Origin of the sequence: Rhizobium sp. 10PS4 (genome assembly GCF_032464805.1) — a bacterium.
GTDB lineage: Bacteria > Pseudomonadota > Alphaproteobacteria > Rhizobiales > Rhizobiaceae > Rhizobium > Rhizobium laguerreae.
The window spans coordinates 168,496-225,078 of record NZ_JAWDIW010000005.1; the positions used below are offsets into that span (position 1 = coordinate 168,496).

The 56,583-nt window shown below is 61.0% G+C and carries 54 protein-coding genes and 2 riboswitches (2 of these 56 cut by a window edge); of the genes, 27 read left to right on the plus strand and 27 right to left on the minus strand.

The genetic code is table 11. From position 1 onward, the window contains the following. Positions 1–236, plus strand: partial view of an SDR family oxidoreductase gene (locus RWJ89_RS11200; protein WP_131664994.1) — the final stretch only. The gene continues 532 nt to the left of window position 1, outside the view; the window shows 236 of its 768 coding nt (coding positions 533–768); its start codon lies off the left edge, out of view; the stop codon is at positions 234–236. 86 nt (positions 237–322) lie between these two features. Here RWJ89_RS11200 and ribB read toward each other — a convergent pair whose 3' ends face one another. The 7 genes from ribB to RWJ89_RS11235 all read right to left on the minus strand — a co-directional run bounded on the left by ribB (position 323) and on the right by RWJ89_RS11235 (position 6,822). Then, positions 323–958, minus strand: coding sequence for a 3,4-dihydroxy-2-butanone-4-phosphate synthase (gene ribB, locus RWJ89_RS11205; RefSeq protein WP_077978352.1), 636 nt, complete (start codon positions 956–958; stop codon positions 323–325). Between the two features lie 126 nt (positions 959–1,084). Beyond that, positions 1,085–1,235: riboswitch (FMN riboswitch) on the minus strand. A 192-nt stretch (positions 1,236–1,427) separates the two neighbouring features. Continuing rightward, positions 1,428–2,210 (minus strand): glucose 1-dehydrogenase, encoded by a 783-nt coding sequence (locus tag RWJ89_RS11210; RefSeq protein WP_077978351.1) that lies wholly within the window; start codon positions 2,208–2,210, stop codon positions 1,428–1,430. Positions 2,211–2,307: 97 nt separating this feature from the next. Then, positions 2,308–2,448 (minus strand): hypothetical protein, encoded by a 141-nt coding sequence (locus RWJ89_RS11215; RefSeq protein ID WP_165940254.1) that lies wholly within the window; start codon positions 2,446–2,448, stop codon positions 2,308–2,310. A 28-nt stretch (positions 2,449–2,476) separates the two neighbouring features. Then, positions 2,477–3,265, minus strand: a complete 789-nt coding sequence (locus RWJ89_RS11220; RefSeq protein WP_131664997.1) for an SDR family oxidoreductase — start codon at positions 3,263–3,265, stop codon at positions 2,477–2,479. A gap of 22 nt (positions 3,266–3,287) precedes the next feature. Next, positions 3,288–4,766 carry a sugar ABC transporter ATP-binding protein gene (locus RWJ89_RS11225; protein ID WP_131642396.1) on the minus strand — a complete coding sequence of 493 codons (1,479 nt, stop codon included), beginning with the start codon at positions 4,764–4,766 and terminating at the stop codon, positions 3,288–3,290. Positions 4,767–4,793: 27 nt separating this feature from the next. Further along, positions 4,794–5,723: a sugar ABC transporter substrate-binding protein gene (locus RWJ89_RS11230; protein ID WP_020050236.1), complete on the minus strand. Its 930-nt coding sequence runs from the start codon at positions 5,721–5,723 to the stop codon at positions 4,794–4,796. A 118-nt stretch (positions 5,724–5,841) separates the two neighbouring features. Continuing rightward, complete coding sequence (locus RWJ89_RS11235) at positions 5,842–6,822, minus strand: ABC transporter permease (RefSeq protein WP_168323753.1); 981 nt, start codon at positions 6,820–6,822, stop codon at positions 5,842–5,844. Between the two features lie 209 nt (positions 6,823–7,031). Between RWJ89_RS11235 and RWJ89_RS11240 the strand changes: the two genes are divergently transcribed. The 4 genes from RWJ89_RS11240 to RWJ89_RS11255 all read left to right on the plus strand — a co-directional run bounded on the left by RWJ89_RS11240 (position 7,032) and on the right by RWJ89_RS11255 (position 11,304). Then, positions 7,032–7,844 (plus strand): transketolase, encoded by an 813-nt coding sequence (locus RWJ89_RS11240; protein ID WP_316028596.1) that lies wholly within the window; start codon positions 7,032–7,034, stop codon positions 7,842–7,844. After that, positions 7,841–8,797, plus strand: a complete 957-nt coding sequence (locus RWJ89_RS11245) for a transketolase family protein (protein WP_221943685.1) — start codon at positions 7,841–7,843, stop codon at positions 8,795–8,797. The genes RWJ89_RS11240 and RWJ89_RS11245 overlap by 4 nt, the downstream gene beginning before the upstream one ends. A gap of 68 nt (positions 8,798–8,865) precedes the next feature. Next, positions 8,866–10,332 carry an FGGY-family carbohydrate kinase gene (locus tag RWJ89_RS11250; RefSeq protein ID WP_221943683.1) on the plus strand — a complete coding sequence of 489 codons (1,467 nt, stop codon included), beginning with the start codon at positions 8,866–8,868 and terminating at the stop codon, positions 10,330–10,332. Positions 10,333–10,353: 21 nt separating this feature from the next. Beyond that, entirely contained in the window at positions 10,354–11,304 is a 951-nt protein-coding gene (locus tag RWJ89_RS11255; RefSeq protein WP_020050231.1) for a sugar-binding transcriptional regulator, read from the plus strand. Between the two features lie 21 nt (positions 11,305–11,325). On the opposite strand, the gene RWJ89_RS11260 is transcribed toward RWJ89_RS11255, so the two are convergent. The 3 genes from RWJ89_RS11260 to RWJ89_RS11270 are packed head-to-tail and all read right to left on the minus strand — an operon-like array spanning position 11,326 to position 14,286. Next, on the minus strand, positions 11,326–12,078 hold the full coding sequence (locus RWJ89_RS11260; RefSeq protein WP_221943681.1) for an ABC transporter ATP-binding protein: 753 nt from the start codon (positions 12,076–12,078) through the stop codon (positions 11,326–11,328). Next, complete coding sequence (locus RWJ89_RS11265; protein ID WP_221943679.1) at positions 12,072–13,142, minus strand: FecCD family ABC transporter permease; 1,071 nt, start codon at positions 13,140–13,142, stop codon at positions 12,072–12,074. The genes RWJ89_RS11260 and RWJ89_RS11265 overlap by 7 nt, the downstream gene beginning before the upstream one ends. A 7-nt stretch (positions 13,143–13,149) precedes the next feature. Continuing rightward, entirely contained in the window at positions 13,150–14,286 is a 1,137-nt protein-coding gene (locus tag RWJ89_RS11270; RefSeq protein WP_316030918.1) for an ABC transporter substrate-binding protein, read from the minus strand. A gap of 115 nt (positions 14,287–14,401) precedes the next feature. Between RWJ89_RS11270 and RWJ89_RS11275 the strand changes: the two genes are divergently transcribed. After that, a complete protein-coding gene (locus tag RWJ89_RS11275; protein ID WP_316028593.1) occupies positions 14,402–15,187 on the plus strand; it encodes a class I SAM-dependent methyltransferase in 786 nt (261 codons plus the stop codon). A 275-nt stretch (positions 15,188–15,462) separates the two neighbouring features. On the opposite strand, the gene moaA is transcribed toward RWJ89_RS11275, so the two are convergent. After that, positions 15,463–16,509 (minus strand): GTP 3',8-cyclase MoaA, encoded by a 1,047-nt coding sequence (gene moaA / locus RWJ89_RS11280; RefSeq protein WP_168284414.1) that lies wholly within the window; start codon positions 16,507–16,509, stop codon positions 15,463–15,465. Between the two features lie 136 nt (positions 16,510–16,645). Between moaA and RWJ89_RS11285 the strand changes: the two genes are divergently transcribed. Together RWJ89_RS11285 and RWJ89_RS11290 are read left to right on the plus strand one after the other, a co-directional pair. Further along, positions 16,646–17,020, plus strand: coding sequence for a gamma-butyrobetaine hydroxylase-like domain-containing protein (locus tag RWJ89_RS11285; protein ID WP_168284413.1), 375 nt, complete (start codon positions 16,646–16,648; stop codon positions 17,018–17,020). 63 nt (positions 17,021–17,083) lie between these two features. Further along, positions 17,084–18,274, plus strand: coding sequence for a low temperature requirement protein A (locus RWJ89_RS11290; RefSeq protein WP_168284412.1), 1,191 nt, complete (start codon positions 17,084–17,086; stop codon positions 18,272–18,274). Between the two features lie 2 nt (positions 18,275–18,276). Here the strand turns inward: RWJ89_RS11290 and RWJ89_RS11295 are convergent, their stop codons facing one another. Continuing rightward, positions 18,277–18,744, minus strand: coding sequence for a MarR family winged helix-turn-helix transcriptional regulator (locus RWJ89_RS11295; RefSeq protein WP_077978337.1), 468 nt, complete (start codon positions 18,742–18,744; stop codon positions 18,277–18,279). Positions 18,745–18,791: 47 nt separating this feature from the next. Between RWJ89_RS11295 and RWJ89_RS11300 the strand changes: the two genes are divergently transcribed. Next, complete coding sequence (locus RWJ89_RS11300; RefSeq protein ID WP_168284410.1) at positions 18,792–19,772, plus strand: alpha/beta hydrolase; 981 nt, start codon at positions 18,792–18,794, stop codon at positions 19,770–19,772. A 36-nt stretch (positions 19,773–19,808) separates the two neighbouring features. Next, positions 19,809–20,420: a pyridoxamine 5'-phosphate oxidase family protein gene (locus RWJ89_RS11305; protein ID WP_168284409.1), complete on the plus strand. Its 612-nt coding sequence runs from the start codon at positions 19,809–19,811 to the stop codon at positions 20,418–20,420. Positions 20,421–20,619: 199 nt separating this feature from the next. Here RWJ89_RS11305 and RWJ89_RS11310 read toward each other — a convergent pair whose 3' ends face one another. Then, positions 20,620–21,687 carry a GGDEF domain-containing protein gene (locus RWJ89_RS11310; RefSeq protein WP_131642404.1) on the minus strand — a complete coding sequence of 356 codons (1,068 nt, stop codon included), beginning with the start codon at positions 21,685–21,687 and terminating at the stop codon, positions 20,620–20,622. 347 nt (positions 21,688–22,034) lie between these two features. Between RWJ89_RS11310 and RWJ89_RS11315 the strand changes: the two genes are divergently transcribed. Next, on the plus strand, positions 22,035–22,241 hold the full coding sequence (locus RWJ89_RS11315) for a hypothetical protein (protein WP_077979208.1): 207 nt from the start codon (positions 22,035–22,037) through the stop codon (positions 22,239–22,241). A gap of 25 nt (positions 22,242–22,266) precedes the next feature. Here RWJ89_RS11315 and RWJ89_RS11320 read toward each other — a convergent pair whose 3' ends face one another. Then, entirely contained in the window at positions 22,267–23,874 is a 1,608-nt protein-coding gene (locus RWJ89_RS11320; protein WP_316030919.1) for a fumarate hydratase, read from the minus strand. A gap of 193 nt (positions 23,875–24,067) precedes the next feature. Between RWJ89_RS11320 and RWJ89_RS11325 the strand changes: the two genes are divergently transcribed. Then, positions 24,068–24,901: a VCBS domain-containing protein gene (locus RWJ89_RS11325; RefSeq protein ID WP_131642406.1), complete on the plus strand. Its 834-nt coding sequence runs from the start codon at positions 24,068–24,070 to the stop codon at positions 24,899–24,901. Positions 24,902–25,033: 132 nt separating this feature from the next. Here RWJ89_RS11325 and fumC read toward each other — a convergent pair whose 3' ends face one another. Then, positions 25,034–26,425, minus strand: a complete 1,392-nt coding sequence (gene fumC / locus RWJ89_RS11330) for a class II fumarate hydratase (RefSeq protein WP_077978331.1) — start codon at positions 26,423–26,425, stop codon at positions 25,034–25,036. Between the two features lie 61 nt (positions 26,426–26,486). Between fumC and RWJ89_RS11335 the strand changes: the two genes are divergently transcribed. Then, entirely contained in the window at positions 26,487–26,753 is a 267-nt protein-coding gene (locus RWJ89_RS11335) for a hypothetical protein (RefSeq protein ID WP_132609179.1), read from the plus strand. 92 nt (positions 26,754–26,845) lie between these two features. Then, complete coding sequence (locus RWJ89_RS11340) at positions 26,846–28,750, plus strand: L,D-transpeptidase family protein (protein ID WP_316030920.1); 1,905 nt, start codon at positions 26,846–26,848, stop codon at positions 28,748–28,750. Positions 28,751–29,071: 321 nt separating this feature from the next. Here the strand turns inward: RWJ89_RS11340 and RWJ89_RS11345 are convergent, their stop codons facing one another. Then, positions 29,072–29,788 carry an HAD family hydrolase gene (locus tag RWJ89_RS11345; RefSeq protein ID WP_316030921.1) on the minus strand — a complete coding sequence of 239 codons (717 nt, stop codon included), beginning with the start codon at positions 29,786–29,788 and terminating at the stop codon, positions 29,072–29,074. A gap of 225 nt (positions 29,789–30,013) precedes the next feature. Between RWJ89_RS11345 and rpiA the strand changes: the two genes are divergently transcribed. From rpiA to RWJ89_RS11360, 3 genes are all read left to right on the plus strand, one after another. After that, positions 30,014–30,712: a ribose-5-phosphate isomerase RpiA gene (gene rpiA, locus RWJ89_RS11350; RefSeq protein WP_131642410.1), complete on the plus strand. Its 699-nt coding sequence runs from the start codon at positions 30,014–30,016 to the stop codon at positions 30,710–30,712. Between the two features lie 15 nt (positions 30,713–30,727). Further along, on the plus strand, positions 30,728–31,291 hold the full coding sequence (locus RWJ89_RS11355) for a DUF2059 domain-containing protein (RefSeq protein WP_168284403.1): 564 nt from the start codon (positions 30,728–30,730) through the stop codon (positions 31,289–31,291). A 97-nt stretch (positions 31,292–31,388) separates the two neighbouring features. After that, the gene (locus RWJ89_RS11360) at positions 31,389–31,673 is read left to right on the plus strand and encodes an acylphosphatase (protein ID WP_168284402.1); all 285 of its coding nucleotides are present in this window, start codon (positions 31,389–31,391) and stop codon (positions 31,671–31,673) included. 57 nt (positions 31,674–31,730) lie between these two features. On the opposite strand, the gene RWJ89_RS11365 is transcribed toward RWJ89_RS11360, so the two are convergent. After that, the gene (locus RWJ89_RS11365) at positions 31,731–31,943 is read right to left on the minus strand and encodes a hypothetical protein (RefSeq protein WP_168269751.1); all 213 of its coding nucleotides are present in this window, start codon (positions 31,941–31,943) and stop codon (positions 31,731–31,733) included. Between the two features lie 245 nt (positions 31,944–32,188). Between RWJ89_RS11365 and gor the strand changes: the two genes are divergently transcribed. Continuing rightward, on the plus strand, positions 32,189–33,574 hold the full coding sequence (gene gor / locus RWJ89_RS11370) for a glutathione-disulfide reductase (RefSeq protein ID WP_168284401.1): 1,386 nt from the start codon (positions 32,189–32,191) through the stop codon (positions 33,572–33,574). 121 nt (positions 33,575–33,695) lie between these two features. Here gor and RWJ89_RS11375 read toward each other — a convergent pair whose 3' ends face one another. After that, positions 33,696–34,979, minus strand: coding sequence for a pilus assembly protein TadG-related protein (locus tag RWJ89_RS11375; RefSeq protein ID WP_168284400.1), 1,284 nt, complete (start codon positions 34,977–34,979; stop codon positions 33,696–33,698). 220 nt (positions 34,980–35,199) lie between these two features. On the opposite strand from RWJ89_RS11375, the gene RWJ89_RS11380 reads away from it, so the two are divergent. Beyond that, entirely contained in the window at positions 35,200–36,573 is a 1,374-nt protein-coding gene (locus tag RWJ89_RS11380; protein WP_003540243.1) for a class II 3-deoxy-7-phosphoheptulonate synthase, read from the plus strand. A gap of 226 nt (positions 36,574–36,799) precedes the next feature. On the opposite strand, the gene RWJ89_RS11385 is transcribed toward RWJ89_RS11380, so the two are convergent. Next, complete coding sequence (locus tag RWJ89_RS11385) at positions 36,800–38,638, minus strand: ABC transporter ATP-binding protein (RefSeq protein ID WP_316030922.1); 1,839 nt, start codon at positions 38,636–38,638, stop codon at positions 36,800–36,802. After that, positions 38,592–38,942: a hypothetical protein gene (locus tag RWJ89_RS11390; protein WP_168284387.1), complete on the minus strand. Its 351-nt coding sequence runs from the start codon at positions 38,940–38,942 to the stop codon at positions 38,592–38,594. Before RWJ89_RS11390 ends, RWJ89_RS11385 begins: the two co-directional genes overlap by 47 nt. Here RWJ89_RS11390 and RWJ89_RS11395 point away from each other — a divergent pair. After that, positions 38,928–39,326: a GFA family protein gene (locus RWJ89_RS11395; RefSeq protein ID WP_168284398.1), complete on the plus strand. Its 399-nt coding sequence runs from the start codon at positions 38,928–38,930 to the stop codon at positions 39,324–39,326. The genes RWJ89_RS11390 and RWJ89_RS11395 overlap by 15 nt on opposite strands. Here RWJ89_RS11395 and RWJ89_RS11400 read toward each other — a convergent pair. Further along, the gene (locus RWJ89_RS11400; protein WP_077978325.1) at positions 39,323–39,853 is read right to left on the minus strand and encodes a DUF1003 domain-containing protein; all 531 of its coding nucleotides are present in this window, start codon (positions 39,851–39,853) and stop codon (positions 39,323–39,325) included. The genes RWJ89_RS11395 and RWJ89_RS11400 overlap by 4 nt on opposite strands. A gap of 189 nt (positions 39,854–40,042) precedes the next feature. On the opposite strand from RWJ89_RS11400, the gene RWJ89_RS11405 reads away from it, so the two are divergent. The 3 genes from RWJ89_RS11405 to RWJ89_RS11415 all read left to right on the plus strand — a co-directional run bounded on the left by RWJ89_RS11405 (position 40,043) and on the right by RWJ89_RS11415 (position 44,132). Continuing rightward, the gene (locus tag RWJ89_RS11405; RefSeq protein WP_222019836.1) at positions 40,043–41,722 is read left to right on the plus strand and encodes an NAD+ synthase; all 1,680 of its coding nucleotides are present in this window, start codon (positions 40,043–40,045) and stop codon (positions 41,720–41,722) included. 129 nt (positions 41,723–41,851) lie between these two features. Further along, positions 41,852–42,682, plus strand: coding sequence for a TolB family protein (locus RWJ89_RS11410; protein WP_077978323.1), 831 nt, complete (start codon positions 41,852–41,854; stop codon positions 42,680–42,682). Positions 42,683–43,568: 886 nt separating this feature from the next. Beyond that, entirely contained in the window at positions 43,569–44,132 is a 564-nt protein-coding gene (locus tag RWJ89_RS11415) for a hypothetical protein (protein ID WP_077978322.1), read from the plus strand. 8 nt (positions 44,133–44,140) lie between these two features. Here RWJ89_RS11415 and RWJ89_RS11420 read toward each other — a convergent pair whose 3' ends face one another. The 4 genes from RWJ89_RS11420 to RWJ89_RS11435 form a co-directional block, all read right to left on the minus strand. Beyond that, positions 44,141–44,638, minus strand: a complete 498-nt coding sequence (locus RWJ89_RS11420) for a hypothetical protein (protein ID WP_132609195.1) — start codon at positions 44,636–44,638, stop codon at positions 44,141–44,143. An 84-nt stretch (positions 44,639–44,722) separates the two neighbouring features. Continuing rightward, the gene (locus RWJ89_RS11425) at positions 44,723–45,790 is read right to left on the minus strand and encodes a 3-deoxy-7-phosphoheptulonate synthase (RefSeq protein WP_316028590.1); all 1,068 of its coding nucleotides are present in this window, start codon (positions 45,788–45,790) and stop codon (positions 44,723–44,725) included. A gap of 382 nt (positions 45,791–46,172) precedes the next feature. Further along, entirely contained in the window at positions 46,173–46,754 is a 582-nt protein-coding gene (locus tag RWJ89_RS11430; RefSeq protein ID WP_131665037.1) for a hypothetical protein, read from the minus strand. A gap of 58 nt (positions 46,755–46,812) precedes the next feature. Then, complete coding sequence (locus tag RWJ89_RS11435; RefSeq protein ID WP_316030923.1) at positions 46,813–48,687, minus strand: methyl-accepting chemotaxis protein; 1,875 nt, start codon at positions 48,685–48,687, stop codon at positions 46,813–46,815. A gap of 366 nt (positions 48,688–49,053) precedes the next feature. Next, positions 49,054–49,238, plus strand: a riboswitch (cobalamin riboswitch). A 42-nt stretch (positions 49,239–49,280) separates the two neighbouring features. Between RWJ89_RS11435 and bluB the strand changes: the two genes are divergently transcribed. Together bluB and RWJ89_RS11445 are read left to right on the plus strand one after the other, a co-directional pair. Continuing rightward, positions 49,281–49,967 (plus strand): 5,6-dimethylbenzimidazole synthase, encoded by a 687-nt coding sequence (gene bluB / locus RWJ89_RS11440; protein ID WP_168284393.1) that lies wholly within the window; start codon positions 49,281–49,283, stop codon positions 49,965–49,967. A 196-nt stretch (positions 49,968–50,163) separates the two neighbouring features. Then, positions 50,164–50,910, plus strand: a complete 747-nt coding sequence (locus tag RWJ89_RS11445; protein WP_168284392.1) for an SDR family NAD(P)-dependent oxidoreductase — start codon at positions 50,164–50,166, stop codon at positions 50,908–50,910. A 117-nt stretch (positions 50,911–51,027) separates the two neighbouring features. Here the strand turns inward: RWJ89_RS11445 and RWJ89_RS11450 are convergent, their stop codons facing one another. Continuing rightward, positions 51,028–52,125 (minus strand): DUF2865 domain-containing protein, encoded by a 1,098-nt coding sequence (locus tag RWJ89_RS11450; RefSeq protein WP_221943610.1) that lies wholly within the window; start codon positions 52,123–52,125, stop codon positions 51,028–51,030. Between the two features lie 249 nt (positions 52,126–52,374). Between RWJ89_RS11450 and RWJ89_RS11455 the strand changes: the two genes are divergently transcribed. Further along, a complete protein-coding gene (locus RWJ89_RS11455) occupies positions 52,375–52,908 on the plus strand; it encodes a ribonuclease H family protein (RefSeq protein ID WP_168284390.1) in 534 nt (177 codons plus the stop codon). 64 nt (positions 52,909–52,972) lie between these two features. Here RWJ89_RS11455 and RWJ89_RS11460 read toward each other — a convergent pair whose 3' ends face one another. Continuing rightward, on the minus strand, positions 52,973–55,285 hold the full coding sequence (locus RWJ89_RS11460; protein WP_168284389.1) for an NADP-dependent malic enzyme: 2,313 nt from the start codon (positions 55,283–55,285) through the stop codon (positions 52,973–52,975). Positions 55,286–55,764: 479 nt separating this feature from the next. Here RWJ89_RS11460 and RWJ89_RS11465 point away from each other — a divergent pair, with 479 nt between their 5' ends. Next, positions 55,765–56,583, plus strand: the 5' portion of a protein-coding gene (locus RWJ89_RS11465) for an FAD-binding oxidoreductase (RefSeq protein ID WP_168285249.1). The gene runs 621 nt beyond the window's last position; 819 of the gene's 1,440 nt are visible here — the first part of the coding sequence; its start codon is at positions 55,765–55,767; its stop codon lies beyond the right edge, outside the window.

Here is a 56,583-nt window from a genome sequence, read left to right on the forward strand (position 1 = left end):
AGATCCGCGTCAACGCACTGCTTCCCGGCGGCACCGACACACCCGCCAGCATTACCAACGCGCCTGATGCCACGCCGGAGGTGCTCGCCTTCGTCGAGGGATTGCATGCGCTGAAACGCATGGCGCAACCCGAAGAGATCGCCAATGCGGCGCTTTTCCTCGCCTCCGACATGTCGAGCTTCGTGACCGGCGCGGCGATGCTGGCTGACGGCGGCGTTTCGATCAGCCGGACTTAAGGCGGACAAGCGAAGGTGCCGTCAGGGTCATCACTGCGGCATGTTCTTTGTTGCGGCGGGCTATGCCGCCGCAACAAAGGCATCGATCAGGCGACCTCGCGTACGTCTTTTGCCGCCTGGCGTTCGAGATAGGCGACCAGATCCTCGATGGTGACGAGGAGGAGGTTGTGGCGTTTGGCAAAAAGGGTGAGTTCGGGCAGGCGCGACATGGTTCCGTCGTCATTGGCGACTTCGCAGATGACGCCGGCCGGGGTCCTTCCGGCGAGGCGGGCGAGATCGACGGCGGCTTCGGTGTGGCCGGGGCGACCGAGCACGCCGCGGGGGTTGGCGCGCAGCGGAAAGATGTGGCCGGGGCGGGCGAATTCGTCAGGCTTTGTGCGATCGTCGACGAGGGCGCTGATGGTCGCGGCGCGGTCCGCCGCAGAGATGCCCGTCGTCGTGCCCTTGAGATAATCGACCGAGACCGTGAAGGCGGTTTTGTGCGATTCCGTATTGTTGGGCACCATCAGCGGAATATCGAGCGCATCGAGGCGCTCGCCTTCCATGGCGATGCAGACGAGGCCACGGGCGTGGGTCATCATGAAGGCGATTGTTTCCGGGGTGACGGCATCGGCCGCGACCACGATATCGCCTTCGTTTTCCCGGTTCTGGTCATCGACGACGACGACCATCTTGCCGCTGGCAATGGCTGATATGGCATCTTCAATTGTTGCGATAGTCATGCTGTCTGGCCTTTCAAGGGTTATGTCAGCGGACTGACATGGTCTGCTCGGCTCAATCCGTGAGCGAGCCTTCTGCCCTTGGGCGAACAAACGTCGGCCGACTCCGGGAGGGAGTGCGACTGCCCGTGTTGTCCTCTTCCATCCGGACTATACCGTCGGCTCCGGCATCTCACCGGATCTGCTGACCTTCCGACAGGAGGTGCCGGAAGCGCTCGCGGGCTCCAGGATTGCTCCTGATACCGCCGGTGGGGAATTACACCCCGCCCTGAGAACATTTCAAAGATAGGATCAAAAACAGGCGGATGGCAAGGTCACACGACCGGGCAAAAATGCAAAGCTGCCCTAACGCCGATGGACACACTGTTCACACGGAGGCGACGACCGTGTCGCCTTCCGCGCTTCGTTGGTGGTTTGATGTTTGTTTCAGGTCGTTGTCTCAAAGCCGCTGCACACTTTTGGGCGAAATGTATCAGGACATGATCAGGCCGCCGTCGACATTGATCGTCTGGCCGGTGATATAGGCGGCATCCTCGCTGGCGAGGAAGGTCACCAGGCCGGCGACGTCTTCGCCGGAGCCGGCCCGTTTCATCGGGATGCCCTCGACCCATTCCTTCATCAACTCGCCGGGGGCGTAGTTGCCGAGCAGCTTGCCCCAGGCCTGGTCGTTATAGGCCCACATGTCGGTCTCGATGATGCCGGGGCAGAAGGCGTTGACGGTGATCTTCTCAGTCGCGACTTCCTTGGCCAGGCTCTGGGTGATGCCGACGACGCCCATTTTCGAGGCGGCATAATGCGGCGTGTAGATAAAGCCGTCACGGGCCTGGCCGGAAGCGGTGTTGATGATGCGGCCGCCGCGCTTGTGCTTGCGCATTCTTGATATCGCCTCCTGGGCGCAGAGGAAGACGCCCTTGGTGTTGACGGCCATGACCTTGTCCCACTCGTTTTCGGTCAGGTCCTCGACGCGGGCAATGGTGATGACGCCGGCGTTCTGGATCGAGACGTCGACCGAGCCGAATTCCTTCTCGGCGGCATCATAGAGGGCGGTGACGCTCGCCTTGTCGGTGACGTCGCCGATGAAGGAGATCGCCTTGCCGCCTTCGGCCCGGATCTGTTCGGCAACGCCGTGAACCAGCTCCTCGTTGGCCGAGACGACGAGATTGGCGCCTTCTTTCGCAAAGCGTTTGGCGATCGCCGCTCCGATGCCGCGGCTACCCCCGGTAATGACGACGGTCTTCTGCTCAAAGCGTTTCATGCTCTTTCCTTGTCCATCGATAAACAGCAAATCTGGATGCGAACTACCATGCGATCATCATTGGGAGCTCAACTGGTTGTCGTGAATTCAGGCAGTCCTAAGCGCTGATGACGACGCCTGAGCTCTCCGTCCGTTCAATCAGCGCGAAGGGCGGGCAGACGACGATATCGCACGCCGTCGTGCCCGTTATTCCCTTCAGCGCCTCGATCTCAGCCAGGGAGGAAGCGAGATCGGTCACTTTCCCGCGGCGGCAATGAGCTTTCCCATCACCAGCAGCAGAAACCGCCGTCAACGAGAAGATCGACGCCGGTCACGAAACTCGCTGCATTCGACAGCAGGAACACCGCCGGACCTACCATCTCGTCCACCGCTGCCATGCGCTGCATCGGCGTCTGCTCTTCGAAGAGCTTGGTCTGGTGGACCATCTCCGGACGGGTGTTCATGGGCGTTGCCGTGTATCCGGGGGAGATGGTGTTGACGCGAATGCCGCGGTCGACCCATTCCATCGCCATAGACTTCGACATATGGATCACGCCCGCCTTGGAGGCGTTATAGTGCGCTTGGCTCAGCCCCCGGTTCACGATCACGCCGGACATGGAGGCGATATTGACGATGGAGCCGCGCCCATTTTTCAGCATGGCGCGAGCCTCTGCCTGGCAGGAAAGAAAGACGCCTTTGAGGTTGATATCCATCAACGTCTGATATTGGTCCTCCTCCATTTCTTCCGCTGCGTTCGCGTTCGCGATGCCCGCCGCGTTGACTGCAAGTGTCAATGGGCCGAGATCTGCCTCAGTACGTGCTATTGCCTCTCCAAGGGAAGACTTGCTCGTGACATCCGCCGCGATCTGGATCGAGCGGCGGCCGGCGGCGCGAATATGTTCAGCCGTCTTGGCCAGTCCGTCGTCGGTTCGGCGGTCGAGCAGCGCCACGTCGGCGCCGCATTGCGTAAGGCCGATGGCAATGCGCTGACCAATACCGCTGCCGGCTCCGGTAACGATGGCAACCTGGCCGCTGAGATCGAAAAGCTTCGGGGCGTTCAGAGTGATGTCGGACACCGCTCTTCCTTTCTCTGTCTGTTTAGATGGTAGCTAGCTCCATGACCGAAACGTCATTTGCCTGGTCACGATTGAGAATCCCCGCCTGCTTGCCTTGCGCAAGCACGAGAATGCGATTGGAGACTCCGAGAACTTCTTCGAGGTCCGAGCTTACGACGATGACCGCGACGCCCTGTTTGGCAAGATTGACGATGATGTCGTAGATGCCCGCTCTGGCGCCGACGTCGATGCCTCTCGTAGGCTCGTCGAGCACGACGACCTTGGGATCGCGCATGAGCCACTTCGCGATCACGACCTTCTGCTGGTTGCCGCCGGATAGGTCCGAGGCGTGCTGTTCAGCACGGCCCTTTACCCCGAACTTGGCAACTGCTTTTTCTGCAAAGGAGCGCTTGACGCGCGGCGTGATCCAACCGCCGCCGAGTTTGTCAAGATTGGCATAGATAATGTTCTCGCTGATCCGGTGCCCGACGATCAGGCCTTGCTCCTTGCGGTCTTCCGGAACCATCACGATACCCTTGGCGATTGCGTCCGCCGGATCGCGCAGCCTGAGTTCCTCGCCTTCCAGCTTGATCGAACCAGCACTGATTGGGTCTGCTCCCGAAATCGCACGCACCAGTTCGGTGCGGCCGGCGCCGACCAATCCGGCGATCCCCAGAATTTCCCCGGCCCGGACCTCGAAGGTAACGTCACGGAACGAGTTGTCCGGCGAGCTCAGCCCGGACACCTGGAGTACGGGACGATCTGTCGGAACCGGCAGGGTAGGGAACAAGCGGTCAAGCGGGCGCCCGACCATGCTCTCGACAATCGTTCGCACCGGGGTCGCGCTGTCTGAGAATTCCTGCACGCGCTCGCCATCGCGAAGAACGACGATCCGGTCGGTTATTCGCTTGATCTCTTCCATGCGGTGGGAAATGTAGACGATGCCGACACCTTGTGAGCGAAGCTTCCGAACCTGTTCGAAAAGAGCTTCCGTCTCCGCACCGCCAAGGGCGGCTGTCGGCTCATCGAGAATCAGGAGCTTTGCGTTGAGAGCCAGCGCCTTGGCGATCTCGATAAGTTGCTGATTTGCCGTGGAAAGGCCGGCGACCGTCCGCGTTGCGGGGATGTGAAGGTTCAAGCGAGCGAGCTGGTCCTGGGCCCGGCGAACCATCTGAGCGCGGTCGACGACGCCGTTCTTCATCGGCCAACGTCCGATGAAGACGTTTTCCGCGATCGACAGCTGCGGCAGAAGCTGCAGCTCTTGGTGGATCAGGACAACGCCCTTGTCGATCGCTTCCCTTGGTGTGGCCGGGGCATAAGGCTGCCCCAGCCACGTCATTGATCCTTCGGATGGTGTGCGGGACCCGGCGATGATGCCCGATAGCGTTGACTTGCCTGCTCCGTTTTCACCGAGAAGTGCAACTACCTCGCCCGGATAGACGTCCAAGCTGACATTCTTCAGAACCTGGAGCGGCCCATACCATTTGGATATGCCCCTCAGGGAAAGAACTGGATCAGTCACGGCACACCTCCTCTAGACTCGACTTCATTACGGATGGTTGGCGATGAAGCCTGCGACGTTTTCCTTGGTTGTCAGCGTGGCATCCATAAGCTGCACCGGGGGTACCTTTTCTCCGGCGACAAGCTTGGCGGCATTTTCGACCGCATCGCGGCCCATCTTCTGCGTCTGCTGGGTCGCAGTTACGTTGAAGACGCCCTTGCTGAGTGCCTCGAGAGCTGCGGTGTCGCCATCGAAGCCGCCAACCACGATCTTCTGGGAAGGATTGGCGACCTTGATCGCCTGGGCGGCGCCAAGTGCGAGGCCGTCGGCCTGTGCGAACACGATGGAAACGTCAGGATTTGCCTGCAGCATATTCTGCATGATCTGGAAGCCTTCGTCCTGGCTCCAGATGTTCGAGAACTGTTCGGCGACAACCTTGACGTCCGGATATGCCTTGAGAGATTCAGCGCAGCCCTTCGAGCGGTCGACTTCCGGCGTCGTGCCCTTCTGGCCGTGGATGATGACCATCTTCCCTTTGCCGCCGGCTTCCTTCAGAATGTAGTCGCACACGGCCTTGGCAGACGCGACGGAATCCGTTGCAAGGAAGGTATCGCCGGGTGCTCCCTCGGCGTTGCGGTCAACGTTCACGACCGGAATACCAGCGCTCTTGGCGAGTTTGACCGGAACGGTCGCAGCGGCCGCGCCGGCCGGAATGTAGATCAGCGCGTCGATTTTCTGGGTCAGGAGGTCCTGGATCTGGTTGACCTGCGTCGGCCCGTCGCCCTTAGCGTCGACGGTGATGACTTCGATGCCGCGCTTCTTGGCTTCGGCTTCGACCGATTGCTTGATCTGGTTGAAGAAGTTTGCCTGAAGGTTGGCAACGGCCAGGCCGAGCTTCTTCAGTTCCGCCGCGTGTACGGGGCCGAGTGTGAGGCCGAGCAGTGCAGCAGACGCGAGCATGGTGCGCGCTATTTTCATTGTATTTTCCTCCGTTGTTAGATGAAACCCTCGGGTATGTCCTCCCCCTCGGGGTATTGATCCGACCCAAATTCTTGGGGCGGAATTTCTGGTCCGCTGACGCGGCGGACCCCGCTCGTCAGGCGCGACGCCGACGAATGGTCTCGGCGCCGACCGCAAGCACGATGACGATGCCGATGATCACCTGCTGCAGGAACGGCGAGACGTTGAGAAGGTTGAGACCGTTGCGAAGCACACCGATGATAAGAACGCCGATCAGCGTTCCACCGATGCCGCCCGCGCCGCCGGAGAGCGACGTCCCGCCGATGACGACCGCAGCGATGGTGTCCAGTTCATAACCCAGACCACTGGACGGCTGGACGGAATCCAGCCGCGCGGCGAGCACGATTCCTGCGAGCCCCGCAAGGACGGCACTCACGACATAGACGGCTATCGTCACGAGCGGGACGTTGATACCGGCCAGGCGTGCGACTTCCGGATTTCCTCCCACCGCGTAGAGCATGCGACCTTCGGACCGGAAGTGCAGGAAGAGCCACGCGGCAAGAACAACCGCAAGCATGAGAAACACAGTGGCTGTCAACACGCCGAAATGGCGATCGATCGCTAGCATCATGAACCAGTCGGGGAATCCGACGATCTGTTGGCCGTCGGTGATCATATTTGCGACGCCGCGAGCCGCGGACATCATCGCAAGAGTGGCAATAAAGGCTGGAACCCTGAACTGCGTCACCAGAAGTCCGACGATCAGGCCCGAAACGCCCGATGCGACCAGAGCAAAAGCGATCCCGACCGGCAACGGTAGACCGGCGACGTTGGCGGTCCAGCCCATGACCATCATCGCCAGAGCAAGTGCCGAGCCGACGGAAAGATCGATGCCGCCGATCAGGATGACGAACGTCATTCCGACGGCCATGATGCCGAGAACAGTGATCTGATCGAGGATGTTGAGGCCGTTTCGAACCGAAAGAAACGTGTCTGTGCTGAGGCTCAGAAAGACGCACAGTGCGAGCAGTCCCACGAGTGGGCCGGTAGCTCCCTTGAGCTTGCTCAGCCAGGCTCCGGACGACAGCCTGTGTTCATTGATATCGAGCGCCACCATTGCTCCTCCCTATGCGTAGGCTTGTATCCGATATTTGTGCACGGTAGAATAATTATTCATGCCTGCTGGAAAATTCATTAACAACTTGCTATCCGGCTGTCAATAAGCTTTCTCGTGGCGTGTGCTCTCGCGGGCCGCTTAAGGGGCTTGACTAATCGGCCTGTTATGCAAAAATATTGATGACTGAATATTTATGCACGGAGGAATCCATGGACCCTATAGAACTTGAGCGCATCGCCCGCCAGATCCGATTGCGCGATCTCCAGGCGGTCTTTGAAGCGGGCGCCGGCCATATTGGCGGCGAGATGTCGGTCATCGACATTTTGACGGCTCTGTATTTTCGTGTGCTGAATGTCTGGCCGGATCAACCCAGACATCCCGACCGCGACAGGTTCGTTCTTTCAAAGGGGCATACGGCATGCGCGCTGTATGTAACGCTCGCAAAACGCGGCTTTATCCCGGAGGATGAGATTTCCACCTTCTTGCAGCCGCATTCGAGGCTGAACGGCCATCCAAATTGCAACAAGGTTCCTGGCGTCGAAACGAATACCGGGCCGCTTGGCCACGGTCTCCCGGTCGCGGTAGGAATGGCGATAGCGGCCAAGCTCTCGAGCGCCAAATATCACACCTACGTCGTGACCGGCGACGGTGAGATGCAGGAGGGCTCAAACTGGGAAGCGATCATGGCGGCCGCTCAGTTCAAGCTCGATAACTTGACCTTGGTCATCGATCACAACAGGTTCCAGCAGGGCGCCGCTCTGGCCGAAACCAACGATCTCGCCCCGCTTCGTCCGAAGCTTGAAGCGTTCGATTGGGAAGTCAGCGAAATCAACGGCAACAACATGAGCGAAATCGTTCCTGCTCTCGAACACCGGGGGTCAAGACCTCATTGCATCGTTGCGCATACCAACAAGGGCCATGGAATATCGTTCATGCAGGACCGGGTCGACTGGCACCATAAGGTGCCAAGTAAGGAACAATACGAAATCGCATTGGCAGAATTGTCGGAGGCACTGTCATGAACGCGCCAATAAACGCACCCAAGCTCTACGATTGCCGCGACGCATTCGCCACTACGCTTGAGCGGCTGGCAGCCGAAAACGAAACGATCGTTGCCGTCTGCAACGACTCTGTGGGTTCCTCCAAACTCGGCGGCTTCAAGACGAAGTTTGCAGAGCGCCTCGTCAATGTCGGCATCGCTGAGCAGAACATGGTGGGGGTTGCAGCAGGCCTCGCCAATGGCGGACGCATTCCGTTCGTGTGCGCCGCTGCCCCGTTTCTCACGGGACGGTCGCTGGAGCAGATCAAGGCCGATATTTCGTATTCGAATGCCAACGTCAAGCTGGTCGGCATTTCTTCGGGAATGGCGTATGGCGAACTCGGCCCGACCCATCACTCGATCGAGGATTTTGCCTGGACGCGGGTTCTGCCCAATCTTCCGGTCATCGCGCCTTGTGACCGCATCGAAACAGCTGCTGCGGTTGAGTGGGCCGCGGCCTACAACGGGCCTTGTTTTCTGCGTCTGTCTCGCGTTGGTGTCCCGGATCTGCTTCCGGAGGGTCACAAGTTCGAACTCGGCAAGGCAAATCTCCTTCGCCAGGGTTTCGACGTCACCCTTATCGCCAATGGCACTTTGACTCATCGCATCTTGAAGGCTGCCGAAATCCTCGCAGACCGCGGCATCAATGCCAGGGTGCTCAACCTCGCAACGGTTCGTCCGATCGACGAGGAGGCTATCATCGCCGCGGCGAAGGAAACCGGAGCGATCGTCACAGCCGAAGAGCATTCGATCTTTGGCGGGCTCGGTTCCGCGGTAGCCGAAGTGGTGGTCGACAATGCTCCAGTCCCGATGAAACGTCTCGGAGTTCCTGGCGTCTACGCTCCGACCGGTTCGGCAGAGTTCCTGCTCGACGAATTCGGGATGGCGCCGTCCGCAATCGCCGACGCCGCGCAGTCGCTGATCAGGCGCAAGTAACTGGGATCACGTGATCAGCCCCGACGCTTTTTGTCGTCCCGGCTGCCGTCTGATCTGGGGAGGATAGAATGCGGGCAATTCTGGCAATTGACCAGGGCACGACCAATTCAAAGGCAGTTCTCGTTTCCGAAAAGGGAGAAATTGTTGGCAGGGGTTCGGCTCCAGTCGGCATCGCCTATCCGAAACTAGGCTGGGTCGAACAAGACCCACGCCGGCTCTACGCATCCGTCTGCGAGGCGATCGACGCCTGCCTGAAGGCCACCCCCGACGTGGCTGTCGAGGCGGTGGCCATTTCCAATCAGCGCGAGTCAGTCACTGCCTGGGACGCCGAAACGGGAGAAGCACTTGGGCCGGTGGTAAGCTGGCAGTGCCGTCGAACGGCACAGGATTGTGAACGTCTCATTGTCGAAGGCCACCTTGACCGTGTGCAGGCGCTCACAGGCCTGCCATTGGATCCGATGTTCCCGGGTTCGAAATTCCGATGGCTGCTCGACCGCATTCCGGCCGGGCGATCGGTGCGGCTGGGAACGGTCGACAGTTGGCTCGTCCACTGCCTGACCGGCGGGCGCCGGCATGTTTGCGACGCGTCGAATGCCGCCCGGAGCCAGTTGTTCGATCTCCGGGAGCAGAGATGGAGCGAGGAGCTTGGCGAGATTTTCAGCGTGGATATCGCGCTTCTGCCCGAGGTGCTCGACAGCTCTGCCGATTTCGGCCGAACGCAAGGATTGCCTGGGGTGCCGGATGGCACTCCGATAATGGCTGCGATCGGAGACAGCCACGCAGCCCTGTTCGGTCATGGAGCATTCAAGCCGGGTGACGGGAAGGTGACCTTCGGAACCGGCTCTTCGGTAATGACGACGCTGCCGCAATTCATTCCCCCACGCAACGGCGTCACAACCACCGTCGCATGGCGTATCGAGGGAAAGCCGACTTTCGCTTTCGAAGGCAATATTCTCGTTTGCGCCGCCAGTCTCCCCTGGATGGCAGGCATTCTCGGCCTTTCGGACGTGGCGGCCCTTGTCGAACTTGCGGCAGGCGCGGAACCGGGCGGACCGGGCTTCGTGCCAGCATTCGTGGGACTGGGCGCACCCTATTGGAATTCCGACGCCCGTGCCCTGTTCTCCCAGATCAACTTCAATACGACACGTGCGCAAATGGCGCGGTCGGTCACCGACTCCATCGCCTTCCAGGTGCATGACGTGATCGCGGCCATGCGGGCACAGAGCGGCGGCGCGCTTGGCGCGCTCTACGTAGACGGCGGACCGAGCCAGAACCGCTTTCTGATGCAGTGTGTCTCGGACCTCATCGAACATCCGGTGATCCAACGCGAAGCACCCGAGGCGTCGGCTTTGGGGGCTGCTTATCTGGCGGGGCTTTCACTCGGCCTGTGGAGCGATCTCCAGATTATCGCGGAGTTGCCGCGAAACTCGCAAATCATCGAGCCTCGACCCCTGGATCGCGCGGCGCTTCTTGATACCTGGAATGATGCGCTTGTCCGCTCGACGGCCCGCGAAACAAAGGCTAAAGGTGAATAAAAATTCACTCTGGGATTAGCGATGACTCGCCTTAACGAACTCCGCCTGATCTCAAGGGTCGCCCAGATGTACCATATGGAGGGGCGGCGACAGGCGGAGATCGCACAGCACCTTCGCCTCTCCCAGGCGACGGTGTCGCGCATGCTTAAGCGTGCCGAGGCTGAAGATATCGTGCGAACCAGCGTGATCCCTCCCGCCGGCACCTACAGCGAGCTTGAGGGCGCGCTTCGCGAGAAATACGATCTGCCGGAGGCGATCGTCGTTGAGTGCACGGAAGATCGGGACGGAGCGATCATGGCCCGTATCGGAGAGGCAGCGGCTCATCTCTTGGAGGTGACGCTTGCGCCGGGGGAGATCATCGGCGTTTCGAGTTGGAGCCAGACCATTTTCAAGATGGTCGAGAACATTCATCCTCAGAAGAGCGCTCAGGCGAAATACGTCGTCCAGACCCTTGGAGGCATGGGCGATCCTTCAGTGCAGACGCATGCGACGCAGCTTACCACGCGGCTAGCACGCCTGACTGGCGCTGAGCCGAAACTGCTCCCCGTGCAGGGTGTTACGTCATCCAGAGAGGCAAAGCTTCTTATGCAGGCCGACCCGTTCGTCCGCGAGACGATGGACCTGTTCGGCAGCATAACGCTTGCGATTGTCGGGATCGGAGCAGTCGAACCGTCCGAACTTCTCGCCCGGTCCGGCAACATCTTTTCGTCTCGCGAACTGTCTGATCTCGCGGAAGCGGGAGCCGTCGGCGATATCTCTCTTCGCTTCTTCGATAAGAACGGCAAGCCGGTCAAGACGCCCTTGGACGACCGGGTTATCGGCCTTCCACTTGAGGATCTCGAACGAGTGGACCGGGTCATTGCTCTTGCCGGCGGATCCAAAAAGACTGACGCGATAGCAGGCGCGCTCCGCGTGGGGGTCATCGACATGCTTGTTACCGACAAGTTTACCGCGCAGCGATTGATCAACTGACGAGGCAGGCTGTTGCCCACCTCAATGCGCCGTCCCATCCACGATCACATGATCGTATTCCATCGAGCATTTCTCGACCCGGGCCTCGACACGGTAGATCTCCCGCAGCATCTCGGCGGTAACGACGTCGCGGGGAGTGCCGCAGGCGTGCATGCGACCGTTGGCGATGACGAGGACCTTGTCGGCGAAGCGTAGTGCCTGGTTGAGATCGTGAATGGCGATCAGCACGATCATGCCCTTGCTACGCGCTTGGCGGCGCATGAAGTCGAGGACCTCGACCTGGCGGTGAAGATCGAGCGCGCTGGTTGGCTCGTCCATCAGCATGATCTCGGGTTCGCGAACCAGCGCCTGGGCGATCGAGACGAGCTGGCGCTGGCCACCGGAAAGCGCGCCGAGATCGCGGAAGGCGATGGCGGTGATATCCAGTGCCTTCATGATCTCGTCGATGAAGCGCAGATCGCTGTCGCTGACGGCCCAGGACTGTCCCTGCTTGCGGGCAAGCAAGATGGATTCATAGACCGTCAGCACCGCGTTGGCCGAGGTATCCTGCGGCATGTAGCCGATGGCGTTTTTCGCCTTCGACCCTTCGACGACGACATGGCCCGGCCCTTTGAGGAGGCCGGTGATGCGCTTGAAGAGGGTCGACTTGCCGGCAGCGTTCGGGCCGATCACCGCCACAACCTCGCCCGATTTCATCATCGGCGTCGTCACGTCCTCGACGAAGAGCTTGCGACCGTGATAGGCGCCAACCGATTGCAACTGAAGCGCTACCACGACCGGCTCCTGTTTGAGAGGATAAGCGAGAAGAAGAAGGGCACGCCGACCAGGGCGGTGATGATGCCGATCGGAAAGACGACGCCCGGAATGATCGACTTCGAAACAATCGAGGTCAGCGACAGGAGCAGCGAGCCCGACAGGACAGAGCCCGGCAGGAAGAAGCGCTGATCCTCGCCGAGGATCATGCGTGATATATGCGGCCCGACGAGGCCGACGAAACCGATCGTGCCGACGAAGCTGACGGGGACTGCGGCAAGCAGCGAGACCACGAGCATGGTCTCCAGCCGGATGCGGCGGACATTGACGCCGAAGCTTGCGGCTTTGTCCTCGCCGAGGCGGATGGCCGTCAGCGCCCAGGCGTTGCGAGCAAAGAGCGGAAGTGCTGCCAGCAGCACGGCGAGCGTCACCCAGATCTTCGGCCAGGTGGCCTTGGTAAGGCTGCCCATCGTCCAGAAGACGACAGCCGACAGCGCCTGTTCGGAGGCGAGATATTGCAGGAAGGCGAGCAAGGCATTGAAGGTGAAGACCAGCGCGATGCCGAGCAACACCACCGTCTGCACCGAGACGCCGCGGGCCTGCGAGACGAAATGGATGAAGAGCGTGGCGATCAGCGCCATGATGAAGGCATTGACCGGCACCAGCAGGCCGGCTGCAACAGGCAGAAGCGGAACGCTGGTGACGATCGCCAGTGCGGCGCCAAAGCTTGCCGCCGCCGAAATGCCGAGCGTGAAGGGGCTGGCGAGCGGATTGGCGAGGATTGTCTGCATCTGTGCGCCGGCGACGGAGAGCGACGCGCCCACGACGATCGCCATCACCGCAACCGGCATGCGGATGTCCCAAACGACGGCCCGCACCTGATCCGAAACGGAGGAGGGGTCAAGAAGGGCGGACACGACCTCGGAAAGACTATAGCGGGCCGGCCCCCAGGCGAGATCGACGGCAAAGGACAGGCATAGCGCTGTCGTCATGGCGGCAAGGATCAGCAGCTTGCGCCGGGCGAGGGCGCGGTAGCGCTCCCTCCCGGCTTCGGCTTCGATCGATATGGCGGCGATCTCGGCCATTTTGGATTTACTTTCCCGCCTTGGCGTCGACCCAGTAACCCGGCTGGTAGGCGACCGGCAGGAATTTTTCGTGGAATTCCTTGAAGGTGGCATCGGGATCGAGATCAGCAAAGAGGTTCGGATGGAACCATTTGGCCAGTTGCTGGACGGCGACGAACTGGTAGGGGCTGGTATAGAACTGGTGCCAGATCGCATGGACATTGCCGCCGGCAACCGCCCTGGAGCTGGTGAAGGCTGGGTTTTCCACCAGCGTGTTCAGCGCCTTGCGGCTGTCGTCGAAGGTGGCGGCGGCATTGGGACCGACATTCACAAAGTCCTTGGCATTCTTGGTCTGGCTCCAGTTGGAGCCAGTGATGACGATGACGTCAGGATTGGAGGAGACGACCTGCTCGGCATTGATCGAGCCGGTATAGCCCGGCAGGAAATCGGAGCCGAGATTGCGGCCGCCGGCCCAATCGACCATCAGGCCGAAATTGTCGGGACCGAAGGTGCCGCAGCATTCGACCAGGCCTGCGGCGCGGTACATGAAGACATTCGGCTTCGGCGGATTGGCGGCCTTCAGCTTGTCGGTCACGCGGGCCATCTGCTCTTTCCAGAAGCTGGCGACGGCTTCGGCGCGGTCTTCATGGCCGAAGATCTGGCCGAGGATCTTCAAGCTCGGCTCGGTGTTGGCGAGGATATGCTCGCGGAAATCGATGTAGACGATCTTCACGCCGATGCCGTTCAGCATGTCTTCGAGTTTCACCTCGTCGGCGGCCGTCTTGTTGCCGATCGGCAGCAGCAGCACATCGGGATGAAGCTTGACAACCGTCTCGGTCTGCAATGTGCCGTCGGTCAGGTTGCCGAGGAAGGGCAGGTCCTTGCCCTTCGGAAACTTCTCGACATAGGCGTTGAAGCCGTCCTTGTCTGTGGTCCAGAGATCGTTGCGCCAGCCGACGATCTTGGCGAAGGGATCTTCCTTCTCGATCGGCGCGACGGCGTAGAGCATGCGGCCTTCCCCAAGGATCACACGCTCGACCGGCTTGTCGAACGTCACTTCGCGGCCCGCGACATCCTTGACGGTGAAGGATTGCGCCCAGGCCGAAAGCGGCATCAGGCCGGCAATCGCAGCCGCGGAGACTGCGAGCATTTGAACGAAATTCATCTGGAAATTCCCCCGATGTCTGAATAATGTCCGCAGGCATAAGAAATATGACTTTGTGAATCAAGTTATATGTTTTAGAGCCTTTCCAAACTGATCCGATGCCGGGGTGCTTCAGATGAATTCGATGAACACGAACTACTCGATCCGCGACGAAATCCGCGATTTCTGGTCGGAACGGGCGGCGACCTTCGACCAGAGCGTCGGTCATGAAATCTTTTCGGAAGCGGAGCGGAAAGGCTGGCAGCGGCTGATCAGAAAACATCTAGGCGAGGGCGAAGGGCGCGCGGCGCTCGATCTCGCCTGCGGCACCGCCGTCATCTCGCATCTGATGCATGATGTCGGCTTTGCGGTCACCGGCCTCGACTGGTCGGATGCGATGCTGGCGCAGGCGCGTGCCAAGGCGAAGAAGCGCGGCACCGATATCCGTTTCGTTTCCGGCGACGCCGAAAACACCATGGAGCCCAAAGACAGCTACGACGTCATCACCAACCGCCATCTCGTCTGGACGCTGGTGGACCCGGCTTCTGCGTTTAAGGAATGGTTCTCGGTATTGAAGCCGGGCGGCAAGGTGCTGATCCTCGACGGCAATATGGGCAAGGAAACCTGGGTCAAGGGCCTGCAGAAGCTCTGGACGAAGGTGACCGGCAAGCTGCCGGCGAGCCATATGTCGCCGGAGATGATGGCGCGGCACCAGAAGATCCGCTCACGCGTGCATTTCTCCAACCAGATGCCGGCCGAAGCCGTCGTCGATCTTCTGCGCCAAGCCGGTTTTACGGATATTGTCGTCGACCGCAAACTCGCCGATATCCATTGGGCGCAGGCGCGTAAGATGCCGTTCCTGCGGGGGCTGGAGCGGATGGTGCAGGAGCGGTTTGCGATTTGTGCGCGCAAGCCTTGGTGATGGGGATGCGGCTCCCTCTTCTCCCCAGCGGGGAGAAGGTGGCCCGAAGGGTCGGATGAGGGGGCCACTCGGCACAGCGTTGATTGCCCTTCGCTTGCGCTCAGCGCATTCGCGGCTTCGCCGCTCACCCCCTCATCTGCCCTGAAGGGCATCTTCTCCCCGCTGGGGAGAAGGGGAGTCTGCCGCACCGTATCCCGGCCCTTCGCATGGCTCAGGGCGTTCGAAGCTGCAATCGATTCACTGGATCGATTGCTCCCGCTTTGCGGGACCGCTTCTCACCCCCCCGTAACACTCATATGCCTGGCCACCGCCGGACGATTATGCGTTCGGTCGATGATGAAGTCGTGGCCTTTGGGTTTTCGGGTGATGGCTTCGTCGATGGCGGTGCGGAGGAGGGCGTCGTCTTCGGTGGCGCGCAGTGCGGCGCGGAGATCGGCGGCGTCGTTCTGGCCGAGGCACATGTAGAGCGTGCCGGTGCAGGTGAGGCGGACGCGGTTGCAGCTTTCGCAGAAATTATGGGTCATCGGTGTGATGAAGCCAAGGCGGCCGCCGGTTTCTTCGACCTTGACGTAACGCGCCGGGCCGCCGGTCTGGTAATCGATGTCAGCGAGGGTGAACTGGTCTTCGAGATCGGCGCGCAGCTTTGAAAGCGGCAGGTACTGGTCGGTGCGGTCTTCTTCGATCTCGCCCATCGGCATGGTTTCGATGACGGTCAGATCCATGCCGCGGCCATGGGCGAAGCGCAGAAGCTCCGGCATCTCGGCATCGTTGAAATCCTTCAGCGCCACGGCGTTGAGCTTGATCTTCAGCCCGGCTTTCTGAGCCGCGTCGATGCCTTCCATGACCTTGGCGAAATCACCCCAGCGGGTGATCTTGCGGAACTTGTCGGGGTCGAGCGTATCCAGCGAGACGTTGATGCGGCGCACGCCGCAATCATAGAGCTCCTCGGCGTGACGCGAAAGCTGTGAGCCGTTGGTGGTCAGCGTCAATTCGTCGAGGCCGGAGCCGATCTTCTGGCCGAGCTGGCGCACCAGATACATGATGTTCTTGCGCACCAGGGGCTCGCCGCCTGTCAGCCTGATCTTGCTGACACCCTTGGCGATGAAGGCGGAACAGAGCCGGTCGAGCTCTTCCAGCGTCAAGAGATCCTTCTTTGGCAGGAAGGTCATATTCTCCGCCATGCAATAGGTGCAGCGGAAATCGCAGCGGTCGGTGACGGAGACGCGGAGATAGGTGACCGCCCGCCCGAAGGGGTCGATCATCGGATGTGCATCCGCCGCCAGCGGCGCTGCATTGCCTATCGTTCCGACTCTGGTGTTCACCTGTATCTCCGTACTCTCTTCAATGTGGGCATATGCTATTGTCGCGTCAAGGGAAACAGCCCGCGCGAGCATGCCAATTTCAGCTTGCGCTGAAAAAGATCAGCGCCTACTCCTCGCATGAGAAGAGGACAAAATGATGAGCGATATCTGGCCGAGCGAACTTCGCGTTTCGAAAGATAGGCAGCGGCTGGTGGTGACCTTCAACGACGGCCAGAGCTTCGACCTGTCGGCCGAACTCTTGCGCGTGCTGTCGCCCTCCGCCGAGGTGCAGGGCCATGGGCCGGGGCAGAAGGTGACGGTGCCGGGCAAGCGCAATGTCGCGATCATCTCCATGATGCCGACCGGCAATTACGCGGTCCGGATCGGCTTCGACGACATGCACGATACCGGCATCTTCACCTGGACCTATCTGCGCGAGCTCGGCGAACGGGGCGCTGAGCTGTTTTCCGCCTATGAGGACGAGCTCAGGGAAAAGGGCATGAACCGCGATACGGCGGAGAAGCCGCGCTGACGCTCGCGAGCGCGCCGCTATCACTTTCAATAGACCCATAATTCCAGCCATCGGGGGGGCCATATGGCGAAAACGAACGGAAAGAACTGGCTGCGCTCCAAGGGCAGCGCCAGCAGCAACAAGGTGACCTTCCTCGAACTGTTCTTCGACCTGGTCTTCGTCTTTTCGATCTCGCAGCTCTCGCATGCGCTCGCCGCCCACTACACGCCGCTCGGTGCCGCCGAAGCGGCGCTGATGACCTTCGCCGTCTGGTGGGTGTGGATATTCACCGCCTGGGTGACGAACTGGCTCGATCCGGACAAGATGCCGGTGCGCGGGATGCTGGTGGCGCTGATGATGCTCGGGCTGCTGCTGTCTGCCTCCATCCCCGAAGCTTTCGGCGACAAGGGACTGCTGTTTGCCGGCGCCTATGTGGCGATGCAGGTCGGGCGCTCGCTGTTTGCCACCTATGCGATGACGCGCGTCGACCGCGCCAATACGCTGAATTTCATCCGCATCACAAACTGGGTCGCGGTTTCGGGGGGCTTCTGGATTGCCGGCGGGCTGCTTGAGCATGAAGCCCGGCTGACCGCCTGGGCGATTGCGCTGGCGATCGAATATGCGGGGCCGGCCGCGGGCTTTGCCGTGCCGGGGCTCGGGCGCTCGACGGCGCGGGATTGGGACGTTTCCGGCGCGCATATGGCCGAACGCTGCGCGCTCTTCGTCATCATCTGCCTCGGCGAAGCGATCCTTGTTTCCGGCCGCACCTTTTCCGAGCTGCCGATCTCAGGCCTGACCAGTCTTATCTTCGCGACCGCCTTCATCGGAACGGTCGCCATGTGGTGGCTCTACTTCCGCTTCGGTCACGGGCGCGCCGCCCACCGCATCGAGCATGATGAGACGCCGGGAAGCTTGGCGCGGCAGGCCTTCACCTATGGGCATATCCCTATCCTCGCCGGCATCATCGTCCATGCGGTTGCGGTCGAATTCATGTTCTCGCATCCGCATGAAGCAGGTGATCTCGGCATCGCCGCAGCCGTGCTCGGCGGCTCCGGCCTGTTCCTGATCGGCAATCTCTGGTTCAAGGGCGCGACCAGCGGGCGGATGCCGCTCTCGCATCTTGCCGGCTTGGTGTTTTTGATCCTGCTTGCTTTTGTCGCGCCCTTCATCGAGGTCTATCTGATGGGCATTCTGGCGACGCTGGTGCTGATCGTCGTTGCCGCCTGGGAATACCGCTCGCTGACCGGTACGGAGGCGTCGCCGACGCTGCATTAAACTCAGTCCTCGTCGCGCAGATCTTTCAGCAGCACAGTGACGATCCGCTCCATCGAATCGGCGGTCGCCATGCATTGCTCTATCGGCTCGTTCGACAGAACGCGGTCGATGAGGCCCGTCTGGATGGCCATGGCTTCCTCACTCAGCTTTCGGCCCTCTGGTGTCAAATAGAGGCGCAGCACGCGCTTGTCGCGCTCGTCATCGCGGCGAAGGATCAGACCGCGCTTCTCCATCTGCGGGAGCAGCATGCTCATATTGGAGCGGCCGACCAGCAGCTTGCGCGCCAACTCCTGCTGCGAGATGCCTTCGAAACGGTAGAGATTGACCAGGATATCGAGGTGCGGCGGCTTGATGTCGAGATCGGCAAGCGATCGAGCGAGGGATTGTTGCATAAGCTGGCAGGCGCGAGCCACCGCGATCCAGCTGCGAAAACGCGGATGATCCCAGGGAAGGGATTGATTTTTGTTCATCGTTGTACTTTATTGTTCAGTGTTGAACAGTCTTTTGGAATCCCACTATGGCAAACTTTGCGCTTGACGTCACCCGCCTCGGGTTTTCGCTGCTGCAGGCGGTTTCGCCTGACCTGGCAGGCAGAGTAGCGTTCCGGCTGTTCTGCCGGACGCCATCGGCCAAGCCGAAGGGAGCAAAGGCGAGGGCGGCGCATGCAGCGGGCGCGGCCCTACTTGCCGGCGCCGAACGCTTCACCCTCCGGCTCGCCGGCGGGCGCCAAGCGCATGCCTATCGGCTGAACGGCGGGGCGAGGGGCAAACGCAAGCGCTACCTGGTGACACATGGCTGGGGATCGAGCGCGGCCTATATGGCCGAACTCGTCTCGATGCTTTCGGCAACGGGCGCGGAGGTCGTGGCGCTCGATTTTCCCGGCCACGGCCGTTCCGGCGGGCGCTTCCTTCATATGGGGCTTGCGGTCGAGACGATCGCGGCGGCCGAGGCGCGCTTCGGCGCATTCGACGCGGCGATCGGCCATTCCTTCGGCGGTGCGGCACTGATGGTCTCGGCGGCAGGCTTGCTGCCTGGTGTGGCGCCTGTCACCACGGAGAGACTGGTGCTGATCGGTGCGCCGAGCGAGATGGGCTGGCTGTTTACCGATTTCGGCCGGATGGTCAATCTTCGCCCTGCAGCGCAAGCGACACTGGAGAACGAGGTCCATCGCGTCACCGGACGGAGACTTGAGGATTTCGACGCCGGCGAGGCGGCGGGCGTCATCGGCCGGCCGGTGCTCGTCATCCATGCCGAAGATGACAAGGAGGTGTCGTCTCTCCATGCCAGGCGCTATGGCGCGGCGGGGACGGGCGTTCGGCTTCTTTGGGCGAACGGCTTCGGCCACCGGCGCATCATCGGCGCCGCGCCGGTTCTTGCCGCGATCGCGGCTTTTCTCGGCGGCGATCGGGGCGCGGGTGAAGTACCCGACGAAAGCATCAAAAAAGATGCGGAGATCATTCCTTTTTTTGAGCTTCCGGCAAAACGCGCGGCATTGTAGCGTCCTCGCGAAGATCAAGCCGCGGCGGGACGTCTCATGAAAATCATCAGCAGCATCGAAGAGCTCAACACGATCTACGGGGCCGGACTTTCGCCGGCCTCCGTCACCAAGGTGACGAAGCAATTGACCCCGCTCTATCGGGAGATGATCGAGAGCTCGCCGTTTGCAGCGCTTGCGACCGTCGGGCCGGAAGGGCTCGATTGTTCACCGCGCGGCGATCTCGGCGGCGTGGTGCGCGTCGTCGACGATGAGACGCTGCATCTGCCGGATTGGCGCGGCAACAACCGGGTCGATTCGCTGTCCAACATCGTGCGCGATCCGAGACTGGCACTGATGTTCCTGATCCCCGGCTCGAACACGACGATGCGCATCAACGGCCGAGGCGTCGTCTCCAACGATGAGGCGCTGCTTTCAAGCTTCGAGATGGACGGCAAACATCCGCGCACCGTCGTCGTCATTTCGATCGACGAGGTCTACTTCCAATGCGCGCGCGCCGTGATGCGAGCCGAACTCTGGAATGGAGAACACTTCGCCGATCCGGCAAAGCTACCGACGCCCGGGCAGATGCTGAAGGCGGCAACCGGCGATTTCGATCAGGAAACCTACGATCGGGAATGGCCTGGGCGGGCGGCGAAGACGATGTGGTAAAACCGCCGTCATCTGTTGTGACGGCTCAGCTTTTTGACAAACCTCGCCCTTTACTCGACGTCATCCTCGGCCTTGTGCCTCTGCTGCACCGGATGCAGATGCTCGGGACAAGCTCGAGCATGATGAAAGAGGAGTTGGCCGGAGCGTCAGCAGCGTGTCGCCGTCACCGGCGACCGCGTGCGCGCAGCGCGGGAGGCCGTCACGTCTTGTAGATCAGCCAGCTCTTGGTGAAATCCTTCTGCATGCCGTCCTGATAGAGGATGGTGCAGTTGCGGCCGGCATTCTTGGCGCCGTAGAGGGCGATGTCGGTCTTGCTGTAGAGTTCGCCGGCATCCTCGGCATTGGAGGCCATGCAGATGCCGATCGAGACGGTGACCGGGCCGTAATTTACCCGCGTGCGGGAATTCTTGAAGGGGGTTGCCTCCAGCGTGCGGCGGATGCGCTCGGCGATCGCGGCCACCTCTTCAGGCGTGTTGCCGTCGACGATGAGGGCGAATTCCTCGCCGCCGGTGCGGGCGACGAAGATGTCGCGGCGGACATTGCTGCGGATGACGGAGGCGACGGTGGCGAGCACCTTGTCACCGACCGGATGGCCGTAGGTGTCGTTGATCTTCTTGAAATTGTCGATGTCGCAGAGCAGCAGCGCCGTTACCGGCCGCATGCCGGGATTGTTGAAGACAGCGGCGAGGCGGTCATCGAAAGCGCGCCGGTTGGAAAGGCGTGTCAGCGAGTCGGTGTTGGCGATGCGCTTGTATTCGTCGAGTTCCTTACGGACCTGATCCATCTCCTGAGAGCGCTGGATGACGTCCTCGACGGTGCGTTCGCCATGCGCCATGGTATCGCCGGTCGCCTGGCTGAGAAGATCAATGGCGTTTTCGATCAGTTCAACGCTTGCATTGCTCTTGGAGGTGATGCGCTTCTGGGTCTCGCCGAGCAGCCTGGTGTAGCTTTCGAGCGAACTCTGCTCCTGCCGGAGAATGCGCAACAGGCCGTCGAGTTCGCCTGATATGCGCGTATGGGCATCGTCGAAGACACGGGCCGGGCTGTGGGTGAAGTGCTGCGCGCCGAGCGCATCGAGTTCGGCCTGGGTCACCTGGCCGCCGAGGGCCGCGAGCTCGCGGGTAAGGGCCGGATTAGAGCCGATATAGGCCTCGTAGAAGAGTTGGTAATTGCGCGGTATCGGCGCGACGCCCATGGAGCGCATGGCATAGGTGATCTGACCCGCAACGTCGGGGATCTGCACCTTGGGCGCGACAGCCGTATTCATCCGGCGAACTCCTCATATATTCAAAGGCAATATTCTATTTGTTAGCTTAAATTTGTTGGGAAAAGATTAAAGCGATATATACCAAGGATTACATACGACAAATGCCCCATGGGTCAATACTTCGATCAGACCTATGATTCTTCACGGAAAAACGTATCTTTAGCGGGACAGTGCATACTCGTTGAGCGGGAGCGGTGTCTGAAAAACTTACAGTTCTTCTCTTCCGGAGACCGTATTCATCTTGTCGACAGCTGATTTTGGCCGTTCCGTATTGCGGTGCCGGTATTTTGGAGTGATATTTCTTGGCGGCAAACCCGATCGTAGCCTGCAAGCCAGGGCGTGAGATCGTGGAAACCTCCCGTCATATTTCTTTCGCCATCCTCGCATTCACCGTCCTCGCCGCCGGCACCTTGCTGCTGGAGCACACCGGCTTCTTCGCCGGCGCTTTCCGCACGGAGATCCTGGCAAGGGTCGATGCCGGGGATGTGGTGAGCGTGGGCGAGGCGGTGACAGCGCGGAATGTCGCCGCGTCGGATAAGGCGTCGGCACGGTAGAACGGGCGGCAACGCAGCCTGCCAATCACCCCAAATTCAGTTCCTGGAAGAAATCATTGCCCTTGTCGTCTATGACGATGAAGGCGGGGAAGTCCTCGACTTCGATTTTCCAGACCGCTTCCATGCCGAGTTCGGGATATTCGAATACTTCGACCTTGCGGATACAGTCCTGGGCAAGACGGGCGGCAGGGCCACCGATCGAGCCGAGATAGAAGCCGCCGTGTTTCTTGCAGGCCTCGCGTACGGCGCGCGACCGATTGCCCTTGGCGAGCATCACCATCGAGCCGCCGAAAGACTGGAACTGATCGACGTAACTGTCCATGCGACCGGCCGTCGTCGGGCCGAAGGAGCCGGAGGCGTAGCCGACAGGCGTCTTGGCGGGGCCGGCATAATAGACCGGGTGGTTTTTCAGGTAATCGGGCATGCCTTCGCCCTTTTCCAGCCGCTCGCGGATCTTGGCGTGCGCTAGGTCGCGGGCGACGATGATGGTGCCGGTCAAGGAGAGGCGCGTCTTGACGGGATGCCTGGAGAGTTCGGCGAGAATCTCGGCCATCGGCCGGTTGAGGTCAATGCGCACCGTCGATTCCGACAGTTTCGCCTCGTCGATCTCGGGCATGTATTTCGACGGATCGGTTTCGAGCTGCTCGACGAAGATGCCATCTCGGGTGATCCGGCCCTTGGCCTGACGGTCGGCGGAACAGGAGACGCCGAGGCCGATCGGCAGCGAGGCGCCGTGGCGAGGCAGGCGGATGACACGGACGTCATGACAGAAATATTTGCCGCCGAACTGGGCGCCGACGCCCATCTGCTGGGTCAGCTTGTGGATTTCCTTCTCCATCTCGATGTCGCGGAAGGCGTGGCCGCTCTCGGAACCTTCGGTCGGCAGCTCGTCGAGATAGCGGGTGGAGGCGAGCTTGACGGTCTTCAGGTTCATCTCGGCCGAGGTGCCGCCGATGACGATCGCCAGATGGTAGGGAGGACAGGCTGCCGTCCCTAACGTCAGGATCTTCTCCTTAAGGAAGTCGATCATCCGGTCATGGGTCAAAAGCGAGGGCGTGCCCTGGTAAAGGAAGGTCTTGTTAGCCGAGCCGCCGCCCTTGGCGACGAAGAGGAATTCGTAGGCGTCGGTGCCTTCCTCGTAGATGTCGATCTGAGCCGGCAGATTGTTTCTGGTGTTCTTTTCCTCGAACATTTTGACCGGCGCGAGCTGCGAGTAACGCAGGTTCTTCTTCTCATAGGCATCCATGACGCCGCGGGCCAGCGCCGCACTATCCTCGCCCTCGGTCCAGACCCTGCGGCCTTTCTTGCCCATGATGATCGCCGTGCCGGTGTCCTGGCACATGGGCAGCACGCCGCCGGCGGCGATGTTGGCGTTCTTCAAGAGATCGTAGGCGACGAAACGGTCGTTGTCGGTCGCCTCGGGATCGTCGAGGATCGAGGCGAGCTGTTTCAGATGGCCGGGGCGCAGCAAGTGGTTGATGTCGGCAAAGGCGGTTTCCGCCAGCAGGCGGATGCCTTCCGGCTCGACGGTCAGGATCTCCTGGCCCTTGAACGTATCGACCGAGACATGGTCGCCGCTGAGCTTGCGATAGGGGGTGGTATCCTTGCCGAGGGGGAAGAGATCGTCAGCCATCGAAGTGACCTTTCTGGTGGGGCGTCGCTAGATTGGAACCGGTCTAAATCCGCTGCGGGGCAAAAGCAATCAGGACCACGCGCGGCGGATGAGGCGAACCGTCGAAATCGGTCCGACAAAAAGACGACTTCAAGTTGCCTTCTGTTGGAGGCCAGTACATATTCCCGGCAGCGTTAACCTGCCGGGGCTTCCAATGACAAATGCAAAGCCAACTGCTGTCGACGACCTTCTCGTTTTTTTCGAAGACAATTGGATCCGTGGGAATCTGCTGCGCCTCTCCAGCGATCCCGAGGGAGCGGACATGTATGTTCGCTTCGTCAATGGCGTGCGTATCGACGCCAAACATGGGCCTGACCACGAAACGATCATAAGGGGCGAATACGGAACCTTCAGACTGAAACCTGACGGTCATTTCGAGTACGAGCTGGACTACACGCTCGACGTCGTGAAAAATTTAACGAAATACGATCAGCTCATCGAGAAGTTGAGCTTCAAGATGTCCGATGGCTCAGGGGGCACGGACCTCGGCGTGCTGACCCTTGCGATCGACGGCGTCAACGAAGGCGAAAAATACCACGAAATCCTGGATTTCGACGATTTGGGCGTCACATCGAGGGCCGATAATTTCTCTCTGCCTGATTATCGCAACTTTGCGCTCTCGGTGAATGGAAGCCACGAGGTGACGCTTCTGAACGGGTATGTCTATGATACCATCCCGGGTGTCGACGCCATCACCGAGGACGGTTTCAGCGATACCGTTCTATCGCCAGGTTCTGCGCCCGTAAGCTTGAAAATGCTCGATGGCGGGGAATTCACCTTTCAGAGCGTTTCGATTGCCGAATTGTCGGCAGCGCCCTTTCACCTGACGCTCACCGCGCTGAACGACGGCCAGATCGTCTATCAGCAGGAGCTCGAGGTCACCGGCCCCACTCTCGAAGTCAATCTCGAAGACATCGAAGAAATCCGTTTCGACTTCATGGGCAATTCCGTCGTGATGGACAATTTTTCGCTGTTTGCCTTGCTATAGGCTGGAGGGAGTCGAGGCGTTGCGGCATCCCCTTCTCCCCGCGAGCGGGGTCCGAAGGACGGGTCGAGACCTGTGGCTCGACCCCGGTTGGTGGCGGCAGCCGGATGAGGGGCTGTGGCCTATGCGACCTTCCTACTTCGGCCCGATCATCGTTTCCGGGCGCACGATCTCGTCGTACTCTTCCGAGGTCACCAAGCCGCTGGCGAGGGCCTCTTCCTTTAGTGTCGTGCCGTTCTTATGCGCTGTTTTGGCGATCTTGGCGGCTGCGTCGTAGCCGATCTTTGGGGCGAGGGCGGTCACCAGCATCAGCGAGCGTTCGAGGCCGGCCTTGATATTGTCCTCGCGCGCCTCGATGCCGACGACGCAATTGTCGGTGAAGGAGACGGCGGCGTCGGCGAGCAGTTGCACCGACTGCAGGAAATTATAGGCCATCATCGGATTGTAGACGTTGAGTTCGAAATGGCCCTGGCTGTCGGCGAAGGTCAGAGCCGCGTTGTTGCCGAAGATATGGACGCAGACCTGCGTCAGTGCCTCGCACTGGGTCGGATTGACCTTGCCGGGCATGATCGAGGAACCGGGCTCGTTTTCCGGCAGCGCCAGTTCGCCGAGGCCGGCGCGCGGGCCGGAACCGAGCAGGCGGATGTCGTTGGCGATCTTGAAGAGGGCGGCGGCTGCCGCGTTGATGGCGCCGTGGGAAAAGACCATGCTGTCATGCGAGGCGAGCGCCTCGAACTTGTTCGGCGCAGTGACGAAAGGCATGCCTGTGATGGCGGCGATCTCTTCGGCGACCTTTTCGGCAAAGCCCACCGGCGCGTTGAGGCCGGTGCCGACGGCAGTACCACCCTGGGCGAGCTCGCAAAGGCCGGGCAGGGTCATTTCGATGCGCTTGATGGCGGAGCCGACCTGGGCGGCATAACCCGAAAATTCCTGGCCGAGCGTCAGCGGCGTCGCATCCTGGGTGTGGGTGCGGCCGATCTTGATGATGTGGCTGAATTCGGTGACCTTCATGTCGAGGGCGGCATGCAGGTGCTTCAGGGCCGGCAGCAGGTGATGGGCGATCTGCTCGGCACAGGCGATGTGCATGGCCGTCGGATAGGTGTCGTTCGACGACTGGCTCATGTTGACGTGATCGTTCGGATGCACCGGCTTCTTGGAACCCATGACGCCGCCGAGCATTTCTATCGCACGATTGGAGATCACCTCGTTGGCATTCATATTGGACTGCGTGCCTGAACCGGTCTGCCAGACGACCAGCGGAAAGTGGTCGTTCAGCTTGCCGTCGATCACCTCCTGGGCGGCGTCGACGATCGCTTTGCCGAGGGCAGGATCGAGCTGGTCGAGCGACATGTTGACGCGGGCGGCGGCCTGCTTGACGATGCCGAGCGCGCGCACGATCGACAGCGGTTGCTTTTCCCAGCCGATCTTGAAATTGCCGAGCGAACGCTCGGCCTGGGCGCCCCAATATCGGTCGGCGGCGACGTCGATCGGGCCAAAAGTATCGGTTTCGGTGCGGGTTGCGGTCATCGGCCTTGCCTTCCCTTTACATGCTGTTTTCGGGCATTTTCAAAAGATGAGGTCTTATAGGTTGGAAAGTCCGACAAGAAAACTGGACGCCGCGCGAAATATTGAAATCGGCAGTCATGTTTGCGATGGCTTTTCGGCGTGCCTTTTAGGCCACTTTGGAAATTTTATGCGTCCGGGCGTTTTCGCCGGACTGGTCTGGCGGCGAAAATTCGGTAAAAAATTAACTAATAATTTCATAATTTTGTGTGAACTGCTGGGCGGCGCCGTGCAGGATCTCCGTCACACAAAATTGAGTCCGCCGGCGCTGGCGGCGCAGGCCGGTTTCTGATCAATGAGGCCCCTACGCTGCGTGAGTTTCGCGGGATTTGAGCTTGAGCCTTGCGCTCGTGACAAGAACAGCATGACCGGACTGGAAGATATATGACGTTCGTTTTGAAAAGCGCGGCATCCGCATTGGCACTTTCCTGCGGCGTGGCAATGATGAGTGCCGCACCCGCGCATGCTTATACACTGATGGACATGCTGCGCGGCGACAGGCAGCGGACGCAGAGCACCATCTTCATGGACCAGATGCCGCCCGGCCGTCTGGGCCAGCGCGGCGGCTCGCTCGGCGGGCTCGATCCGGAAGCGCCGCTGCCGAAGGTGAGCGGTCCGCGTTATTATACCTATAAAACCGAGACGCTGCAGTTCGTCGATACCGGCAGGTTTGCCGATCCGGTGGTCACCGGCGCGGTTGCCGATGTTTCGGGCAGCGGTGACGCCAGCGCCGAACCCGCTGTGCAGCGTCGTTTCCTGGCGCAGGCCAAGGTGCGCGCCAATGCCGACGTCGCAAAGGCGCTCGAAGCCTATTACGGCGACAGCCGCAATCCGCTCGTCTGGGTCGAGGGCAACCAGATCAACGACCGTGCCAAGTCGGCGATGCTGGTCCTTGCCGATGCGGCCTTCGTTGGCCTCGACCCGGCGGATTACGCCGTCCAGACGCCTGATATCGACCCGGCCAATCCCGATCCCGCCTTCCGCGACCGGGCGCTGACACAGTTCGAGCTCGATCTCTCCGCCAAGGTGCTCGCCTTCGTGCAGGACACGGTGCGCGGCCGCATCGATCCGAACAAGATCTCCGGCTATCACGACTTCCAGCGCAAGGTGGTTAACCTGGCCCCGGTGCTGAAGCTTGCCCGCATGAGCCCCGATGTCGGCGCCTACATCGGCAGCCGCTCGCCCGATAGTCCGCAATTCCAGGCGCTGAAGGCAGAGCTTGCCAAGCTTCGGGCTGCCGACGGCGGCAACGAGGAGCGAATCGTCGTTTCGCTCGACAGGCTGCTGAGGCCTGGCGACAGCTCGCCGGAGATCGCCAATATCGTCAAGGCGATCGGCAAGCACGGTTCCGAAACGCTGAAGACCGATCATGCGGCAACGCTTGCTGCTTACGCCGGTAGCCTCGACTATTCGCCCGACATCGTTTCGCTGGTCGAGGATTTCCAGAAAGAGCGCGGGCTGAAGCCCGATGGCGTCATCGGCCAGGCGACCGTGCGCGCCATGACCGGCGGCGATACCAATGCCTCGAAGATCGACAAGCTCGTCGTTGCCATGGAGCAGGCGCGCTGGCTGCCGGAGGATCTCGGTTCCCGCTACGTCATGATCAACCAGCCGGCCTACATGGTCTACTACCACAATGACGGCAAGGAACAGCTGTCGATGCGCGTGGTGGTCGGCGGCAAGAACAACCAGACCTATTTCTTCGACGACGAAATCGAGACGGTCGAGTTCAACCCGTTCTGGGGCGTGCCGCAGTCGATCATCATCAACGAGATGCTGCCGAAGCTGCGCTCGGATCCGAACTATCTCGACCAGCTCGGTTATGAGGTCGAAGTGAACGGCCACGCCGTCGCCTCGTCGAGCGTCGACTGGTACGGCTCGACCAACAATGTCTCGGTGCGCCAGCCGCCAAGCAGCGACAATGCGCTCGGCGAACTGAAGATCCTGTTCCCGAACAGCCACGCGATCTACATGCACGACACGCCGTCGAAGAGCTTCTTCAAGCGCGACATGCGGGCGCTGAGCCACGGTTGCGTACGCCTTGCCGATCCGCGGGCGATGGCGGCCGCCGTGCTCGGCACGACGGTCGACGACGTCGCCAAGCAGATCGCCAGCGGGCAGAACCATGCGGTCCGCGTGCCGCAGAAGATCCCGGTCTACGTCTCCTACTTCACCGCCTGGCCGAACAAGGACGGCGTGGTGGAATATTTCGACGACGTCTACGGCCGCGACGCTTATGTCGATAAGGCTTTCGATGCGACGAGCAAGGCGCGTGGGGCGCAGATCTGATAATCAGCTCTGATTAGTGATGCTGGCGGGCGGTCTTTGGGCCGCCCGTTTTTGTTTTTTACCGCGCGCACGGAATGGAACAAGGTGGAGAGGGCTTGCCGCGTGGTACCCCCCTCTGCCCTGCCGGGCATCTCCCCCACAAGGGGGGAGATCGGCAAGCGGCACGACCTTCCGGCCCATGCTTCGCTTTGCCGGTTGCGACGATGACTGTTTGGGGAAGCCATTGCGCCCAGCCAATCTCCCCACCTGTGGGGGAGATGCCCGGCAGGGCAGAGGGGGGTGTCACACCGATCGCCAGCAGAAAGAGGGAACGGCTCCGTCTCAGACGGCAACCTTCTCCGCATATTCCCGCAACAGCGTTTCCACCAACTCCGGTGTCAACTCGTCGAAATGGGTGATGATAACATCCGGATCGAGGCTTGAAACCGGCACGTCGGAATAACCGAAAGGCACTGCGATCGACGGTACGCCGGCGTTTCTCGCCACAGCGATGTCGTTGACGCTGTCGCCGATCATCACCGTGCGGGTGATGTCGCCGCCGGCGCGTTCGACGGTGCCGGTGAGGTGGCGGGCGTCGGGCTTGCGGAATTCGAAGCTGTCGCCGCCGGTGATGGCGTCGAAATATCGGGTGAGATCGAGCTTGTCGAGCAGGCCGAGCGCGAGGCTTTCCATCTTGTTGGTGCAGACGGCGAGGCGGTAACCCTGAGATTTCAGCCGGTCCATCGCTGCGACCAGACCGGGATAGGGTTCGGTCCGACCGGGCATGTTGCCGGCATAATGGGCGACGAAACGCTCGACCAGCGGCGGCAAGGCGTCGCTTTCGAGCGGATGGCCGCGCAGCCGGCAGGCGCGCTCGATCATCACGCGCGCGCCCTGGCCGACGAGATGGGTGAGGTCGTCGTAGCTGACCGGTTCGAGGTCAAGGGCCGCGATCGTATGGTTCAGGCTCTCGACCAGGTCCACGTGGGTATCGAGAAGGGTGCCGTCGAGATCGAAGACGACAAGCGCCGGGCGAGCGGGAACAGGGGTCAAGGGCATGTCTCTTTGAGCGATGGTCGTCTTGAGGAGCGATGGATCGTCCCTGAGGAGCGATGGATCGTCCTGAGGTAGGCGATCGTGCGGCGGAAAGCAACGTCCGGCGATGGTCGGGAAGGCTGCAGGCCTCTGTTTCGGCTTTTCATTTTCCGTGATGATTTTGACTTTCGTTTGCCAGGCGAGCCGTGTAAACAGCACATCCAACGCAATATCAGGAGCTGGCGGCGCATGGATGCCCGCGAAATGAAGATCAAGGCCGCCGAGGCCGCACTCGCCCATGTTGAAAGCGGGATGCGCCTCGGGATCGGCACCGGCAGCACGGCGGAAGAATTCGTTCGCCTGCTGGCGGAGAAGGTCGCGGGCGGCTTCAGGGTCGAAGGCGTTCCGACGTCCGAACGAACCGCGCGGCTCTGTGTCGAACTCGGCGTGCCGCTGAAGTCGCTCGACGAACTGCCCGCACTCGACCTGACGATCGATGGCGCCGACGAGGTCGATCAGGCGCTCAGGCTGATCAAGGGCGGCGGCGGCGCGCTGTTGCGCGAAAAAATCGTCGCGGCCGCCTCCGAGCGAATGATCGTCATTGCCGACGAGAGCAAGTTGGTGGAAACGCTCGGCACCTTCGCGCTGCCGATCGAGGTCAATCCATTCGGGCTCGTTTCGACGCGGATCGCGATCGAAAAGGTCGCAGCCCGGCTCGGTCTTTCCGGTGAACTCGATCTGCGCCAGTCGGGTGATGGAGAGTTTACCACGGATGGCGGCCATCACATCATCGATGCATCTTTTGGCCGCATTCCTGATGCAGAGGCGCTTTCGAGCGAGCTGAATTCCATACCCGGCGTCGTTGAACACGGGCTCTTTATCAATATGGCGGCACTTGCGATCATTGCCGGTCCTGCGGGTGCGCGCACGCTGCAGGCAAACAGATAACAGGAGCATATACTCATGATGAACATTGCAGGTCTTGGCCGTCTCGCCGCTACGACCGTCGTTCTTTCCGGGCTTGCCTTCGGCTCCGCCGTCAAGGCGCAGGAAGTCTCCGAGGAGCAGCTGAAGGCGTCTCGCGCGGCGATCAACGCCATCGGCGCCACCGCCCAGTTCGACAACATCCTGCCCGGTCTCGCCGAACGTCTGAAGGCCGGCCTGATCCAGGATTCGCCAAACTACCAGGACATCATTTCGTCGACTGTCGACGCGCAGGCGCTGGCGCTGGCGCCGCGCCGCGGCGATCTGGAGAAGGAGGCGGCACTCACCTATGCCAAGACCTTCACCGTCGACGAGCTGAAGGCGATCGCCGACTTCTATAATTCCGACGTCGGCAAGAAGCTGCTGCGCGATGGCCCGGTCGCCTCGCGCGAGACGGCGAAGGCTGCCGACATCTGGGCGCAGGGCATTTCCCGCGATCTGGAAAAGCAGAGCAACGCCGAGCTTTCCAAGGTCATCAAGGCGCCGCCACCGGCAACCGACAGCCCGACCGCTCCGGCGCCGGCACCGGCTGCCCAGCAGTAAGGCCTGCCCCCTCAAATTTGCGAAAGCCCGGCATCGTCCGGGCTTTTTTGATATGATGCGGCAAATGCCGTTGGCGAGGCTTCAGGTGACTGCAGACATGTCCGATCATGATAAGGCCGTCCGAGTGCGGATATCCGGCAAGGTCCAGGGTGTCGGTTTTCGCATATGGACGCGCGACGAGGCGGTGCGGCTCGGTTTGACGGGCTGGGTTCGCAATGAAGAGGACGGGGCGGTCGTCGCAGTGATCGCAGGACCCGACACCGCCGTCACGACAATGATCGAGCGTTTCAGGCGCGGGCCTTTGGGGGCGTCGGTTTCGGGCGTCGAGACGGAAACGGCCCAGCTTGAGAAGAAACCGTCGAATTTCCGCATTGCCCGCTGACAGCAGCAATGGCTAGACAGATTCAATTGCCAACGCATATGCGCCGCAACTCAGCCCCTACGGGTTCGGGTTCTTTGCAAGTTGCCACACACCCTCCTCATCCGGCTCCACGCGCTTGTTGCCGCGATAGAAGATCGGCAGTCTCGTCTTCTTGTCGATCGAAAAGCGGCTCGGCGTGTATTTTTCATGCTCGTGGCCCTGAATGGCGAGGCCGAGTGCTTCCTTGAATTTGCCAGCCTTGCACAGGTTGGTGAAGAGAGTTTGATCCATCTTTTGCTCCGCCATTCGTTTCCATCCCACGGATTGCTGCCAGCCTCGGCCGACCGGGTCAACCGTAAACGGTGACTGGTCAACCGAAGACGGTAACTGGTCAACCGCACTGGTGACCGGGGTCAGCCGTTTACAATGAAGATTCGGCGATGGGAACCGGATGACGCGGGAGCGGGCTTTTGTTTTCATGACAATCGCCCCTATATCAGGAACATCCTTCCTGCGATTCCCTTCTGGAGCTCCCCATGTCTTCCTACGACTACGACCTCTTCGTCATCGGCGGCGGTTCCGGAGGCGTGCGCGGCGCCCGTGTCGCCGCATCGCTCGGCAAGAAGGTGGCGATCGCCGAGGAATACCGCTACGGCGGCACCTGCGTCATCCGCGGCTGCGTGCCGAAGAAGCTCTTCGTTTATGCCTCGCAGTTCCACGAGCATTTCGAGGATGCGGCAGGTTTCGGGTGGACGGTCGGCGAAAGCAGCTTCGACTGGAAGAAGCTGGTGGCGGCGAAGGATGTCGAAATCGCCCGGCTTGAAGGTCTCTACAAGAAGGGGCTCGCCGGCGCCAATGCCGAGATCCTGGAAACGCGCGCAGAGCTCGTCGATGCTCATACGGTCCGGCTGCTGAAGAGCGGACAGACGGTGACGGCAAAGACGATCGTCATCGCTACCGGCGGACGCCCGAACCCGCATGCGGCCCTTCCCGGTCACGAGTTCTGCATCTCCTCCAACGAGGCCTTTCATCTGGAAGAGCTGCCGAAATCGATCGTGATATCAGGCGGCGGCTATATCGCCGTCGAATTCGCCAATATTTTCCATGGCCTCGGCGTCGAGACGACGCTGATCTATCGCGGCGCCGAGATCCTGTCGCGCTTCGACGAGGACCTGAGACGCGGGCTGCACGAGGCGATGGTCGCCAAGGGTATCCGCATCCTCTGCCACGACACGCTGCAGAAGGTTTCGAAGGGCGAGGGCGGGCTCATTCTGGAGACGCTGAACAACGGCACGCTGCAAGCCGGCGTGGTCATGCTGGCGCTTGGGCGCGATCCGAACACGCAAGGCCTCGGCCTCGAGGCGGCCGGCGTCGCCGTCGACGAGCGCGGCGCCGTTATCGTCGACGAATATTCCCGCACCAATGTCGAAAACATCTACGCGCTCGGCGATGTCACCAATCGGGTACAGCTGACGCCGGTGGCGATCCACGAGGCGATGTGTTTCATCGAGACCGAGTACAAGAACAATCCGACCCGGCCGGACTACGAGCTGATCCCGACCGCCGTCTTCTCGCAGCCTGAGATCGGCACTGTCGGCCTTTCGGAAGAGGAGGCGGGCAAGCGTTATTCCGAACTCGAGGTCTACCGCGCCCAGTTCCGGCCGCTGAAGGCCACGCTTTCCGGCCGCGCCGAGCGGATGATCATGAAGCTGATCGTCGATGCGGCGAGCCGCAAGGTGGTGGGCGCCCATATTCTCGGCCACGATGCCGGCGAGATGGCGCAGCTGCTCGGCATCACGCTGAAGGCCGGCTGCACCAAGGACGATTTCGACAGGACAATGGCGCTGCACCCGACGGCCGCCGAAGAGCTCGTCACCATGTATGCGCCGAGCTATCGGATCTGCGACGGCAAGCGGCTTTGAGCCGTGACGGGCTTTTGCTCTGCATGTCGTTGACCCGGAACCGCTGCACAAAGGACGCTCTAACTTTTTGAACGACGCATCGTGCTTTCCGAAGATCGATCTCGATTTTCAGGCCGATGCGCTAGCTGGTGATGCGCGGCGAGCGGATGACCTTGAGGAAAAGCGCCTTCATCGCACCAGCGATACCTTCGGTCGGCGACACCTCGAAATAGAAGCCGGGCGAGGCGCATGCCTGCATCTTCGTTGGGATCTCGCTCTGGAAGGGACTGATCCATTTGTTGTACCAATCGTTGCTCGGCAGCGGCAGGTAGGTGGTGTAGAGCACGGCAATCTTGACGCCGCGATCCTTCAGCGGCTTGCAGAAAGAGATGTCGATCGGTTCCTGACAGCGGCCGCCGGTCGTCTTCTTGGTGCATGAGGACGGCTTGTAGCTATCGCCGACGCCATCGGAAACGAAGAACAGGATCTTTTCGGGACTGATATTCGACGTGCCGTCGCCAGCCGGATCAATGATGGTATTCATCTGCGTCAGGGCGCTATCGAAGCTCGTGAGCTGGTCCTGGTTGTAGTTCTGGTAGGGAATGGTCATCAGGTCGACGGTGTCGGTGTAATTCTTGACCTTCGTCAGGTCGGAGGTGAGGCTGGAGATCGTCGTCAACTTGGCATCCTCGGCCTTGGTGCCGAAAGTATAGACGCCCATGCGGAACTGGTCGCTGCTGACGCGTTCGGTCTTGGCCGTATCGGTCAGCGCCTGGGTTGCCTGGCGCACCACGTCGATGCGCATGGCGACGCCGAGGCTCTTGGCGATGGTGTAATTGTTGGTGCTCTGATCCATCTGATGGCAGGCGAAGGCGCAGCCTGTTTTGGCCTGCAGCTTGGAAACATCGGTCGCGGTTGCGCCGACGCCCATGGAAGGCGTGTTGTCGAGTAGGATGTAGAAATCCATGAAGGCGGCGGTTTGATATTCGGCCGTCGCCGCACCCGAGATCGTGATCGAGTCCCGGCCGAGGATGCGCATGAAGGTGGTGGGCACGGTCGCGCTGAAGGAAACCTGCGAATTCAACTTATTGGCGGTCTTGGTGACATCGATGCCAAGGTCGATATGAACGTCGGTCAGCTCCCCGGACATTTGAGACATGAAAATATTGCGGGCGTCGTCCTTGCCGAGCGAGATCGTGCCGTTGCCGCTCATGGTCATGGCGGCTGCGACGGCGCCGGATTTCTCCGCGATCGAACCGACGGCAGCGGCATCGGCAGCGGCGTAAAGCTGTGTCCTCAGGCTGAGCGCGTGGGCGAAATCCACCGCCATGCCGGCCGCACCGAAGAGCGGCACTACCAGCAGTGCCGTCATGATACCGAAATTGCCCGAGCGGTCCGATATGAAACCGGGCGGAAGGATTGCCATGCCATGTCCCCGAAGTTGAAACTCTCTCCGGTTCTACATTGAAAGTCTAAAATATGGGAAAATCGACATGGTATATGCAGGTTTAACTAGAGAGCGGCGAGCGGCGGCGGCGAGGCGACAAGCAGTCGCCGAATGGTCTTTGCAAGCTGGGTCTAAAGGTCTATAAGCCGCCGCATATTGAGGGCATCCTGAGGTATGGATGTGAGAACAGGTGAGTGAGATGGCAGACAATTGGACCCCGAGCAGCTGGCGGCAAAAACCGATCCTGCAGGTTCCCGAATATCCCGACGCAGCCGCTTTGGCGGCAACGGAAGCCACGCTTGCCAGCTATCCGCCGCTTGTCTTTGCAGGCGAGGCGCGGCGCCTGAAGAAGCATCTCGCCAATGTCGCCGAAGGCAACGGCTTCTTGCTGCAGGGTGGCGACTGTGCCGAGAGCTTCGCCGAGCACGGCGCCGACAATATCCGCGACTTCTTCCGCGCCTTCCTGCAGATGGCTGTGGTGCTGACCTTCGGCGCGCAGCTGCCGGTCGTCAAGGTCGGCCGTATTGCCGGCCAGTTCGCCAAGCCGCGTTCGTCGAATGTCGAGAAGCAGGGCGACGTGACGCTGCCGGCCTATCGCGGCGACATCATCAACGGCATCGAGTTCACCGAGGAGTCGCGCATTCCGAACCCGGAGCGCCAGGCCATGGCTTATCGCCAGTCGGCCGCGACGCTGAACCTGCTGCGCGCCTTTGCGATGGGCGGCTACGCCAACCTCGAAAACGTGCACCAGTGGATGCTCGGCTTCGTCAAGGACAGCCCGCAGGGCGAGCGCTACCGCAAGCTTGCCGACCGCATCAGCGAAACCATGGATTTCATGAAGGCGATCGGCATTACCTCGGAAAACCAGCCGGCGCTCCGCGAAACCGATTTCTTCACCAGCCATGAGGCGCTGCTGCTCGGTTACGAAGAGGCGCTGACCCGCGTCGATTCCACCTCGGGCGACTGGTATGCAACGTCGGGCCACATGATCTGGATCGGCGACCGCACGCGCCAGGCCGACCATGCGCATGTCGAATATTGCCGCGGCATCAAGAACCCGATCGGCTTGAAATGCGGCCCGTCGCTGCAGGCCGACGACCTGCTGCAACTGATCGACATCCTGAATCCTGCCAACGAGGCCGGACGCCTGACGCTGATCTGCCGCTTCGGTCACGAGAAGGTCGCCGACAGCCTGCCGAAGCTCATTCGCGCCGTCGAGCGCGAGGGCCGCAAGGTCGTCTGGTCCTGCGATCCGATGCACGGCAACACGATCACGCTCAACAACTACAAGACCCGTCCCTTCGAGCGGATCCTGTCGGAAGTCGAAAGCTTCTTCCAGATCCACCGCGCCGAAGGCTCGCATCCGGGAGGCATCCATATCGAGATGACCGGCAAGGACGTGACCGAGTGCACCGGCGGCGCCCGCGCGGTCTCCGCAGAAGACCTGCAGGACCGCTATCACACCCATTGCGATCCGCGCCTCAACGCCGACCAGGCGCTTGAGCTCGCCTTCCTGCTTGCCGAGCGCATGAAGGGCGGCCGCGACGAAAAGCGGATGGTCGCCAACGGCTGAGATCAGCCCCGAAACAGATGATGAATAGCCCGGTTCGCCGGGCTTTTTATTGACAGGCCTCGCTCTTTGCTCGACGTCATCCTCGGCCTTGTTGTGCCGAGGATCTGCTGCGCCGGCTGCAGATGCTCGGGACAAGCCCGAGCATGACGAAAGAGGAGTTGACCGACTTGTTAGCAGCCCGGCGAACCGCCGGGCTTTTGTTATCCTCTGCACCCGTACCAGACGCTCAGATGCTGGCCTGGATGCTGTGCAAATTGGCGTAGACACCGTCTTGCGCCGTGAGTTCGTCATGAGTGCCCTGTTCGACGATGCCATCAGCCGTCAGGACCAGGATGCGGTCGGCATGGCGGACGGTCGACAGACGATGGGCGATGACCAGGGTGGTTCGGCCGTTTGCCAGGCTGAGCAGCGCTTGCTGCACTGCCCGTTCGCTCTCGTTGTCGAGCGCGCTAGTTGCTTCGTCGAAGATCAGGATCTCAGGATTCTTGAGGAAGGCGCGGGCGATGGTGATGCGCTGGCGCTGGCCGCCCGAAAGCTTGACGCCGCGTTGGCCGATATCGGTGTCATATCCATGGGGCAGGGCGATGATGAAGTCGTGCGCATTGGCGGCGCGCGCGGCCGCTTCCAGCTCGGCATCGCTGGCGTCGGGCCGGCCGTAGCGCAGGTTTTCCGCCACCGTGCCGGCGAAGAGGTAGACATCCTGCTGCACCACTCCGACATGGCGGCGGAGCGAAGCCAGCGTCACGTCGCGGATATCGGTGCCATCGATACGGATCGCGCCAGCCTCGACATCGTAGAAGCGCGGTATCAGCGAGCAAAGCGTGCTCTTGCCGACCCCCGAGGGGCCGACCAGGGCGACGAACTCCCCGGGAGCGATGGTGAGCGACAGCTGCTCGAGCACCCGCGGACCATCGGCCTCGTAGCCGAAGGCGACGTTGGAAAAACTGATCTCGCCCCTTGGTGCCGGCATCGGCCGCGCGGCCGGCCGATCGGTGATATCGGGGGCGATCTCCAGGATCTCCATGGCCCTGACGAAGCCGGTATAACCCTCCTGCCAGAGGCGCACGAAATTCGCCAGCCGCTGCACCGGATCGACCAGCACGGCGACGCAGAGCAGGAAGGTCAGCATATCAGGCACGGTCAGTTCCGCCGCCAGGATGCGCAGGCCGCCGACGATGATCACCAATATGGTAACCAGCTGGGCGAAGGTTTCGGTGCCGACCGAAAACCAGGCTTCGCTGCGGTAGCCCTCGGCGCGGCTTTGCAGGAAGCGTCGGTTCTGCTCGGCGAAGCGTTCCCTCTCCAGCGCCTCGTTGGCAAAGGACTGGACGACGCGGATGCCCGCAAGAGCGTCCTCGACGCGCTCGTTGACGGCGGCGATCTGCCGTTTGCTGGCTTCGAGCGCGCGGTTCATGCGCCGGTTGAAATAGAGCGCATAGGCGACCGCCGCCGGCGTGAGCAGCAGGATGAGAGCCGCCAATGGCGGATCGATGAAGAACAATACCAGCATGGCGCCGCCGTATTTGAGTACGGCGATGGAAAGATCCTCGGGGCCATGATGAAAGAGCTCGCCCAGCCACAGGCTGTCGTTGGTGATGCGGCTCATCAGCTGGCCGGTGCGCTGGCGGTCGTAGAAGCTGAACGAGAGCTTCTGGCAGTGCTCGAAGAGTTCCTGCCGCACCGTCGCTTCGATGCGGGCGCCCATCACGTGGCCGCGATAATCGACAAAGAAGATGGCGACGATCTGGACGGCCAGAACGGCCAGCATGACGCCGCCCATTGCAAGGATTTGGGCGAAGGCCTGCGGCGCATCGGGGAGAGCCAGAAGCCGGCTCGTGACGATGTTGGCGCAGAGCGGCAAGGCGACCGCCGTGCCGGCGACGAGGATGGCGCACAGCAGATCCGCCAGCAGCAAAGGCAGATGCGGGCGATAGTAGGAGAGGAATTTGCGCATACGCGACCAGCGCCGCTCACTGTCGGCGGAAGTCGGATGATCGCGGAGGAGGTTTACGAAGGAGTTATGGCGTCGCGAGTTTTTCCTCGCGCGGGAGAAGCGAATGTTCATGAAGCTGAATGTCCTTGTGGAGGATGTTTCCTTTCTGTTTGGACAGGTTCGCTCTCATGTCAGTCTCCTGAGGTTGATTTGAGCCGCCAGTATCGCCGACAAGCGCCGCCGATTCAATGCTGGGATGAGATGAGGTTGGCGGCTGTTGTCGTTGCGCAACAGATACTCCAACCGACCGTCCATGCATAAGGCCGGTGATTTCAAGATTTCTGATGATTTCGTTGAACGGAATGGATTTGACGCCGGCGGCGATCGGCGGCAACGTTCGGTCATAAACGGGAGAGCGATCATGACCGAACGGCATACAGGCGGCTGCCTTTGCGGCGCCGTGCGATTTTCAACGATGGTGAAGCCAGGACCTGTTGTCGGCTGCCATTGCTCGCAGTGCCGCCGGCAGACGGGGTTTTATTACGCCGCGGCCAACGTGGCCCGCGAGGCTCTTTCGGTTGATGGCAGCGAGGCAGTCCACTGGTACCGGTCAAGCGAAGAGGCACAGCGCGGCTTCTGCTCGAATTGCGGCTCCGCGCTGTTCTGGCAGGCGGACGGATCGGCAGAGGTTTCGGTCATGGCCGGCGCCTTCGACACGCCGAGCGGCCTTGCCTTCGGCCATCATATCTACTGCGCCGACAAGGGCGACTTCTATGAGATATCCGATGGCCTGCCGCAATACGCCGTAAATCCGGTTTAGCCTTTGGCGGCAAGTTCGGCGCTGAGGCGGGCCACGTCCTCGCGTAGCGCCGTCAGCTCGGTCAGCACGCTCATATCGATCTTCTGGTGCAGGGAGAGCACCTCAAGCTCGGCCTTGAGATTGACCTCATAATCCTTGGCGGCCTCGAAGCGGTCGCGCTCTGCCTGCCGGTTCTGGGACATCATGATGATCGGCGCCTGGATGGCGGCGATCATCGACAGGATCAGATTCAGAAAAATGAAGGGGTATGGGTCGAAGGGATGCGCCACCAGACCGATAGTGTTCATCAGTGTCCAGACGGCGAGAAAGGCGAGGAAGGCGAGTATGAACGACCAGGAGCCGCCGACGCGGGCGATGCCATCGGCGATACGCTCGCCGAAGGATGACTCGGCGGATAAGGCGGCATTGACGTCGGTCGAGATGACCTTGCGTTGGTGCGCTTTCGCCAGCACGCGCTTTTCGACGTCGCCGAGTTCGTCGGCCGGTTTGTCGAAATGATGGTGCACGAAGTCCGAAAGATTAGACATTGCCTGTTTCCGATGCCAGTTATCTCAGTCGCTTTGCGGGGCCAGTATTCCGTTCCGCCGGTAAATTGCAATGCGTATCGGCGCCGCGCGGCGCCATGCGCAATCGTTCATAAAAATTTCGTCACCGCCAGGCGCCGCTTTTGGCGCCAACATGTTGCGGTCGCGAAAGGTGCAGGCTAAATAAATGACATGACACAGGAAAACGCCCTTTCTGATATTTTCCGCATCGCCATCGGCCAGCTCAACCCGACGGTCGGCGATGTCGCCGGCAATCTCGCCAAGGCGCGCGAGGCGCGCATTGACGCGGGCCGGGAGGGCGCGCATCTGCTCGTCCTGACCGAGCTTTTCATCTCCGGCTATCCGCCCGAAGATCTGGTGCTGAAGCCCGCCTTCATCCGCGCCTGCTGGAAGGCGGTAGAGACTCTCGCGGCCGATACCGCCGATGGCGGGCCGGGCGTCATCATCGGCTTTCCCCGGCAGGACGAGACCGGGCGCTACAATTCGGTCGCCGTGCTCGACGCCGGCAAGGTGATCGCGGTGCGCGACAAGATCGACCTGCCGAATTACGGCGAGTTCGACGAGAAGCGCGTCTTCGACCAGGGCGCTATGCCGGGGCCGGTGAATTTCCGCGGCGTGCGCATCGGCATTCCGATCTGCGAGGATATCTGGGGCGATCTCGGCGTCTGCGAGACGCTGGCCGAAAGCGGGGCCGAAATCTTGCTGTCGCCGAACGGTTCGCCCTATTATCGCGGCAAGGTCGATATCCGCCATCAGGTGGTGCTGAAACAGGTGATTGAAACCGGCCTGCCGCTGATCTATGCCGCCCAGCTCGGCGGCCAGGACGAACTCGTCTTCGACGGCGCGAGCTTCGGCTTCAATGCCGACAAGTCGCTCGCCTTCCAGATGAGCCAGTTCGAAACGGCGCTGGCTGTGACGACATGGAAGCGCGGCGACAGCGGCTGGCACTGCGCCGAAGGACCCCTGGCGCATATTCCAGAGCGCGAGGAAGCCGATTACCGCGCCTGCCTGCTCGGCTTCCGCGATTACGTCAACAAGAACGGTTTCAAAACTGTGGTGCTCGGCCTTTCCGGCGGCATCGATTCTGCGATCTGCGCGGCAATCGCTGTCGATGCGCTCGGCGAGGAGCGGGTGCGCACCGTCATGCTGCCCTATCGATACACGTCCGAGGATTCGCTGAAGGATGCGGCCGATTGCGCCAAGGCGCTCGGCTGCCGCTACGACATCGTGCCGATCGAGCAGCCGGTGACGGGTTTCAGCAGCGCCCTCGCCAGCCTTTTCGAAGGCACGGACAGCGGCATCACCGAGGAGAACCTGCAGAGCCGGGCGCGCGGCGTCATCCTGATGGCGATCTCCAACAAGTTCGGTTCGATGGTGGTGACGACGGGCAACAAGTCGGAGATGTCGGTCGGCTACGCCACGCTTTACGGCGACATGAACGGTGGCTTCAACCCGATCAAGGACCTCTACAAGATGCAGGTCTATGCGCTTTCCCGCTGGCGTAACGAAAACGTGCCGCCGGATGCGCTGGGGCCCTCCGGCGAGATAATCCCGCAGAATATCATCGACAAGGCGCCTTCGGCTGAGCTTCGTCCCGATCAGAAGGACCAGGATTCGCTGCCGCCCTATCCCGTGCTCGACGATATTCTCGAATGCCTTGTCGAGAAGGAGATGGCGGTCGAGGAGATCGTCGCGCGCGGCCACGATGTCGCGACCGTTCACCGGGTCGAGCATCTGCTCTATCTCGCCGAATACAAGCGCCGGCAATCGGCGCCCGGCGTGAAGATCACCAAAAAGAATTTCGGCCGAGACCGGCGTTATCCGATCACCAACCGTTTCCGGGATCGCTGACGCAATCGAGATCGCTAACGCAATCGAGATCGCTAACGCAATCGAGATCGCTGACGGCAGCAATTCAAAGCGTTACGGCGTCCTGCGTCTGGAAAGATGCGCGGCGTTGTAGGATTTTCGGGAGGAAACATGCGCAGTTCGGTTGAGATCTACAATGTCAGGACGGGCAGGGCCCGCGAGGTCTGGCAGACGGACAGGCTGGTGGAGGCGCCGAATTTCTCGCCGGATGGTTCCTACCTGCTCTTGAACGGCGACGGGCTGCTTTACCGGTTGCCGCTCGATGGCGGCGAGGTGGTCAAGGTCGATACCGGCTTTGCCGTCAACTGCAACAATGACCACGGCATTTCGCCCGATGGCACCGAGATCGTCATTTCCGACAAGACCGAATTCGGCAAGTCGGCGATCTATATCCTGCCGATCGAAGGCGGCACGCCGCAGCTCGTCACCGAGAACCTGCCATCCTACTGGCATGGCTGGTCGCCGGACGGGCGCCAGCTCGCCTATTGCGGCATCCGCGACGACCTCTTCGATATCTACACCATCTCCGTCGACGGCGGCGCCGAGACGCGGCTGACGCATGGCGAGGGTCGCAACGACGGACCGGACTATTCCGCCGACGGCCAATGGATCTACTTTAATTCCAGCCGCACCGGGCTGATGCAGATCTGGCGCATCCATCCCGATGGCACCGGGCTCGAGCAGGTGACTTCGGACAATCAGGGCAATTGGTTCGCCCATCCGTCGCCCAACAACGACATGGTGCTGCTCCTATCCTACGACCCATCGGTGTTCGACCATCCGCGGGACCTCGACGTGCGGCTGCGGCTGATGGACATGGACGGCGGCAATCTGAAGACGCTGTTCGAGCTTTTCGGCGGGCAGGGCACGATCAACGTGCCCTGTTGGTCTCCTGACGGCGAGGAATTCGCCTATGTCAGGTATTTTCCGGTGAGATCTTGAGACGGGCGCACCGCCATTTTATGATGGGGTGGTGGGTATTTGATGATATCGAGAGACCCCTACTCGAACACTTTGCTTGGAACCGTTTCAGAAACGGGCTGTCTTTTAACGCCAGCGGCGGCCACCAGCCAGAACAGTCCACCAGCAGCAAAGCCGATACAGCTGTCACTGCGAGCGATTTGACGGTCTCTAGCAATCCCCACCATGTCATCATGCCGTTTTGGTAAGTGATGTGGTCACCAGCATAGGCCTCGTCAGCGCCGAAAAATGCAACTAGGCACATCCAGGTGAAGGTCGCAACAAAGGCTCCAACCATCGCGCAATTTGCAAGGGGCGGCCCTACACGCCGCCTGAGGTAGAATAGCAATGGGATCCCCAACACAGCAGTTGGCGGATACGCACCAATAACGCGCTCGGTCATATCCGGCGGGCCCACAGTGGGCTGTAAACAGCGTATGCGAAGGACGCGATTTAGGGAACTACGATCAACGCAATCGCTACTCTCCACCAAGGTGGAGATGGAAGAGTTTTTGCAGGCATGCGTCCCCTATCGAAAAAGTTTATTCGGCAGGATTGCACGTCACAGTGTGCGTAATAACGTCGCGCCCGGCCTCATCTTCGAATCGCTGATGCGCACGCTTGAGGGGGTGATTGGGGGCTCCCAAGGTTTGATTGCAGTTGCTGCCTCCAGTTCCGTGTAACTTGCCGAAGCGGACGGGTATTCTATTTCAAGATGAGCTGTGGCATTTATTCATCTTCCAAATTGTGGGGGAAATATTGTGACCTGAATATCAGTGCTATTCTGGCTGGTAACGACTGGTCGCCCACCGCTCCAACCCGCTCTTTTGGCATCCGCGAACATGAGGATGAACCTGGAGGTATAGACTTGCTGGCTGTCTTGAGATGCGCGTGGACGCTGCGTGGTTTCACGGTCGCCGGCTCCTTGGTGGCAACGGGTTTCACGCTCGCCGGATGTTCATATCTTTTTGTCCGTGGCGTCGAGGGAAGCTATCTCGCAACGGGTACTCCGGTGCTCGGAAAGGTGACTGCTAGGAACGAGAGTGAGGAGATGGGGGGGACGATTGAGATCGGCTCGGCCGAAAGGCAGCAATGCAAGGGTCGCTACAGCGTATCGCAGGTGAAGACGAATTTCTGGAAGCTGGAGACCGGCGAGCGAACCTACCGCGGGAAGATCTACTGTCTGGATGGTCGAGCAGGGGCGTTTGAACTCATATCGAAGGATAAGGGGAAAACCGGCTCGATTACCGGCGAAATCAATGGCGAGGCATTTCAACTCGATATGTTCGAATCGAAGAGCCGTGAGTGCATGACGCAAGAATGCAGATGGGGCTTGAAGTGGACTTACGAAAAAGAGCGCGACGACATGCGTACCTATTACAGGGTCTCGACTGAACACGAGCCCGATTCAATGCATCCATGGCTCTATTAAATCTACTCCTATTCCGCGTGCCGGTGATCCGGTCCCGAGCTCCGCCCATGATGGCGGGGCGGTGGGTTAGTAACCCCACGCTGCTTGGGGATCGGCGGCTTCGCGGATGATTGGACGAGAAATCTGATATTGGCCTTGGTTCCAACCAGCCCACCGGTACCATCAGCAGCGCCATAGTAATTGTTATAGCCGACCTGGCTGTCGGCAATTGCGGCGAACTTAGCGCCCATCGCGAGCGGCATTGCGGCCAGCGCCACGAATGCGACGACAGGCCCGAGCACCGGCGTAGTGGTGACGATGGATTGAGCACCGTTGATAGCCGTCTCCACAAGACGAAGGTATTTTCCGACCAAGCCGGCTCCGACGACAAATGACGTGCTCGCGAAAGATGCGCCTGTGTCGGCCCATCTGGTCGCTCCATCATCAGACACCTGCATTTGGCGGCTGTAGCTCGTTGGGATGAATGGGCATGAACTGGCGGTCACAGTCAACGGCAGCGTCGCCATCGGCGTACCCGTGAGATAACCGGGTTGCCCCCACCGCCCTGTAATGGGCGGCGGGTTTCTGCCCGCTGCTTTTAATGCTGACTATCAGGCTGCGACGGCTGCCTTGCGCCGGGCGCGGGCGGACTGCGCCAGGTCTTCCAGCGTCGCCACCGACATATCCCAGTCGATGCAGCCGTCGGTGATGGACTGGCCGTAAACCAGCGGCTTGCCGGAAACGAGGTCCTGGCGGCCGGCAACGAGGTTGCTTTCGATCATCATGCCCTTGATGTCGTTGTTGCCGGCGGCAATCTGCGCTGCCACGGATTTGACAACGAGCGGCTGGTTCATCGGGTTCTTGTCGCTGTTGGCGTGGCTGGCATCGATGAGGATGCGCGGGGCGACGCCGAGCCTGACGGCTTCGCCGGTCACCGCTTCGACGTCGGCAGCTTCATAGTTCGGCCGCTTGCCGCCGCGTAAGATTATGTGGCAGTCCTCATTGCCCCTCGTCGAGGCGATGGCCGCCTGGCCGTCCTTCGTTACTGCCGGGAAGTGATGCGGCTGCGAGGCGGCGAGGATGGCGTCGAGCGCGACACGCACGCCGCCGTCGGTGCCGTTTTTGAAGCCGATCGGGCAGGAGAGGCCGGAGGCGAGCTGGCGATGGATCTGGCTTTCGGTCGTGCGCGCGCCGATCGCGCCCCAGCTGACGAGGTCGGTGATGTACTGCGGCGTGATCGTGTCGAGGAATTCGACGCCGGCGGGAAGGCCCATCGCATTAATGTCGAGCAGCAGACGCCGGGCGATGCGCAAGCCTTCCTCAATGCGGTAGCTGCCGTCGAGATGCGGGTCGTTCATCAGACCCTTCCAGCCGACGGTGGTGCGGGGCTTTTCGAAATAGACGCGCATGACGATCTCGAGATCGCCGGCGAAGCGCTGCCGCTGTTCCGTGAGCCGAGCGGCATAGTCCCTGGCGGCAACGGGATCATGGATGGAGCAGGGGCCGATGACGACGATCAGGCGATCGTCCTCGCCCCGAAGAATCTGGTGGATCGCATCGCGATTGCTGGTCACGGTCTTGCTGACATCAGCATTGCGGGGAATTTCCGCGATGATCTCGGCGGGCTTGGTCAGGGGGGTAATTTCGACGATACGCAGATCGTCAATGGTATCAGACACGGTATGGCTCCTGTTTGGTCATACCGTGCGGAACAAAAAAGCCGCCAGGTAGACTAGCGGCTGTTCGGGTTGTCGTCGCGTCGAATTCAGTTACGCATGGACCCGCATCCGCTCAGAGCAGCGGTACCAATAAAATCGCGAGGCGTAGATTGATGTCATCGACATGGGGCGTGTGTAACGCCACGTCTGCGTGTTGTCACGTAGAATTTTCTGTCTGAAAATCGGGCGCCTTGCGGAAGGTACACCCAGGGAAGCCACAAAGCACGTCGCATTCGATCTCACTCATGCGACGTCTTGCAAGTCTTTGTTTATGCATATCGCCCGAACCGTGCATGCTCCGGGCGATATGCGTTTTCATTGCTTTCGAATGTCGTTCCCGAGCTCAGAGAGCGTCGACGTTCACACCGACGGTGATGGCGCCGATCGGCGTTCCCTTGTCGTCGGATATCGTCACACTTGCCTGCGACTGCAGCGTCTGGGTCGACTCATCCTTTTCGATCTCATCGACGAAGACGGCGTCCTTGCCGGCGCCGAAAGACTTCTGGAACTTGCCCTCGTCGCCCTGCCAGTAGTCGGATGTGGTGTCGCTTTGACCGACATTCAGCCCCTTTGCATCCATGACGAAGATTTCGGTGATCTTGCCGCCGGAAGCTTCCTTCTTTCCCTGAAGGAATTTCGACAGGGCGTTGTTAAGCACGCCGTCAATCATCGAGTGGTCGGAGCCATCGACTTCGGCACGCCACTTCTTGTCGAGGGCGTCGACATCGGCTGCGCTGAGATTGGCGTTGGCAGTGTTCTGCACTTTGACAGCCTCGATGATGGCGGGATCATTGAGCCAGGGCTTGACGTCGCTCGTCACGTAGTCGGAGATCGGGGCAAGCTTGGCATCCTGCGCCATGGATACGCCCATGGGTACGCCAAATGCGGTGCAGGCCAAAAGAAATGCGGGCACGATTTTCTTCATAAGTGTTTCCTTCCGATTATAGGTTGCTGAAGACTAAGGCTATCAAACGAGGATGATGTCAGAACTCCTCCCAGCCGCCGGGAGCAGCGGCAATGGCGGCATTTCCTGCATGCCGCTGGACGAGGGCTCTCGGCTCGGGACGAGATTGGCGGGCGACTTGAACGGGTCTGGGCTGGCTGGCCGCAGACGCGCCGACGACGAACCTGCCGGCCGAGTCCTGCAGAAGGCGTCCCTGCTGCAGTAGTTCCTGGCAGGCCGCGTTGGTTTCCTCGACCATTGCCGCGTTCTGCTGCGTCGCCTGATCCATCTGGTTGATCGCGCCGTTGATTTCCTGCAGGCCCGTCGCCTGTTCGCGATAGGACTGGACGATGGAAGCGATACTGTCGCTGATGCGGTTGATCTGCTCCTCGATCTTCAGCAGGGCGTCGCCGGTTTCGTTCACCAGCCCGACGCCCGCGGCAACCTCTTGACCGGATACATTGATCAGGTTCTTGATTTCCTTCGCTGCATTTGCCGACCGCTGGGCGAGTTCACGCACCTCCTGCGCAACAACCGCAAAACCCTTGCCGGCTTCGCCCGCGCGCGCCGCCTCGACGCCGGCATTCAGCGCCAGCAGGTTCGTCTGAAACGCGATTTCATCGATGACGCCGATGATGCGGCCGATCTGGCTGGACGAGGTCTGAATCCGGTCCATCGCTCCGATTGCATCGCGCACCACCGTTGCCGAGACATGAGCGCTCCGTTTGGTTTCCTCGACCAGCTTGCCGGTATTTTCGGCCCGCTGCGACGATGTTCTGACCGTGGTGGTCACCTCATCCAGTGCGGCGGCGGTCTGTTCCAGTGCTGCCGCCTGTTGCTCGGTCCGCTTGGCGAGTTGATCGGCGGAGGACGCCAGCTCGCTTGACCCACCTTCGACCGCCACCGAGGCCATCTTGATCTCTGTCAGCGCGGCAGCGACTGCTTCGACCATGTTGTTGAAATCCTGCCGCAATTTATCAAATTCGGGGCCGAGATCGGCCAGGTGGATCGAGAAATCGCCGGCGGCAAGCTTTTCCAATGAATTTGCAAGAGCGGTCATTACCAGCCGCTGGGTGTTGCTGGCCTCTTCGGTGAATAATGCGTTGCGCGCCCGTTCGGCATCGAGCGAAGCGGTCTGCTCGGCGGCGGCCTGCTCTCTTTCGACCTTCGCAATTGCCTCGTGGCGGAAGACTTCCAACGCGCGTGCCAGAAAGCCGATCTCGTCGCCGTTTTCCTTGTAGGTCACGGGAGAGGCCAGATCGCCTTTCTGCAATGCGCTAATTCGTTCGCTGATGATCCGGATGGGCCGGCCAACAAGGCTGCGCATGGCGAGAAGGAAGGCGATGACGGCCAAGGCGGTGATCACGGACTGCGTGAGCAGCGATATGAGAACCTTCTGCCTGACTTCAGCAGCGATTTTTTCGACGGACCAGTTGGTAACGATATAGCCGGTGGCCTTGCCTGATTTATCCAGCGGGAGCGGCGCGATGATCGTGACCACACCGGCGGATATTCCGCTGTCGTCGATCGTCGTTTTTTCCGGCTTGGCACTGAGGCTCTTCGCCAGATCGGCCGGTGCGGGCAAACCGTTGATGCCATCGCGTGTCCAGGCGTCTACGGCGGCAGGCTCCGCGTTGAATGCGGCAAACTGCACGAGATCGAGCGAAGGGTCGTCGCGGTAGAGCGAATAGGCTTCACGGACGGCATTCGCCTTGCCCCATTTGACGCCGCCGGCGGCCAGAGAGGCAAACTGCTCCACATCCTTGGACCAGTTGGCCTTGGCGCCATCGATCAATGCCCGGGTTTCGTACATCCACGTATAGGTGGCGAAAGCGGAAATGCCGCAGAGGTTGACGGCAACGATAATCGCCGCCAGCTTGGCGGTCAGAGGCATCGTTTTCAAAAAATGGAACATTCCGCGGCAGCCTAGAATTGCGGCTCAGTCGGAGATGTTCCCGACCGGCGTCTCAATACGGGCATCCACGCTGACGGTCACATCACGAGCCCTCATGCCCATGTCCGGATAGCAACCCAAAACGCGCAAACGCAGTGTGTATTTGATATGTGAATAAATCATAAAGTAGAATGGGATGCCGGAGCACACGCGGGTCATTTCGCTATTGCGCCCGCTGGAGATCTGCCTCGCCCCGCTGGGGAGAAGTGGTATGTCGCGCGTCCGTGTTCCCTACGCCCCGGCCGAAGAAAAGAGACAGATGGCACCGCTTGGCGTGCGGCTAGAATCAACCATCTGGTTCGCGGCTTGCCGCCGCGCCGGTTTGCTGAAATAGATGCGCCGTCAGGTGCCCGTCCAGGCGGGAGAATCGGGAATCCGGTGCAAGACCGGAACGTGCCCAACGCTGTAAGGCCGACGTTTGCCGCTTCATCACGCCACTGGCTTCTCGCCGGGAAGGCTGCGGCAGACGGATGACGCCCAGTCAGAAGACCGGCCTGGCAAGATAGACCGATCCGCGCGGACGGCGGGGCGGTTGCGTTGTTGGGGATTTGACGATGCGACCCTTTGATGAGGATGCCCTTTCGGCGGCGTCCGGTTTTTCCCTGGCCGAACGCGAGGCCGTCTATCACGCGATCATGACGCGGCGCGATGTTCGCAGCCAGTTTCGACCTGATCCTTTGCCTGACGATGTTGTGCAGCGGCTGCTGACGGCCGCTCACCACGCACCCTCCGTCGGCTTCATGCAGCCGTGGAATTTCATTCTGGTGAAAAGTGCCGCTGTGCGGGCGCGCGTCCGGGACGCCTTTGCGAGTGCCAACGAGGAGGCGGCGCAGATGTTTGCCGGCGAGCGGCAGCAGGCCTACCGCGCCCTCAAGCTCGAAGGCATCGTGGAGGCGCCGCTCGGCATATGCGTGACCTGCGATCCCACACGCAGCGGCAGCGTGGTGCTGGGGCGCACCCACAATCCGAGAATGGATTCATACTCGACCGTCTGCGCCATCCAGAATCTCTGGCTTGCGGCGCGGGCGGAAGGCGTCGGCATCGGTTGGGTCAGCATCTTCCGCGAAGGCGACCTGAAAACCATTCTCGGCATACCCTCTCATATCGAAGTAGTCGCCTGGCTCTGTGCCGGTTTCGTCGATCGGCTCTATGACGAGCCGGAACTCTCCGTCAAAGGCTGGCGGCAGCGGCTGCCGCTGGAGGATCTGGTCTTCCATGATGGATGGGGACTGAACATCTAGGGCAGTGCGGTGGAGCATGGCCTCAATCGCACAGTCACGACAGTCAAGGTGAGCAAACCGATGTCGGGTATCGCCGACGCCGGGCGAGGGCGAGGTATCTTTATTCCGGGCCTTTATATCGATACGCTGAAGGCGAATCCCGGCATTTCCGAGAGATACTCGGCTATCGGCGGCTCGATCGGAGGATAACGGCCCAATGAACATGATCGACTTGAAGGAACGCATCATCGTGATCACAGGCGGTGCGCGCGGCATCGGCTACGCTATCGCAGAGCGCGTCATCCAGTCTGGTGGCAAGGTGGCAATCTGGGACCTGAACGAAAACATGGCGAAGGACAGCGCTTCCGCTCTCGGCTCCGGCACCGTCGCTTTCGGCGTCAACGTTGCAGATTCCCAATCAGTCAAAAACGCGGCGGCGACTACCGAGGAGATTTTTGGCCGTATCGACGGCCTCGTCAATTCCGCCGGGATTACCGGTCCGGTTAAGCCCACGATTGAATACGATGTCATCGAGTGGAAAGATGTTGTCGATGTCTGCCTGACGGGAACCTTCAACTGCTGCCGCCACGTCGTTCCGGTCATGTTAAAGCGCGACTACGGGCGGATCGTGAACATCTCCTCGGTGGCGGGCAAGGAAGGAAATCCGAACATCGCTGCCTATAGCGCAGCGAAAGCCGGTGTGCTGGGCTTCACCAAGTCTCTTGGCAAGGAACTCGCAAAGACGGGGATCGCCGTGAACGCGGTAACGCCGACCACAGCAAAGACACCTATATTGGACGGGCTGACACCGGAATTTATCGAATATATGCGCGTGCGCATTCCGCGCGACCGTTTTGTTGAACTTCATGAGATCGCTTCGATGGTCGTCTGGCTGCTCTCCGAAGAGAACTCCTTCACCACCGCATCGACGTTCGACCTGAGCGGTGGTCGTACGACCTATTGACCATGCCCAAGCTGTCCGCATTCACATCCCGCCGCTCGTTCACGCGACATTGCCGTCATCTCATGCACCCCGGCATAACGCCGCCATGGCTCGGCCACCGCCGTTCCAGCTGTTCGATCACTGCTGCTGTTGCGGCTGCGGACCTGACGTTGCTGGGTTGGCGAGATCGATCGAGCCCTGATCTCCGGCCAGAAATTGCGGGCCGACCTGACGGACACGGTTTTGCGTCGGATCATAGGGGCGCTCGGGAACGGATGGTTGCGGCGCGGCGGTTGCGGGATTCTTCGCCGTGGGGTTGGTGCGGATGGTGGTGATCGAGCCCTGCTGCGGCGGTTCGCTCACCGCCTGCTTGCCGCGCATCTCCTCGTAATAGGCGGTGAGATTGCAGGCGCAAGAGGACTTTTCCCCGGGCGTACGGTTCTTGTAGGCAAAGGCGTTTTTCATGGCGCTGTAAGGCGTGCCCATTGCGACCGAGATCATGTTCGAGGCTTCGGTGCTCGTCACATCACGATAGAACAATTCGGTCTCGATGCCCGGGCACATCTTGGCGCAGGTCTGGGCGTCGCGGCCGAAATCAACCGACGTGGCGTTCGAGCTGATCGGGAAGAAGCCGCCGTCGCAGCTGCGCACGCACATGGTGCTGACTGGCGACAGCATGTCGGCCCGCGGCAGGCCGTAACGCGGATCAACCTCTTCACCGCCGCCGAGCGGGATGAAGGTATCGGTGCGCATCGCCTGTTCCTCGACACTCGGGGCGGGGTCGGCGGCGCTGCGCTCGTCGGGGGCATAGAAGTTTTCGCTGTTGCAGCCATTGCGGTCGAGGGCAGCCATCAGCTCGCGGCGGGGCTGGTCGTTGTCGCTGCCCCGGCCGAGCAATTCGCCACGGCGGTCCTGGAGATAGCGAATGTTGTCGATCATCCTGACTTCGGCCTGCGAGAGTTCGGCGCAGTAATCGGCATTCTCGCCGCCGATCACGACCATGCTGCCCGACGTGCAGTCATTGCTGCGCAGCTCATTGCGGACCTTTCGCAACTCGAGGTTCTGCTCGGCCATGGCGCTGGCATATTGGCGCGCTTCCGGGCCGTTGCCATTGCCGATCGATCGCGGCAAGTCGGCGAGGCGGCCGCGCAGGTCCTCACAGACAGCGCTGCTTTGCGCGGCGGCAGGCGCCGAAAAGGCAAGGAGAAGAGCAAGAGACAGGTTTCGGCGTTTCACGGCGTCGTCCCGGAATGAGCAAAGAATTGATCGGTCGATTGCGGCGTTGATCGCCGCCAGTTCTCTTAGGGTATTTCTCTTAATAAGCTGGGATAAATTCCTAGCGTATTTTCGCGATTTTATCCAGCGGACCGCTGGAGACCCAGTGTTTGATTATGAAGAGGCTACCGATTGTAATCAACGAGGCCAAGTGCTCCACTCCAATCTCCTGCGTCGCTTGGGGAACGTACTCATATCCGGACGTCGAAAATGACAGGTGTTGCCAATGAACTCAGCTCCCCCGCAACGACAGTCGGGCTGCCGGAAACCCAACACGGCTTCCACGTCTTCGTGGACGGTTGTTATGAACCCGGTTCCGGGCGCGGGGGATGGGCTTTTGTCGTTTATCGTGATGCGGCGGAAATTGCGTCCGGCTTCGGTGGCGCCGAAGATTCCGCCAATAATTCGATGGAATTGACCGCCGTGCTCAGGGCGGCAATCTGGATCAACAGCGAGGCAAACGGCGAGCCCGCGACCATCTGGTCCGATTCCGTCTACGCCATCAAAGGCTGCAACAGCTGGCGACATATCTGGAAGAACAACGGCTGGAAGAAAAGCAGCCCGAATGGGAATGCCCGAAGGCGAACGATCGCCAATGCGGAACTCTGGAAGGCGGTCGATCTTCAGCTATCCCAGAATGCGCTGATGACCATTGTCTGGTGCAAAGGCCATTCCGGCATTGCCGGCAACGAACGCGCGGATGCGCTCGCAGATAAAGGGCGCCTGTCGATACGGAGTGCCTGAGACGGCATCAGGACATGTGTCGGGACGACTTCAGGGTCTTTACGCTGTGTTGCGGACAACCAGCTCAAGCCGGTTGCGATGCCTCGACGACGGCGAGTGCCGCCATATTGACGACGCCGCGGGAGGTGACAGAGGGGGCGAGGATGTGGGCGGGCAGGGCGGTTCCGAGCAGGATCGGGCCGACATGCAGGCCGTCGGTCATCGACTTGACCACACCGAGGGTGATGTTGGCAGCATCGAGGTTCGGGAAGACCAGGAGGTTCGCCTCATCGTGCAGCGTCGTGTCCGGCATGACGCGCTTGCGCAGTGCTTCGGTGATGGCGCTTTCGCCGTGCATTTCACCGTCGACCTCAAGGTCGGGCGCGGCTTCGCGCACGAGCTGCAGGGCGTTGCGCATCTTCGTCGCGCTTTCGGACTCACGCGAACCGAAATTGGAATGCGAGACCAGGGCGGCGCGCGGGGTGAGGCCGAAACGGCGGATTTCCTCGGCCGCCAGCACTGTCGCCTCGGCGACCTCCTCGGCGGTCGGATTGAAGGTGACATAGGTGTCGGTGAAGAAGGTGGCGCCGCGCTGCGAAATCATCAGGCTGAGGGCTGAGAAATCGCGGACATCCTTGCGCTTGCCGATGATCAGGCGGACGTCGCGAAGATGCTTCTCGTAACGGCCTTCCAGGCCGCAAATCAGCGCGTCGGCCTCGCCGCGCCTCAGCGCCAGCGCGCCGATGACTGTCGTGTTGGTACGCACGATGGTGCGGGCAGCTTCCGGGATGACGCCGCGGCGGCCGACGAGGGAGAAATAGAGATCGACATATTCGCGGAAGCGCGGATCGTCTTCCGGATTGATGACTTCGAAATCCTGCAGCGGGCGGATGCGCAGGCCGTAGCGCTTCAGGCGCGTCTCGATGACTTGCGGGCGGCCGATCAGGATCGGTTCGGCAAGGCCTTCTTCGAGCAGCACCTGGGCGGCGCGCAGCACGCGCTCGTCCTCACCTTCGGAAAAGATGACGCGCTTGCGCTCGGCGGTCTTGGCGGCGGTAAAGATCGGCTTCATGACGAAGCCGGAGCGGAAGACGAAGCGGTTCAGCTGGTCGAGATAGGCGTCGAAATCCTGGATCGGACGGCGCGCCACGCCACTCTGTTCGGCGGCCTTGGCGACCGCAGGCGCGATGCGCAGGATCAGGCGCGGATCGAAGGGCGAGGGGATCAGGTAATCGGGGCCGAAGACCGGGGTCTCGCCGGAATAGGCGCGGGCGGCGACGTCGGACGGCTCTTCGCGGGCAAGGGCTGCAATGGCGCGCACGGCGGCCATCTTCATTTCCTCGTTGATCGTCTCGGCGCCGCAATCGAGCGCGCCGCGGAAGATATAGGGAAAGCAGAGGACGTTGTTGACCTGGTTGGCGAAATCCGAGCGACCGGTGCAGATCATTGCGTCGGGGCGGGCGGCACGGGCGAGATCCGGCATGATCTCCGGCGTTGGATTGGCAAGCGCCATGATCAGCGGCTTGTCGGCCATCTGCGCCAGCAGCTCGGGTTTCAGCACGCCGGCGGCCGAAAGGCCGAGGAAGACGTCGGCGCCGCCGATATTTTCGGCGAGCGTGCGCGTATCGCTCTTCTGGGCATAGATGGACTTCCATTCGTCCATCAGCTCGACCCGGCCCTCATAGACGAGGCCTTCGAGATCGTGGACCCAGATGTTTTCGCGTTTTGCCCCGAGAATGACAAGCAGGTTGAGGCAGGCAAGAGCGGCAGCACCGGCGCCGGAGGCGACGATCTTGATGTCGGCGATGTTCTTGCCGGCGAGTTCCAGCCCGTTCAGGATCGCGGCGGCGACGATGATTGCCGTGCCGTGCTGATCGTCGTGGAAGACGGGGATCTTCATCTTTTCGCGCAGGCGGCGCTCGACCTCGAAACATTCCGGCGCCTTAATGTCTTCAAGGTTGATGCCGCCGAAGGTCGGCTCCAGCGAGGCGATGGTCGAGACCATCTGGTCGACGGCTGCGGCATCGATCTCGATATCGAAGACGTCGATGCCGGCGAATTTCTTGAAGAGCACCGCCTTGCCCTCCATGACCGGTTTGGAGGCGAGAGGGCCGATATTGCCGAGGCCGAGCACGGCAGTGCCGTTGGAGATGACGGCGACCAGATTGGCGCGCGACGTATATTCGGCTGCCATTTCGGGGTTGTCGCGGATTGCAAGGCAAGGGGCGGCAACACCGGGCGAATAGGCGAGCGCCAGGTCGCGCTGGTTGCCGAGCGGCTTGGTCGCCTGGATCTCCAGCTTGCCGGGGCGGGGGTAGCGGTGGAAGAAGAGCGCCTGCTCGTCGAGATCGCCGCTCGTCAGGTTCTTTTCCGTCTTCGATTTTTCCAGGTGATCCATCGCCGCCTCCGTGCACGTCTTTTGAGCTCCCTCCATACATCAATCGGATACGGGCGACAGTATGGAAATGGGGGGTGGGCGAAGTTTTCGTGAGGTGATGGTGCGTCGTGGGCTACCCCCTCTGCCCTGCCGGGCTACCCCCCTCTGCCCTGCCGGGCTACCCCCCTCTGCCCTGCCGGGCATCTCCCCCACAAGGAGGGAGATCGGCAAGAGGTTGGATCATCCGTCCCTCTCGTCCGTATCGGAATAACCATGCGGTAGTTGTTTGGTGAGGCCGTCGCGTCCATCCAATCTCCCTCCTTGTGGGGGAGATGCCCGGCAGGGCAGAGGGGGGTATCCTCAAGGTATGATGAATTCACTCTATATGCGCGGCGTGTCGTCGTGCCGGTACTAATCCTTTTGGAAACTTGTCTGGCCGCGGCAACGGGCGCAGGATGCCGGCCGCGACGGTGCGGGGCGCCGGTCGCATGGAGGAAATCATGGACAATTTGAACCTCACGACCCTGCAAAAGGGGCAGACGATGGTCAATGACGTGGCCATCGATGCCTTTGCCGCCGGATTTCGCGGCAGCCTTCTGACCGGTAAAGACATGGATTACAACGAGGCGCGGGCGATCTGGAATGCGATGATCGACCGGCGGCCCGGCCTTATCGCGCGATGCGCCGGTGCCGCCGATGTCGTGCGGGCGGTGCGGTTTGCACGCGACAACAATCTGCTCGTTTCGGTCCGTGGCGGTGGGCACGGCATCGCCGGGAATGCCGTCTGCGAGGGCGGGGTCGTCATCGACCTGTCGGCGATGAAATCGGTGCGGGTCGATCCGCAGACGCGTCGCGCCAGGATCGAGCCGGGAGCCACGCTTGCCGATGTCGACCAGGAAACGCTGGCCTTCGGGCTGGTGCTGCCGACCGGCATCAATTCCACCACCGGCATTGCCGGCCTGACGCTCGGCGGCGGCTTCGGCTGGCTGACCCGCAAATTCGGGCTGACGCTGGATAATCTGCTTTCGGTCGACGTGGTGACGGCCGACGGCGAGCTGGTCAAGGCGAGCGAAAAGGAAATGCCGGACCTCTTCTGGGCGCTACGCGGCGGCGGCGGCAATTTCGGCGTCGTGACCTCGTTTGAGTTCAAGCTCAACCCTCTCAACACAGAGGTGCTCGCTGGGCTCGTCGTGCACCCCTTCGCCGATGCGGAAATGGTGCTCAAGGAGTACCGACAGGCGCTGGAAGCGGCCCCAGACGAACTGACCTGCTGGGTGGTGATGCGCCAGGCGCCGCCGCTGCCGTTCCTTCCCATTGAA

Bases quoted from the DNA above. Each gene is read 5' to 3' on its own strand.
- ribB (WP_077978352.1), bottom strand. From the start codon at position 958: ATGACTATCGCAACAATTGAAGATGCCATATCAGCCATTGCCAGCGGC.
- RWJ89_RS11210 (WP_077978351.1), bottom strand. From the start codon at position 2,210: ATGAAACGCTTTGAGCAGAAGACCGTCGTCATTACCGGGGGTAGCCGC.
- RWJ89_RS11230 (WP_020050236.1), bottom strand. From the start codon at position 5,723: ATGAAAATAGCGCGCACCATGCTCGCGTCTGCTGCACTGCTCGGCCTC.
- RWJ89_RS11235 (WP_168323753.1), bottom strand. From the start codon at position 6,822: ATGGTGGCGCTCGATATCAATGAACACAGGCTGTCGTCCGGAGCCTGG.
- RWJ89_RS11240 (WP_316028596.1), top strand. From the start codon at position 7,032: ATGGACCCTATAGAACTTGAGCGCATCGCCCGCCAGATCCGATTGCGC.
- RWJ89_RS11245 (WP_221943685.1), top strand. From the start codon at position 7,841: ATGAACGCGCCAATAAACGCACCCAAGCTCTACGATTGCCGCGACGCA.
- RWJ89_RS11250 (WP_221943683.1), top strand. From the start codon at position 8,866: ATGCGGGCAATTCTGGCAATTGACCAGGGCACGACCAATTCAAAGGCA.
- RWJ89_RS11255 (WP_020050231.1), top strand. From the start codon at position 10,354: ATGACTCGCCTTAACGAACTCCGCCTGATCTCAAGGGTCGCCCAGATG.
- RWJ89_RS11265 (WP_221943679.1), bottom strand. From the start codon at position 13,142: ATGGCCGAGATCGCCGCCATATCGATCGAAGCCGAAGCCGGGAGGGAG.
- RWJ89_RS11270 (WP_316030918.1), bottom strand. From the start codon at position 14,286: ATGAATTTCGTTCAAATGCTCGCAGTCTCCGCGGCTGCGATTGCCGGC.
- RWJ89_RS11275 (WP_316028593.1), top strand. From the start codon at position 14,402: ATGAATTCGATGAACACGAACTACTCGATCCGCGACGAAATCCGCGAT.
- RWJ89_RS11285 (WP_168284413.1), top strand. From the start codon at position 16,646: ATGAGCGATATCTGGCCGAGCGAACTTCGCGTTTCGAAAGATAGGCAG.
- RWJ89_RS11290 (WP_168284412.1), top strand. From the start codon at position 17,084: ATGGCGAAAACGAACGGAAAGAACTGGCTGCGCTCCAAGGGCAGCGCC.
- RWJ89_RS11295 (WP_077978337.1), bottom strand. From the start codon at position 18,744: ATGAACAAAAATCAATCCCTTCCCTGGGATCATCCGCGTTTTCGCAGC.
- RWJ89_RS11300 (WP_168284410.1), top strand. From the start codon at position 18,792: ATGGCAAACTTTGCGCTTGACGTCACCCGCCTCGGGTTTTCGCTGCTG.
- RWJ89_RS11305 (WP_168284409.1), top strand. From the start codon at position 19,809: ATGAAAATCATCAGCAGCATCGAAGAGCTCAACACGATCTACGGGGCC.
- RWJ89_RS11310 (WP_131642404.1), bottom strand. From the start codon at position 21,687: ATGAATACGGCTGTCGCGCCCAAGGTGCAGATCCCCGACGTTGCGGGT.
- RWJ89_RS11320 (WP_316030919.1), bottom strand. From the start codon at position 23,874: ATGGCTGACGATCTCTTCCCCCTCGGCAAGGATACCACCCCCTATCGC.
- RWJ89_RS11325 (WP_131642406.1), top strand. From the start codon at position 24,068: ATGACAAATGCAAAGCCAACTGCTGTCGACGACCTTCTCGTTTTTTTC.
- fumC (WP_077978331.1), bottom strand. From the start codon at position 26,425: ATGACCGCAACCCGCACCGAAACCGATACTTTTGGCCCGATCGACGTC.
- RWJ89_RS11340 (WP_316030920.1), top strand. From the start codon at position 26,846: ATGACGTTCGTTTTGAAAAGCGCGGCATCCGCATTGGCACTTTCCTGC.
- RWJ89_RS11345 (WP_316030921.1), bottom strand. From the start codon at position 29,788: ATGCCCTTGACCCCTGTTCCCGCTCGCCCGGCGCTTGTCGTCTTCGAT.
- rpiA (WP_131642410.1), top strand. From the start codon at position 30,014: ATGGATGCCCGCGAAATGAAGATCAAGGCCGCCGAGGCCGCACTCGCC.
- RWJ89_RS11355 (WP_168284403.1), top strand. From the start codon at position 30,728: ATGATGAACATTGCAGGTCTTGGCCGTCTCGCCGCTACGACCGTCGTT.
- RWJ89_RS11360 (WP_168284402.1), top strand. From the start codon at position 31,389: ATGTCCGATCATGATAAGGCCGTCCGAGTGCGGATATCCGGCAAGGTC.
- RWJ89_RS11365 (WP_168269751.1), bottom strand. From the start codon at position 31,943: ATGGATCAAACTCTCTTCACCAACCTGTGCAAGGCTGGCAAATTCAAG.
- gor (WP_168284401.1), top strand. From the start codon at position 32,189: ATGTCTTCCTACGACTACGACCTCTTCGTCATCGGCGGCGGTTCCGGA.
- RWJ89_RS11375 (WP_168284400.1), bottom strand. From the start codon at position 34,979: ATGGCAATCCTTCCGCCCGGTTTCATATCGGACCGCTCGGGCAATTTC.
- RWJ89_RS11380 (WP_003540243.1), top strand. From the start codon at position 35,200: ATGGCAGACAATTGGACCCCGAGCAGCTGGCGGCAAAAACCGATCCTG.
- RWJ89_RS11385 (WP_316030922.1), bottom strand. From the start codon at position 38,638: ATGAACATTCGCTTCTCCCGCGCGAGGAAAAACTCGCGACGCCATAAC.
- RWJ89_RS11395 (WP_168284398.1), top strand. From the start codon at position 38,928: ATGACCGAACGGCATACAGGCGGCTGCCTTTGCGGCGCCGTGCGATTT.
- RWJ89_RS11390 (WP_168284387.1), bottom strand. From the start codon at position 38,942: ATGCCGTTCGGTCATGATCGCTCTCCCGTTTATGACCGAACGTTGCCG.
- RWJ89_RS11400 (WP_077978325.1), bottom strand. From the start codon at position 39,853: ATGTCTAATCTTTCGGACTTCGTGCACCATCATTTCGACAAACCGGCC.
- RWJ89_RS11405 (WP_222019836.1), top strand. From the start codon at position 40,043: ATGACACAGGAAAACGCCCTTTCTGATATTTTCCGCATCGCCATCGGC.
- RWJ89_RS11410 (WP_077978323.1), top strand. From the start codon at position 41,852: ATGCGCAGTTCGGTTGAGATCTACAATGTCAGGACGGGCAGGGCCCGC.
- RWJ89_RS11420 (WP_132609195.1), bottom strand. From the start codon at position 44,638: ATGGCGACGCTGCCGTTGACTGTGACCGCCAGTTCATGCCCATTCATC.
- RWJ89_RS11430 (WP_131665037.1), bottom strand. From the start codon at position 46,754: ATGAAGAAAATCGTGCCCGCATTTCTTTTGGCCTGCACCGCATTTGGC.
- RWJ89_RS11435 (WP_316030923.1), bottom strand. From the start codon at position 48,687: ATGTTCCATTTTTTGAAAACGATGCCTCTGACCGCCAAGCTGGCGGCG.
- bluB (WP_168284393.1), top strand. From the start codon at position 49,281: ATGCGACCCTTTGATGAGGATGCCCTTTCGGCGGCGTCCGGTTTTTCC.
- RWJ89_RS11445 (WP_168284392.1), top strand. From the start codon at position 50,164: ATGAACATGATCGACTTGAAGGAACGCATCATCGTGATCACAGGCGGT.
- RWJ89_RS11455 (WP_168284390.1), top strand. From the start codon at position 52,375: ATGACAGGTGTTGCCAATGAACTCAGCTCCCCCGCAACGACAGTCGGG.
- RWJ89_RS11460 (WP_168284389.1), bottom strand. From the start codon at position 55,285: ATGGATCACCTGGAAAAATCGAAGACGGAAAAGAACCTGACGAGCGGC.